A 57,054-nucleotide genomic window follows, 5' to 3' on the forward strand; every position below is an offset into this window, starting at 1 on the left:
GCTCCGCCCCCTGCACCCCTGCTCGGGGCTCCGCCCCGAACCCCGATCGCGCCTGAACGGCGCTCGTCCTCAATCGCCGGACGGGCTGAGGATGCACGTGTTGCCCCGCACCGATGCCGCGAAGGGGCGCGGGGAACTACGCGGGCCCTGGGCACCCCGGTCCTGCCAGGGGCGCGGGGAACTGCGCGAGAAGCGACCACGACTGGCAGATGACCGAGGGGTCGAGGGCCGGGCACCCTTGCAACCCGCCCAGCACCAGTCCTGCCAGGGGCGCGGGGAACTGCGCGAGAAGCGACCACGACCCGCAGCCACCCGAGGGGTGGGGGACCGGGCACCCTTGCAACCCGCCCAGCACCAGTCCTGCCAGGGGCGCGAGGAACTGCGCGAGAAGCGACCACGGTCCGCACATGACCGGGGGCCAGGGGCGCAGGGCACCCACGCAACCCGCCCAGCACCAACCCAGCTGGGGGCGCGGGGAACTGCGCGAGAAGCGACCACGACCCGCAGCCCCGATGGGTTGGGGACCGGGCACCCTTGCAACCCGCCCAGCACCGTTCCTGCCAGGGGCGCGAGGAACTGCGCGACAAGCGACCACGGTCCGCACATGAGCGGGGGCCAGGGACGCAGGGCACCCACGCAACCCGCCCAGCACCAACCCACCCAGGGGCGCGGGGAACTGCGCGACAAGCCACGCACGGCCCGCACATGACCGGGGGGTTAGGGGCGCGGGGAACTGCGCAACAAGCGACCACGGCCCGCACATGGCCGAAGGCCGGGGCCGGGGGGGGCGGGGGCCGGGGGCTCAGGCCCCCGAGAAGGCAAGGTCAGTCTTCGTTGCGTTCGCGGCGCCGAAGCTCCTCCTCCCGCCGCCGCAAATCCGCCTCCCAGTCCCGAAGCCCAGCCGCATCATCCCGGCGCCCAGCCGCATCATCGCGAAGCCGAGCCGCATCGTCCCGAGGCCCACCCTCATCACCCCGGCGCCCAACCGCATCGTCCCGAGGCCGATCCTCATCATCCCGAGGCCCAGCCTCATCACCCGAACCCACACCCGCACCAGCACCAGCACCAGCACCAGCACCAGCACCAGCGCCAGCACCCGCACCAGCCCCCCCACTCCGCTCCCCCAGCGAAGCCAAAAACTCCGGATTGTCGTCCGGCGCCGTCCAACCCCCGCCCCGACGCGGGCCCCGCGGCCCCTGGCGGACCTTCCCCGCCAGCAACCAGGCCACCGGCCCGACCAGCACCTCGCCGAAGAGCAGCACCACGAGGACCCACACCACCTTGGGGAGGCCCTTGACGTCCTCCTCGGGGGTGTTGAGGCAGTCGATGAACGCGTAGATCCACAGCGCCAGGACCAGCAGGAACGGCAGATACCTGAGCATGGTTGGACGGTCCCCCCGGGAACGGTTGCGGGCCGTGCCTCGGCCCCGGTGACCGGCCCAGGGTATCGGGTGCCCGATACTGGACCCCATGGCTTACGACGATCTCCGATCCCTGCTCAGGGCGCTGGAGCGCGAGGGCGACCTCAAGCGCATCAAGGCCGAGGTCGACCCGTACCTGGAAGTCGGCGAGATCGTCGACCGGGTCAACAAGGCCGGCGGCCCCGCCCTCCTCTTCGAGAACGTCAAGGGCGCTTCCATGCCCCTGGCCATGAACGTGTACGGCACCGACCGCCGCCTGCTCAAGGCGCTCGGGCTGAAGTCGTACGACGAGATCAGCGAGAAGATCGGCGGGCTGCTCAAGCCGGAGCTGCCGCAGGGCTTCGTCGGCATCCGCGAGGCCTTCGGCAAGCTCGGTTCGATGGTGCACGTGCCGCCGAAGAAGGTGAAGCAGGAGGCGGCCCCGGTCCAGGAGGTCGTCCTGACCGGCGACGACGTGGACCTCGACCAGCTGCCCGCGCTGTTCACCTGGCCCGAGGACGGCGGCTCGTTCTTCAACCTCGGCCTCACCCACACCAAGCACCCCGAGACGGGCGTCCGCAACCTCGGCCTCTACCGCCTCCAGCGGCACGACAAGCGCACCATCGGGATGCACTGGCAGATCCACAAGGACAGCCGCAACCACTACGCGGTCGCCGCCAAGCGCGGCGAGCGGCTTCCGGTCGCCATCGCCTTCGGGTGCCCCCCGGCCGTCACGTACGCCTCGACCGCGCCACTGCCCGGCGACATCGACGAGTACCTCTTCGCCGGGTTCGTCCAGGGCAGGCGGATCGAGATGGTCGACTGCAAGACCGTGCCGCTCCAGGTGCCGGCCAACGCCGAGGTCGTCATCGAGGGCTGGCTTGAGCCGGGCGAGATGCTGCCCGAGGGCCCGTTCGGCGACCACACCGGGTTCTACACGCCGCAGGAGCCGTTCCCCGCGCTCACGATCGACTGCGTGACGATGCGCAGGCGCCCCCTGCTCCAGTCCATCGTGGTCGGCCGGCCGCCGACCGAGGACGGGCCGCTGGGCCGCGCCACCGAGCGGTTCTTCCTGCCGCTGCTCAAGATCATCGTGCCGGACATCGTGGACTACCACCTGCCGGAGTCGGGCGGCTTCCACAACTGCGCGATCGTCTCGATCGACAAGAAGTACCCCAAGCACGCGCAGAAGGTGATGCACGCCATCTGGGGCGCGCACATGATGTCGCTCACCAAGCTGATCGTGATCGTCGACGCCGACTGCGACGTCCACAACCTGCACGAAGTGTCCTGGCGGGCCTTCGGCAACACCGACTACGCCCGTGACCTGACCGTCGTCGAAGGCCCGGTCGACCATCTCGACCACGCCTCCTACCAGCAGTTCTGGGGCGGCAAGGCGGGTATCGACGCGACCGCGAAGTGGCCCGAGGAGGGCTACACGCGCGACGGCGGCTGGCCGGCCATGGTCGAGTCGGACCGCGACACGGCGGCGAAGGTCGACCGCCGCTGGAAGGAGTACGGACTCTCGTGAGCGCCTCCGCCGCAGCGGTCCCCCAGCCGGGCCGCACCAAAGCGTTCCTGCGCCTGGTCATGATCGAGCACTCGGTCTTCGCGCTGCCCTTCGCCTACACCGCCGCGCTGACCGCGATGTTCCAGTTCGACGGGAACATCCACTGGGGGCGCCTGCTCCTGGTCACCGTCGCCATGGTGGGCCTGCGCACCTTCGCGATGGCCTGCAACCGGATCATCGACCGCGAGATCGACGCCCGCAACCCGCGCACCGCGGGCCGCGAACTGGTCACCGGCGCGGTGTCGGTGCGCTCCGCGTGGACGGGGGCGCTCATCGCGCTCGTGGTCTTCCTCGGCGCCGCCGCCGCGCTCAACCCGCTGTGCCTGGCGCTGGCGCCGGTCGCGGTGGTCCCGATGGTGGTCTATCCGTACGGGAAGCGCTTCACCAACTTCCCGCAGGCCATCCTCGGGCTCGCGCAGGCGATGGGCCCGATCGGGGCCTGGATCGCGATCACCGGCTCCTGGTCGTGGGACGCGGTGATCCTCGGCCTCGCCATCGGCATCTGGATCGGCGGCTTCGACCTGATCTACGCCTGTCAGGACGTGGAGGCCGACCGCGGCCACGGCGTGAAGTCGGTGCCGGCCCGCTTCGGCATCCCGGCCGCGATCTACGGGGCGCGCGGCTGTCACGCCCTCACGATGGCGCTGCTGGTCTGGTACGCGCTCGCCACCGGCGCCGGCCTGTTCTTCTGGCTGGGCCTGGTGATCGTGCTCGGGGCCTTCCTCTACGAGCACACCCTGGTCAAGCCGCATGACCTGTCCAAGCTCGACCGGGCGTTCTTCCAGGTCAACGGCTTCATCGGGATCGCTCTGTTCGTCTGCGCGCTGCTCGACCTGCTGGTGCGCGGCCTGACGGTGTAGTACCTGGCCCGGCCGCGGACGAGGGGCGCCGGATAGGCTCGGACACGTGGAGCACGTGAACGTACACAGTCAGCAGCGCACGCCGTGGATCGTGGGCGTGTCGGGTGCGTCGGGGACGCCGTACGCGGCGGCGGTGCTGCGCGCACTGCTCGCCGCGGGGCAGAGCGTCGACCTGGTGGTGTCGCGGGCCTCGCGCCTGACGTTGCTCGACGAGACGGGCATCGCGTTCCGCGACGCGCACTGGCGCGAGGACCTGCGGGCGTGGCTGGCGCGGGGCGCGGACGGCAAGCCGGAGGCGTTCGGCGCGGTCGACGTCTCGGACGTACGGCACTGGGCGGCGGGGGATCTCGCGGCCGGGCCGTCGTCGGGCTCGTATCCGGTGCGGGGGATGCTGATCGTGCCGGCGTCGACGGCCTGTGTGGCCGGGGTCGCGCTCGGATTGTCGAAGGACCTGTTGCAGCGGGCCGCGAGCGTGACGCTCAAGGAGCGGCGGAAGCTGGTCGTGGCGGTGCGCGAGACGCCGTTGAACGGCCAGACCCTCAAGCACCTGGTGGCGCTGGACGAGGCGGGCGCCGTGGTGCTGCCCGCCTCTCCGGCGTTCTACGCGGGGGCGACGCACATCCAGGATCTGGTGGACTTCGTCGCCGGGCGGGTACTGGACGCGGCCGGTGTGCCGCACGGCCTGTACCGCCGTTGGGAGGGAGAGCTCGGGTCGGGGTCCGCCCCGGTCGAGCGGGGCCGGGACCTCGGGGGAGGCTCTCGCGAGAGTTAGCGCTTCTTGGCGGCGCGCTTGGGGGCGCGGGCCTTCGTCGCGGACGGCTGGTGGGCACGGGACCGGTTGGCCAGGTCCTGAAGCTCGCGCATCCGGGCGTAGGCCATCTCGATCGTGTACACGGTGACAACTCCTGAAAGATCGTCTTTGATCTGCTGGAAATTTATACATCCAGCTGAATGATTCGCAGGGTGTCGTCCCTGCATGCCTTAGATTCTACACGTAAACTCGCGGTATCGCTGAACAATGGAAGGCTTCAGGCATATGGACGCCGTCGATAGGCAGCTCATCCAGGCACTGCGCGAGAACGGCAGGGCCTCGTACGCGGAACTGGGCCGGCTCGTCGGGCTCTCCGGCCCGAGCGTCACCGACCGCATCAACCGTCTGGAGGCGGCCGGTGTCATCACCGGATACCGCGCCACCGTGGACTCGGCCTCGCTCGGCCTCGGCGTCACGGCGCTGATCGGCATCTCGCTCTCCGACGCCGCCGACCACGAGGACGTGGCCCGCCGCCTGCGCGACCTCGCGGAGATCGAGGACTGCTGGTTCATCGCCGGCGACGACTCGTACATGCTCAAGATCCGCGCCGGTGACGTGGACGGCCTGGAGAAGACGATCCGCCGGCTCGGCTCGACCAAGGGCGTCTCGCGCACCCGTACCACGATCGTGCTCTCCACCAAGTGGGAGAACCGGGTCGGGGAACTTCCCGAGTAGGGCGGGGCGTACCTTTGGTGGAGCCTGAAAGACACACGTATGGGAGGCGGCCTTGATGGACGCGGGACTCAAGCGCGAGCTGGAGCAGAAGGTCCGGGCCGGTGAGCGGCTCAGCCGCGAGGACGGCGTCGCGCTCTACGCGTCGGACGATCTGGCCTGGCTCGGCGGGCTCGCCCACGAGGTGCGCACGCGCAAGAACGGCGACGTCGTCCACTTCAACGTGAACCGTCACCTCAACATGACCAACGTGTGCACGGCGTCGTGCGCGTACTGCTCGTTCCAGCGCAAGCCGGGCGAGAAGGACGCGTACACGATGCGCATCGAGGAGGCCGTCCGCCTGGCCAAGGCCATGGAGAACGACAACCTCACCGAGCTGCACATCGTCAACGGGCTGCACCCGACGCTGCCCTGGCGCTACTACCCGCGCTCGCTCAAGGCCCTCAAGGAGGCGCTGCCGAACGTCGGGCTCAAGGCGTTCACGGCGACCGAGATCCACCACTTCGAGACGATCTCCGGGCTCAGCGCGAGCGAGATCCTGGACGAGCTCATCGAGGCCGGCCTCGAATCGCTGACCGGCGGCGGCGCCGAGATCTTCGACTGGGAGGTCCGCCAGCACATCGTGGACCACCGCACCCACTGGGAAGACTGGTCGCGCATCCACCGCCTGGCGCACGAGAAGGGGCTCAAGACCCCGGCCACCATGCTGTACGGGCACATCGAGGAGCCGCGCCACCGCGTCGACCACGTACTGCGCCTGCGCGAACTCCAGGACGAGACCGGCGGCTTCCAGGTCTTCATCCCGCTGCGCTACCAGCACGACTTCGTGGACATGCAGGACGGCAAGGTCCGCAACAAGCTCCAGGCGCGCACCACGATGGCGACCGGCGCCGAGTCCCTGAAGACGTTCGCGGTCTCGCGCCTGCTCTTCGACAACGTGCCGCACGTGAAGTGCTTCTGGGTCATGCACGGGCTCCAGACCACCCAGCTCGCGCTCCAGCACGGCGCGGACGACATGGACGGCTCGGTCGTCGAGTACAAGATCACGCACGACGCCGACAACTACGGCACGCCGAACAAGCTCACCCGGGACGACCTGCTCGACCTCATCCGCGAGGCCGGCTTCCGCCCGGTGGAGCGCAACACGCGCTACGAGATCATCCGCGAGTACCCCGGCCCGGACGCCTCGCTGCGCGAAGCGCCCCAGCCGATGCGCTTCTGAACGTCCCATGGCACTGAGTCCCACGGCACTGACGTTCCGCCTCGACCCGCCCGTCACGCCCGCCCTGCGCGACGGACTCCTCGCCCTGTGGGTGGAGGTGTCCCACGCGGGCGGGGCCGTCGGCTTCGTGCCGCCGGTCTCCGTCGAGGACGTACGCCCCGAGCTGGTCAAGCACTTCGCGGCGATGGCCGAGGGGCGGATGCGGCTGCTCGTCGGGTTCGACGGGCAGGGGCGGGTCGCGGCCTCGGCGTTCATCGCGTACAACACCCATCGCCTGATGACCCATTGGGTGTGGCTGTACACGGTCATGGTGCGCCCGGCCCACCAGGGCAAGGGATACGGCCGCGACCTGATGGCGGCGGTGGCGGACGCGGTACGGGGTCTGGACGGGCCCGGCGGCTCCGGGCGCATCGAGGCGATCCGGCTCACCTGCCGGGGCGGCACCGGCGTCGACCGCTTCTACGCCTCGTGCGGCTATAAGGAGGTCGGGCGGGTGCCCGGCGCGATCCGGGTCGCCGAGGGGGACGACCGCGACGACGTCATCATGCTGCTGCCCCTGGACTGATCCTCCCCCTGAACTGATCCAATTGGGGGCGTGCTTCACTAGTCGGGCAGGGATTGCCATAGAGAGAAGGTCAGTCGTGAACGCCGCCAAGCCGAGCGCCACCATCTGGTACACCATGCTGCGCGTGGGGATCTTCATCGGCAGCCTGGTCTTCGTCGGCCTGCTGGTCCAGTTCGGCATCGTGCCCAAGGGCACCGGCAGCTCGAACCTGATCTGGATCGTCCTGCTCGCACTCGTCATCTCCGCGCCGCTGAGCTTCGTGCTCCTGCGCAAGCAGCGGGACGCGATGTCCGCCCAGATCGTCACCAAGGTGGCGAGCGCCAAGGCGAAGCTGGAGGCGAACCGCACGCAGGAGGACGGCGTCGCCTGACGCGCCGCGCCGCCGCGAGGAGTCCTTCGACGAAGCGCGCCGCCGCGAGGCGGATCTCACACCCCGTACGGCCCGGGTCCGGAGCACACAGCTCCGGGCCCGGGCCGTCGCCGTTCCCGCGTCCGGAAGCGGGGGCCCGGCCATCGCGGGGTAAAAGAACAGCTTTGAGATCCTCAAAGTTCAAGTGTTAACGTGTTCGACGTGACGACAGCAGCAGTGCACCAGCACCCCACCGGCGGATCCGTTCCGCTCGTGGCGCGTCTGCATGTCGACCTCTGCCGCTGCATGTCCGCGGTCTGTTGCCGCGACGTCTGACCCCGGCACCATGCGGCGGTGTCCCCAGCGTTACGTGACCGGTCCACGCCGACCGGTCCCCTGTGAACGGGCGCCGCGCTCATCCGTCCGACCGCCCGGCCGACTGCGTCCAACCGCAGGTCGCCACGGCTGATCGTCCTCGTCCTCGCTCACCCGGGAGTGTTTCCGTGTCCTCCGCGCCCTCCGCGCCTGCCGCGCCTGCCGCGTCCTCCGACGACGCACAGGAGAAGCGGCCCAAGTCCGGCTTCTCCATATCCTCGAAGTTCCCGTTCTGGGCCCAGATCATCGCGGGCCTGGTCCTCGGCGGCCTGCTCGGCTGGCTCGCCCGCAGCCAGGACATCAGCTGGCTGAAGGACACCCTGGAGCAGATCGGCGACACCTTCGTCCAGCTCCTGAAGCTGGCCGTGGCCCCGCTCGTGTTCTTCGCGATCCTGGTGTCGATCACCAACCTGCGCAAGGTCAACAACGCCGCCCGGCTCGCCTCGCGCACCCTGCTCTGGTTCATGATCACGTCGCTGATCGCGGTGGCCATCGGCCTCGCCATCGGCCTGCTCACCAACCCGGGTTCGGGCACCGGCCTCACCCCGAAGGACGGCAAGCTCCCCAAGCACACGGGCAGTTGGCTCGACTTCCTGACCGGCATCATCCCGACGGACGTGGTGACGCCGTTCACCGAACTGAACGTCCTGCAGATCGTGTTCATGGCCGCCGTCGCCGGCATCGCGCTGCTCCAGCTCGGCGAGAAGGCGAAGCCGATCCTGACGCTCAGCGAGGCCGTCCTCGAACTGCTCCAGAAGGCCCTGTGGTGGGTCATCCGCCTCGCCCCGCTCGGCACGCTCGGCCTCATCGGCTTCGCCATCGCCGACTACGGCTGGGACCTCATCGGCAAGTACGCCACCTTCACCGCCGACGTCTACATCGGCTGCGCGCTGGTGATGTTCGGGGTGTACCCGGTGCTGCTGGCCACGGTGGCCAAGGTCAACCCGCTGCAGTTCTTCAAGGGCGCCTGGCCCGCGATCCAGCTGGCCTTCGTCTCGCGTTCCTCGGTGGGCACGATGCCGCTGACCCAGAAGGTCACCGAGCGCCTCGGCGTCCCGAAGGAGTACGCGTCCTTCGCGGTGCCCTTCGGCTCCACCACCAAGATGGACGGCTGCGCCGCGATCTACCCGGCGCTGGCGGCGATCTTCATCGCCCAGATCTTCGACGTGCACCTCGGGGTGGGCGACTACGTCCTGATCGCCTTCGTGTCGGTCATCGGCTCCGCCGCGACGGCGGGCCTGACGGGCGCCACGGTCATGCTGACCCTGACCCTCTCCACCCTGGGCCTGCCCCTGGAGGGCGTCGGCCTCCTGATGGCCATCGACCCGGTCCTGGACATGATGCGCACGGCCACCAACGTGGCGGGCCAGGCCCTGGTGCCGGTCATCGTCTCGGCCCGCGAAAAGATCCTGGACCTGGACGCGTTCAACCGGGCTTCGGGGTCGCCGGAGCCGGAGCCGGAGCCGGAGCCGGCGCCGGCCGAGCGGGAGCGGGTGGCTGCGGCGGCGTAACGCGCGCGACGCGGACGAACCGAGGGGTGGGGGGGGGGGGGGGGGGGGGGGGGGGGGGGGGGGGGGGCCGGCCGCGGCGGCCGCCGGCGGGGGGGGGGGGGGGGCGCGCGGGGCGGGGGGGGGGGGGCCCGCCCCCGCGCCCCCCCCCCCCGCGCGCGGGGGCGCGCCCCCCCCCCCCCCCCCCCCCCCCCCCCCCCCCACCCCTCATGCGTAGCCGGAAACGCGGGGCAGTGGGACTGACTGCGCGGCCGACCTCGGTACGGTCGGCAGAATACCCAGCCTCGTGGGCCGCGCCCCGGCCCTTGGTGAACCTCCTTCGAGGGCCCGACCGGCGGGGCTGCGGGTGCCTGCCTTGAGGGGCCTGCTTTAAGGCCCTGCGATCTGGGGTGGTCGATTCGGAGGCCCGGCCCGAAGACCGGAGGGGGCCGGGCGCGCCCGTTTCGGGCCGAATCCAAGGGCGGGCTCTCGCCAAGTCGCCTGGCATACGGCGGCGTTGATGGGCCCGGCCGTCCTGCATCTCCGCTCCAGGCCCCGAGGGGATCGCCCGTCGGCACGCCCGCGTTGAGGGGTTGGATGGGCTGAGCCCCTGTCGGCTGCGCCAGCACCCGAGAGTTTTGTCCACCCGTAGCTCGTGTCGGGAGTTGTTCGAGTTGAGCCCTGGGGCTCTCCCGGCTCCTGAGGGGCGGCCGCTCGAACCTCGGCTGGGCGCTCCGCCCCCTGCACCCTTGTTCGGGGTCCGTCTCAGGGCTGCGAAGAACCCCGGCAGGGAACTTTGCGCCACAGTCACAGGCGCCTGCACCACTCGCCCCGGAGGGTGCCGGGGAGGGGGCGGGATGGAAGAACCCCTTCAGCGCGAGCCCCGGCACCGCGCACGAGTTGTTTGCACCATCCGCCCCCGCACACTGCCCCCGGTCGGCGTACCCGCCCCCTCTCATACCGCCGTAGCGGCCGAGTTCGGCTGCCTTAAGCGAAAGCGCCTTGTCGCCGCCTTGCGGGGCTCGCCGTTGCCTCCGCCTGAGCTGCCGGAAAGCCGAGCGCGTTGGCGCCGTGTTCGATGGCAAGAAGACGGGCATCGCGCGCCCTTTCGTGTTTTGGGTCACCTCTAGAAAACGGCAGCGCCGGTCGCGACGTGCAGTCAGTTTCGCGCCAACGCGATGCATCCCGTGGGTTGAGCAAGGTGCCAGGCGACACGGGCACCCTTCCCTTTACGCTCCCTCTACAATGTCGGAATGGGTTGGCTCGCCGCCAATCGCTTTGCTGGGGTTCGTCGTTGCCGAAGGAACCACTGAGACTCGCCGCGCTTATGTGGTGTACGTCACATGGTGATTGTCGGTTGACAGTAAACGGGCCGCAGAGGGTATTTTCTCCAGGGTATTTACGTCTTCATTACATGCGCCGGGGGGTCGCGAGGCTGGCTCACCCCTGCCCGAAAGGACATGGGTGGACCACTTTCAGCTGCCTCCGCCGCAGGGTGAAGTCCTCCGCCGGGCAACGTTCATGGCTCCTCCCTCGGCTGCCTCTTCCGCAATCGGTCAGTCTGCAAGCGGAGTTGGCTCACTTCAGTCGACCATGGACGTCTTCGTCCATCTTCATCGGCGAAGTCGCGGTCCGTCCCTTGTGGCGCACGTTGATTTCCCAGCCCGCGGTCGCTGCTGGCGGACCAACCTTCAGCAGGGCGGGGGCCTCTGTGTGCGGCGGGCAATCTGCCAGCGACGAATCTGCCGTTGGCGGCCGACGCACCGTGGCGGTCGATGTGGCCGAGATCGGCTGTTAGCCACTGCGTGAAGGCGCCACCCTTCCGGATCCAATCGTTCTGTCCGGTGGGGGCAAAATCACGGGCCGCCTTACGAAGTCATGCGGGCGGCCCTCCAACACCAGGCTTCAGCTTCGTTCTCGTATGGGGACGACGACGTCGCCTGACTCTGAGATTTGTAAGGACTCACATGTCTGCAAAGAGCGCACGCGCCGCGTGGCTCACCGGCCTGTTCGCTGTCACGACAGCGGCCGGCCTGCTCTCCGCCGCTCCTGCCGGAGCCGTCGTGGGGAGCGACGTCCAAGACGGGGACTACGGCTACACCGTAAAGCTCAACATCGGTGACAAGCAGGCCTGTTCCGGCGCTCTGGTGGGTGCTGAATGGGTGGTCACCGCTACGAGCTGTCTCGCCGACGGAGGCCAGCCGGTCAAGACCGGCGCGCCCACAGTGAGGACGACGGTCACGGTCGGGCGTAACGACCTGAGCCAGTCTGCGGGCAGCATTGTTGACGTGGTCGATATTCGCCCGCGCGACGACCGCGATCTGTCATTGGTTCGGCTGGCCTGGCCTGTGGTCAACGTTCCTGCCATCAGCGTGGCCGCCACGGCGCCTGCCGCCGCCGAGCAATTGACCATGTCGGGCTTCGGGCGGACGAAGACGGAATGGGTGCCGAACAAGATGCACTCCGCCGCGTTCACCGTCACCGGCGTCGACGGGACGTCGGTGAACCTCAATGGTTCCGCGGACGCAGTCATGTGCCAAGGTGACGCCGGTGCCCCTGCCGTCCGGAACAACAACGGCAAGTTCGAACTCGTGGCCATCAACAGCCGGTCCTGGCAAGGGGGCTGCCTGGGCACCGATGTGTCCGAGGTGCGCACGGGGGCCGTCGACACGCGTGTCGACGATCTGAATAGCTGGATCCGTACGTTCGTGTCGGCGACCGTCAATGGGCGGTCCGTCGACACCTACATGCTGCCCAAGACCGCCACGACGGTCATGACGGCCGGTGACTTCAACCGTGACGGCCGCACCGACATCGCCGTGGTTTCGAACAGCGGCACCCTCAGCGCCTACGCCGGCCGCCCCGACGGCACCTTCGAGTCCAGCCACTCGCTCTGGACCGACGCCTCGTGGAAGGAAGCCAAGAAGATCATCGCCGGTGACTTCAACGGCGACGGGCTCACCGACATCGCCTCCGTCTGGAGTGACGGGCGCCTGCGCCTGTACGCCGGGAAGACGGACGGCAAGCTCGCGCCCGGCACGCTGATGTGGCCGGAGGGCACCGACTGGAACGGCATGCTCCAGCTTGCCCGGTTCAAGTCGGACAACTCCGGGCGCGATGGTCTGATCGCGGTGTGGGGCGCGGGTCCCGCCGGCGCCCTCTACGCCTACCCCACCAACAGCGCGGGTGCGCTCGACGGCTCCAAGAAGAGCATGTGGGCGGCCGACGGCAGTTGGAAGTACGCCTCGAAGTTCACCACGGGCGACTTCAACGGGGACGGCCGGGACGACGTCGTCATCACCGACAGCGGCAACCTGATCCGGTACAACGGCAACGCCCAGGGTGGCCTGGACGCCCGTGTCTCCATGTGGCGCGACAACAGCTGGGGAGCCGCTCAGCTGCTGATGGCCGGTGACTTCAACGGCGACGGCAAGACCGACATCGGTTCCCTGTGGGGGAACCAGCAGCACTTCAACCTCTACCGGGGCAATGGCGCCGGAGCCCTCGCCGAGGGCACGGAGGCCTGGCCGCACTCCTGATGCGGTGAAGCGAAGGGGGGTGCCGCGCTGCGGTGTCCCCCTTCGGCATAGGTGCACCCCTGCCGCAAGGGGGCGGGTGTGGGGGCCGTGTAAAGGAAAAGTCAAGGCAGTCGTAGTATGCGGGTGACCAGTTCTGAGTTTTTTGTACAACCGGGGTAATCAGTTGAAGTTCTCGCGTGTGTCCGCCCTCGTAGCGTCCGCTGCCATCGCGCCGGCCGTGCTGCTCTCCTCTCCGGCCTTCGCCGCCGATGCGAAGACGCCGGCCGTCTCGGCGCCCGACGCGGGTACGGAGCTGACCGAGAAGCAGATCGTCGAGGACCGGATGGAGCTCCTCCGCCTGATGGGGGCGAAGGGTGCGGGGCCGATCTTCAAGGGGGCCGGCACCAAGGCGCTCGACCAGGGCCCCGCCGCCGTGCGGAAGTTCCTGGAGTCGGGTCAGTTCACCGCTCGCGACGACGACAACCGCCTGGCCATCACCCGGATCATCAGCGTGGGCGGTCGGGGCGTGCGGGAGGCCGGCACCAAGGCGCTCAACGGCACCCCCGAGGACCGCGTGCGGTTCCTGGAGAAGGGCCAGTTCGAGGCCCGCATCGTCGACAACCGCGTGCTCGTCTCCCAGATCATCAACAAGGGTGGTCCGGGTGTGCGGGAGGCCGGGATCAAGGCGCTGCAAGGTACGCCCGAGGACGTGCAGGCCTTCATCGACAAGGGGCAGTACGAGGCCCGCATCGTCGACAACCGCGTGCTCGTCTCCCAGATCATCAACAAGGGTGGTCCGGGTGTGCGGGAGGCCGGGAAGAAGGCGCTGCTGGGCACGCCCGAGGACGTTCAGGCGTTCCTCGACAAGGGGCAGTACGAGGTCCGCATCGTCGACAACCGGGTGCTCGCCACGGCGATCTACGCCAAGGGCGGCCCCGCGGTGAAGGCCGCCGCGCTCAAGGCGCTCAAGGGGACGCCCGAGGATGTCCAGGCCTTCCTGGACAAGGGGCAGTACGAGGCCCGCAAGAAGGACGAGGCCGACGCCGACGCGGCGAAGGACTCCGGTGCGGGGACGGGCTCCGGCTCCGGTTCCGCTTCCGGCGGGACCACGGCCGGCTCGGCCAAGACGGGGGCCGGCTCGGCCAAGGGCGGCGAGACCGTGACGTCGGTCGCCCACAACAACCCCGCTCCCGCCTCGGCCGGTTCGTCCCTCGCGGCGACCGGTGCGGGATCGGAACTGCCGTGGGCCGCGGCCGGTACGGCCGCGGCTCTCGCCGGTGGGGCGGGGCTGCTGGTGGCGGCTCGGCGTCGTCGGGCCTAGGTCCGACCCGGGGCAGCGGCTGTGGCCGCGGGGCGGCTGCGCCTGACCGCGCAGTTCCCCGCGCCCCCGCCCCCGGCCCCGGCCCGGGCCCGAGGCCGTGGGCGCTGAGCGCTGGGCGCCCCAGGTTCCCGCGTTCCTGTAGGGCACCCCTGCGGCGGCTCCGGCTCGCGCGGGCGCTCGGCCCGGCGCTACGGGGCGTAGGCGCCGGGCGGCTCAACAGGCTTACGGGGTTCAGCAGTTGGGGTGGAACGGGCGGTTCGCGAAGCGGTCTGCCAGCCAGTTCGCGGCCGGGACGCCGCCCGCCGTCACCCCGCCGATGTGGCCGAGCAGCGGGAGCGCGTGCCACTCCACGTTCGTCCCCCGGGCGCACCAGTCGGCGCGGAGCTGACGGCCGACCGCGTACGGGATCAGCTCGTCGATCGTGCCGTGGTAGAGGTACACGGGCGCGTCGGGGCGGTGCGTGCCGAGTTTCGACTCCGCCAACCTCGCCTGCCAGTCCGGCTGTTGGAGCGGATTCTGCACCGTCACGTCCGTGATGTGCTTGAACGAGCCCACCGTCGTGTCGACCGCCACGCAGTTGGTCCTGAAGTAGTCGACCAGTGCCTTGCCCGCCGGGTTGAGGTAGGTGTCCAGTTTCAGCTCGGGGAAGGCCGCGTTCTGGCCGGCTGCCGCCATCAGGACGAGGCCGGACCCGAGCCCCCCGTCGTTCGAGGCCGCGACCTTCATCAGGTCCGCCGGCACGCCGCCGGTCGCGGTGCCCTTCACCTTCAGGTCCGGCGCGTAGGAGTCGTGCAGCTCGGCCGCCCAGCTGCTCGCCTGGCCGCCCTGCGAGTACCCCATGATGCCCACCGGTGAGTCGGCGTCGACACCGGGGATGCCGAGGCGCTCGGCGGCGCGCGCCGCGTCCAGGACGGCGGTGCCCTCGGCCCGGCCGACCGTGTAGGTGTGGTCGCCGGGGGTGCCGAGGCCCTCGTAGTCGGTGACCGCGACGGCCCAGCCCTTCTGCACCACCTGGTTGATCAGGGTGGCCTCGACGGCCGTCCCGCGGGGGAAGTTGGCGCTGGGTGCGCACGAGTCGCCGAGCCCCACCGTGCCGACGGCGTACGTGACGACCGGGCGCGGGCCCGTACGCCCGTCGTTGGGGACGATGACCGTGCCGGAGACGGTGTTCGGTCCGCCCTTGGCGTTGGTCGAGCGGTAAGTGATGCGCCAGGCGCGGGTGTTGGTCCACTGGCCGGGGAGGGGGTGGAACTCGGTGGGGGACTGGGTGACGACGTCGCCCGGCGCGGCGGGCTCCGGCTCGTCGGCGAAGGCGGTGGGGGTGGCTGCCGACAGGAGGAGTGCGGCGGTGAGGGCACCGACGACTCGGGTACGGGTGTGCGCGACGTGCATGCGGCTCTCCCAACGGTCCATGGGGGATGGGCAGTTGGGGAGACCGTAGTGACTGACCGGTAGGTACGGGGCTGACCGTACCGCTCACCTTCACTGACCCGGGCGGGCGCCCGCGACCGTCCCCGGCCCGCCTCCGGCCCGCCGACCGCCGCCGGCCGGGCGTCCCGCCGGCCTGCGGTCAGTGGTCCAGCCGGTACGCCCCCGGGGTCGTGCCCGTCCAGCGGCGGAACGCGCGGTGGAAGCTGGTGTCCTCCGAGAAGCCGAGGCGGGCGGCGATGTCCGCGATCGGCTCGCGGCCCTCGGCCAGGCCGGCGATCGCGGCATCGCGCCGTACCGCGTCCTTGAGCTGCTGGAACGAGGTGCCCTCGCGGGCCAGACGACGGCGCAGGGTCGCCGGGGACATGGCGAGCCGGGCGGCCGTCTCCTCCAGGCTCGGCAACCGGGGCGAGGCGCGCAGGGCCGTCGAGAGCGTGCGGCCCACCTGCTCGCCGACCGTCGTGCCGTAGGTGTGCCGGCTGAGCAGTTCGACGGGGGAGCGGCGCAGCATCCGGCCGAGGGCGGCCTCGTCGCGTACGAGCGGCGCGGTCAGCCAGCGCGCGTCGAACACCGCCTCCGTGCGGGCGTCCCCGAACCGCACCGGGCAGCCGAACAGCGACTCGTACTCCTCCTTGTGCGGAGGCGGCGGGTAGCCGAAGGCGGCGCGGGTCAGCGGGATGCGGCGGCCCACGAGCCAGCTGCACAGGCGGTGCCAGATGATGACCAGGCACTCGGTCAGGAACCGGTCCTCGTCGTGGTCCGCGAGGTCGTTGCGCACCGCGAACACCGCTTCGGCGCCGGTCACTTCGAGGGTCAGGTCGGGGCCGTGCGGGAACAGGCCGTAGAAGGCGGTGCCGCGCCGCACCGCGCCGCCGAGGTCGGGGCAGCCGAGCACGGCGTGGCACATCATCGCGAAGGTGCCCGGGCGGCTCGGGGCGCCACCGAGCCCGAGGAACTCGTCGCCCGTCGTCCGGTACAGGGCGCGGAACAGCTGGGCGAACTGGGCCGGGGTGACCCGCGCACGGTCGTCGCCGAGCAACAGTGGTGGGATGCCGGCGGCCTGGAGCAGCGGCACGGTGTCGGTGCCGTGCCGCTCGGCGCCGCGCAGTACGGCCCGCACGTGGTGCACGGTGATCGTCGGCTTCGCCATGGTCAACGACGGTAGCCCGGTTGAGCGTTGGGGTCAGCCGAGTTGAGCTTCGGGGTCAGCTCGGGGGGTGCGGTTTGCGTCAGCGGGTCGGCGCGCCCCGGGCTGCCATGCGGACCGCCCCGCCCAGAGGGCCACCCCGCCCGGGCTGCCATGCGGGCCACCCCGCCCCGTGGGCCACCCCGCATCCCCGCCCCCGCGCGAAACCCACCACCCCCACCCCCGCACCCCTGAGCGCTGAAGTCAGCCGGCCTGACGCTTCCCGCCATCCCGCCCGGGCGCGCCCGTCCCTACCGTCGGGGCATGACGCCCCAGAGCCCGTCTCCGAGCCCGTCGCAGAACCCTCCTCCGGGCCTGTCGCAGAACCCTCCCCCGAGCCGGCCGCAGGACCGCCCCCCGAACCTCCCGCACCACAGCACACCCCCGCGCCCCCCGACGCTCGCCGTGTTCAGTGAGTGGGCGGCCGACCGCCACCAGGACCGGCCCGCCCTGCGGTTCCGGGGCGTGGGCGGCGAGGGCTGGGACTCGGTCGGTTACGCCGAGCTGCGCGACACCGTGCGCCGCATCGGACGCGGTCTGCTCGCGCTCGGCATCGAGGCCGGGGACCGGGTGGCGGTCCTCGCCGAGACGCGCCCCGAGTGGACGTACACGCACCTCGCCTGTCTGGCGGTGGGCGCCGTGGTGGTGCCGGTCTATCCGACGGCCGGCGACGAGGAGGCGACCTGGGTGCTCGCCGACTCCGCCGCGAAGGCCGTCATCTGCGAGGGCCCGGACGAGGCGGCACGCGTCGAGGGCCTGCGCGCGAAGCTCCCCGCGCTCGCCCACGTCCTGGTCATGGCGGGGCCGGACGGTGACGGATTCCCGGACGGATCCGGCGTTCCCCTCGACACGCTCCTCGCCCGGGCCGCGGCCGTGCGGCCCGAGGACGACGCCGAGCTCGTCTACACCTCGGGCACCACCGGGATGCCCAAGGGCTGCCGGCTCACGCACGGCAACATGGGCGCGGTCCAGGACGCCACCCTGCACCTCATCGAGGGCGGCCCCGGCGACCGCACGTACCTCTACCTCCCCCTCGCCCACCTGCTGGCCCAGCTGATCCAGTTCTCGACGCTCCTGTACGGCGGCGAGCTCTGCTACTTCGGCGGGCGCATCGAGGACGTCGTGGGCGAGCTGGCCGAGGCGCAGCCCACGCATCTGCCGTCCGTACCGAGGCTGTTCGAGAAGGTCTACTCCGTGGTGCGCTCGCTCGCGGAGGCCTCCGACGGCGGCGGCGAACGGTTCGACGCGGCGGTGGCCCTCGGCGTACTCGCGGCGGACGGGCAGCTCCCGCCCGAGCGGCGGGAGGAGTACGAGGCCGCCGACGCCTCGCTGTTCGCTCTGGTGCGCTCGGCCTTCGGCGGGCGCCTGCGCTGGGCGCTCACCGGGGGCGCCCCGATCGACCCGGCGGTCCTGGACTTCCTGCGCGCGTGCGGGATCCAGGTCTTCGAGGGGTACGGGATGACCGAGTCCGCGGGGGTGATCTCGCTCAACCATCCGGGGGCCGTGCGGTACGGGACGGTCGGGCGGCCGGTCGCGGGCTGCGAGGTGCGGATCGCGGACGACGAGGAGGTCCTGGCCCGCGGCCCGATGGTCTTCCCCGGCTACCACGCCAACGAGCGGGGCACCGCCGAGACCCTGGACGCGGACGGCTGGCTGCACACGGGGGACCTGGGCGCGCTCGACGCGGACGGCTACCTCACGATCACCGGGCGCAAGAAGGACCTGATCATCACGTCCGCGGGCAAGAACCTCACGCCCTCGCACGTGGAGCAGGCCATCGAGCGGTCCCGCTTCGTGTCGCACGCGGTGATGGTGGGCGACCGGCGCCCGTACCCGGTGGCACTCATCACGGTGGACGCGGACGAGACGGCGGGGCGGGCCCCCGAGGACGTGCGCGAGCTGGTGCGGGGCGCGGTGGAGGCGGCCAACGCGCAGGTGTCACGGCCGGCCCGGGTCCGCGGTTTCGCAGTGCTGCCGAGGGACTTCTCCGTGGAGGGCGGGGAGCTGACGCCGACGCTCAAGGTGCGGCGCCGGGTCGTTCTCGAGCGGTACGCGGCCGAGATCGAGGAGCTGTACGGCTGAGCCGGAGCCGGTCACGAGGCGGCCGGTCACAAGGCAGGAGCCCCGGTCCGACGGACCGGGGCTCCTTGGGTACTGCTAAGTCAGCGATCGCCAACCCGGGCAGGTTAGGCCGGGGTGACGTTCTCCGCCTGCGGGCCCTTCGGGCCCTGGGTGACGTCGAAGTTCACGACCTGGTTCTCCTCCAGGGAGCGGAAACCAGACGCGTTGATCGCGGAGTAGTGGACGAAGACATCCGGGCCGCCGCCGTCCTGGGCGATGAAGCCGAAGCCCTTTTCAGCGTTGAACCACTTAACGGTTCCGGTAGCCATAAGCCCTCCTTGGGCCAAAGGGTTGCCCTGCTCCAGAACCTGCAAACAAGTCTGAAAACTACAAAAGCCTGCGGGTTACATGCTCCGCAGGCTCTGTACTGCAAGGGAAACCAAACTGCAACTTGCGCTGAGCGTAGCACGCAGCTCAGGTGCCGCGGTAGAGGGAAAGATCACTTGGTCCGGACGTTTGACCGGGGGCTGAGCAGGTGATCAGAGGCCCCCGCGGACGCCCGATCAGAGGTCCCCGCGGACGCCGCGCGCCGGCCCTCCCGGGGCACCCCGCGCGGTCCGCGAAGGGGCACGGGTCTAGCCTCGGCATGTGGACAATTCAACCAGCCCCCAGCACCAAGGCGGCCGGCCGCGCGTCGGTCACATCCAGTTCCTCAACTGTCTGCCCCTGTACTGGGGGCTGGCGCGGACCGGGACGCTGCTCGATCTGGAGCTGACCAAGGACAGTCCGGAAAAGCTCAGCGAGCAGCTGGTGAACGGCGACCTGGACATCGCCCCGATCACCCTCGTGGAGTTCCTGCGCAACGCGGACGACCTGGTCGCCTTCCCGGACATCGCGGTGGGCTGCGACGGGCCCGTCATGTCCTGCGTGATCGTCTCGCAGCGTCCGCTCGAAGACCTGGACGGGGCGCGGGTGGCGCTCGGCTCCACCTCGCGGACGTCCGTACGCCTGGCGCAGCTCCTGCTGGCCGAGCGCTACCAGGTCGCCCCCGACTACTACACCTGCCCGCCCGACCTCGGCCTGATGATGCGCGAGGCGGACGCCGCCGTGCTCATCGGCGACGCCGCGCTGCGGGCCTCGCTGCACGACGCCCCGCGGCTCGGGCTCCAGGTCCACGACCTGGGCGCCATGTGGAAGGAGTTCACGGGCCTGCCGTTCGTCTTCGCGGTGTGGGCGGCCCGCAAGGACTACCTGGCCCGCGAGCCCGGACTCGTCCAGCAGGTGCACGAGGCGTTCCTCGCCTCGCGCGACCTGTCCCTGGAGGAGGTCACCAAGGTGGCCGAGCAGGCGGCCCGCTGGGAGGTCTTCGACGCCGAGCTCCTGGAGCGCTACTTCACCACGCTCGACTTCCGCTTCGGGCCCCAACAGCTCGAAGGCGTAAGGGAGTTCGCCCGCAGGACCGGTCCGACGACCGGGTTCGCCGCGGATGTGAACGTGGAGCTGCTCACCCGGTAGCCGGCTCCCGCCCCCGCGGGCGGTGTGCACACCGCTCCGGAGGAACCCGGGGGAGTCCGGGGACGCTCAGGAGGAGGGGACCGGGGCGAGCATCTGCTTGCTGATCCACTCCATGGTGCCCTCGCCCATGCCCTTCACGTAGGTGTGGGCGTTGTGGGTGCCGCCGGGGATCAGCTGGAGGCGCGTCTTCACCGGGCCCTTGCCGTACGTGTCGATGAACTTCCGCACCTTCGGCACCACGGTGCCCTCCTTGGTGCCCACCTGGAAGGCGAGGGCGACCTCGGGGCCCTTGCCGTCGATGAGTTCCTGGGCGAGCTTCTCGGGGTTGTTCGCCTGCTGCTCGGCCTCGTGGCCGGCCCACAGCGGGGAGTCCGGCACGATGTCCGGGCCCGAGGCGATGACCGCCTTGAACAGGTCGGGCCGCTTGAGCACCGACTTCAGCCCGACGAAGCCGCCCGACGAGGACCCCATGAACGCCCAGCCGTCGCGGGAGGCGAAGGTGCGGAAGTTGGCCCGCACCAGATCGGGCACGTCCTCCGTCATCCAGGTGCCCATCTTCGGTTGCCCCGGGATGTCGCTGCCGTCGTAGTAGTGCTTGGCGTCCGGGTTGAGGACCGGCATCACGACGATGAACGGCAGGCTCTTGCCCGTCTTCGACCACTCGGCGATGCTGCTCTGGAGCTTGAGGTCGGTGCCCATCCAGTAGTTCTTGGGATAACCGTTTCCGCCCGGCAGCGCGATGAGCACCGGGAAGCCGCTGTTCTGGTACTTCTCCTCGAAGTACTGCGCCGGCGCCCACACCCACACCTTGCCGGTGAAGCCGGACTTCGGTCCCTTGAGCGTGGTCACGCCGATCTTGGTGCCGTCGCCGATGCTGCTCTGCGTGGTGAACTCGGCCTTCGGACCGGTGGGCAGCATGGTCCGGGGGGCCGCGCCGTTCTTCGCGGCGGCGCCGTCGTCCTTCGGCGGCGTACCGCCGGTGCCGTTGTGGGGCGGGGCGGCGGAGGACGGGCCGCTCGGCCCCGAGTCGAAGCTGACCGGCGCGCCCTCCTCGGAGCAGCCGGTGACCAGCACGACCGCGCCGATGACGGCGGCAGCTATCAGAGCGGCGGGGCGGCGACGGTTCATTCGGGGGACTCCGTGCGATCGGGGCGGCGGGGGTGGGGATCGGGCTCGCGCCTCGGCCCGGCCCCGGTCGGGCTTGCGGGTGATCGCGCGGGAACCACGTCATCGAAGAGGGCGGAACGCCTCCCAAGGTTCGCTCATCCGGGCATCGGATACGTCCCGGTCGGGGGTGATCCCGGGTACATCCGGCTCTACTCTGCTGAAGGACCGGCTTGACCTGGGTGGGCGTTGGGGGAGCACCGCGATGCAGTCGTTGCAGCCGTTGGAAGCGGGCGAACCACGGTCGATCGGCGCCTACCGGCTGCTCGGCCGCCTCGGTGCGGGCGGCATGGGCCGGGTGTACCTGGGGCGCAGCGCGGGTGGCCGCACCGTCGCGGTGAAGGTGGTGCACCCGCACTTCGCCCTGGACGAGCAGTTCCGGGCGCGCTTTCGGCACGAGGTCGAGGCGGCCCGGCGGGTGGGCGGCAAGTGGACCGCGCCGGTCCTGGACGCGGACCCGCAGGCGCCGGTGCCGTGGGTGGCCACCGGCTATGTGGCGGGCCCCTCGCTGACCCAGGCCGTCGTGGACCGGGGTCCGCTGCCGGCGGCTTCGGTGCACGTCCTCGGCGCGGGCCTCGCGGAGGCGCTGGCCGCGGTGCACGCGCTCGGCCTGGTGCACCGGGACGTGAAACCGTCCAACGTGCTGCTCACGCTCGACGGGCCGCGCCTGATCGACTTCGGCATCGCCCGCGCCACCGACGGCACCGCCTCCCTCACCGCGTCCGGCGTCTCCATCGGCTCGCCCGGCTACATGTCGCCCGAGCAGATCCTGGGCCGCCCGGTGACCGGCGCCGCGGACGTCTTCTCGCTGGGCGCGGTCCTGGCGTACGCGGTGACCGGCGAGCCGCCCTTCCCTGGTGACTCATCGGCGGCCCTCCTCTACAAGGTGGTGCACGAGCCGCCCGAGCTGGGCGCGGCCCTCACCGGTGTGCTGCGCGAGACGGTCGCGGCCTGCCTCGTGAAGGACCCGGCCGACCGCCCGACCCCCTCCGCCCTGGCCGCCCGGCTCGCCCCGGAGGGAGCCGCGGCCCTGGTACGGAACGGCTGGCTGCCGGCCGCGCTGGTGGAGGAGGTGAGCCGGTCCGCGGTCCGCCTCCTCGACCTGGAGCCGGAGGACCCGGCGGCCCCGGCGGGCGACTCGGGCCCGATCCCGTTCAGCAGACCGGCGGTCGGGGGGAGCGGGGGCGCCGCGCGCGATGCGGCCGGGGGGTTCGGCGCCGGCCCCGCGCCCCAGTCGGCCGGGGTGTTCGGCCCGCCGGACGATTCGTACGGGCAGGGGAGCGGGGCGTACCGGCACCAGGCCGGGGCGGCCGTGGCCCCCGGCCCGCGAACGCCCCCGCCGCCCACCGACCCGCCGCGCGGGGCCGAGTGGCCCGGGGGCGGGGCTGGTGCCGCTGCCGCTGCCGCTGCCGCTGCCGGTGCCGGGGGCCGGGGGTCCCGGGTCGCCCTGTCCGTGGCGACCACCGCCGAACCGGGTGAACGCGGCAGGGGCCGCAGGGTGAGCTGCACGGTGGCGCTGGCGGTCGCGGGCGCGCTGGCGGGCGTGACGTTCGGCGCGGCGTTCCTCTTCGACCTGCTGCCGGGCAAGGGCGACGGGGCGACCGGCGCGGCCGAGCCGCCCGCGTCGAGCGCGGCGTCGACCCCCTCCGGCACGCCGAGCACGGGCCGGCCCACCGCAGACCCTCAACTCCCGTCCGTACCGGCCGAGTTGACCGGCACTTGGAAAGGGGTCCTGACCCAGGACAACGGCACCAGCGGGTACGCGTACACCGCGGTGATCACGAAGGGCGCGAAGGGTACGGACGTGGTGCGCACCACGACCACCCTCGGCCCGCTCGCCTGCCACGGCATCGGCACGCTGGACTCGGCGACTGCCCGCGTCCTGCACATCACCGAACGCACCGACCCCGCGAACCCCGGCACGATCGGCTGCACGGCCGGCACGGCGACGATGACGTACACCCTCCAGCCGGACGGCACCCTCCGCTTCGAGTCCCAGGAGGCTGCGGCGGGGCGGCCCACGGGGGTGCTGGGGAAGCAGGGTGGCTGATGACAGGCTGGTGTCCCGCGGGGCGGGATCGGGTGCTTTCCCGATCGGTTCGCCAAGTTTCGGCGCCCCGCACCGCGGCCGTTCATCGTAGGGCGTCGTCGAGTGCCCCTGAGGGAACGACTGCGATACGCGGAACGCTGTCCAGCCCGGGACGGATCTTGTGAAGTACCCGGAATTCGCCGTGCGGAGCGCTTGGACGAGCCTCAACGAGGCTTGTTGGCAGTCGAGTTGGCGAGGGGTGTTCCGGTAGATCTACGGTGGCCACTCGACGTCGAGATCCCGCCTGGCGAAACGGTACGCATCCCGGTTAACGTCAATACCCTTGGCTGCGCCACTGCCTTGGTGGAGGTGCACGAGTGCCTCTTCGGGGTGTGGAGTTTGCTGTCGCGCCTGCGGAACCGCGATTCCGGGGGGCGGGCGGCAGGATCAGGTCGCGTCAAGACCGGTCGACGCGCTTCGGGGGCACGCCGACAGCGGGGCGGCGACGCGGCTCCGCGCAGAGGGACCGCAGACACCGTCAACGGGGGTTCACATGACGTTCAGAGGCATGACCACGGAGAAGGCGCGTCGGCTGGCCGCCGCGCTGGATGTGGCGGACGGTGCACTCTCCATTCAAGGGCCACTGGTTTCCGGGATCCTCGCCAAGTGGGAAGGCGACCAGGGAAACCTGAAGCGCGTTACCCAGGATGCCTCGTGGTCCCGGGATCAGGCCAAGGACGTACGCAACCGGCTCGGCATCCTCGAGGCGGATCCGGCCGTCGAGCTGATGTTCATGGGCATGACCGGCGTGTTGCAGACCTGGCAGGAGTTTCAGGAGCACAAGGGCGAAGTCGGTGAATATGTTGATGAGTTCAAGGAAATAAAGAGGAACGTTACGACCCCGTTGCGGCTTACGAAGATAGCCTCCGGCATAGAGGCATCTCTCCAGCTCTACCAACGATGGTCGCAGGGGCAGAATGTGGCCGGCGCCAAAGCCGTCCTCGAATTGAACAAATACTTCGGCATCACGGGTGACCGGCTGAAGCTGAAGAATATCGACTACATGCGGGAGCTCCTGAAGCTCCAGAAGATCGAGGGGCTCTACCAGGAACCCTGGAAGTGGCAGCAGGGGCTGCGAGCCTTCCTGACTACGAAGCTGAAGATCCCCCTTCCGCCCACGCTCCTGGCCCAGGCGCCCGGCCTCAGCCTCCTCGACCGAGTCGGTCTGCCCTTCGCCATCCTGCACGGCGTCAAGGAGATGGTCATTCCCGACCACAAGGGCGTCCTGGGTGGATTCGACCGTGGGATGGGCGTCGTGGAAGCGGGAGGAGCGGCGGCCGTGCTGGGCGGCAGTGCGGCGGCCGGAGCCCTCGGTGCGAGTGCCGCGGTGGCGGCCGCGGTGCCCGTGGTCGGCTGGGCGGCGCTCGGCGTGGCGGGCGCCTACTTCATCGGGACCTGGGCGTGGGACAACCGTGAGTCGATCAAGAACGGAGCCAAGAAGGCCTGGAACGCCACCTCCAAGTGGGCCGGCAGCGTGGCGGACAAGGGGAGAGAGATCGCAGACGGCGCCAAGAGCGCGGTCACGAACCTGGTGCCCAACGCCGTCAAGAAGTTCAAATTCTGGTAGGCGTGCCCCGAACGCGGCAAGCCCCCTTCACACCGACCGAACAACTCTAGGAATCGGCATGCCAACTCCTGAACTCGACATCGAGCTGGATAAATTTCGCGAGCTCGTCGGTGCTGCTCTCGCAGAGGGCGGCACCCAGTCACTCATTAAATTGACCGACGAAGAACTTGCCGTCCTCGACCCGGACGCGCTCGAAGACGTCGTCGTACCGGCACCCCATCTGGCGACTCTTTCGGACGAGCAGCGCCAGTGGGTCCTGGGGACAGCGTTGCGCTCCCTCGTCTCGCGAGGGGCGGTGGAGGTGACGAACATCGCCGAGCTCGACGCCGTCCTGAAGTCCGAGGGCACCGACTCGGGACTCACCGCGGACGTGGACATGAAGGTCACCCCCGAGGTCAGCATGGCCCTGACCCTGCGACGAACGGCTTCCCGCGCCTTGGCGGTGGAACAGCAGACCTCCAACGGCACTGTGACGGCCTTCGTCTTCGTGCACTCGCCGGAACTTCTGCTGATCGAGCAGGTCACCGGAGGTGGCATGCACATCTTCACCCTGGCAAGCAAGGCACAGGACGCCGCGAAGATGGTCCAGGCGCTGGTCGATCCATTCGGCGTGGCCGACCGGGACGGCAAGACGATCCGGCTGGACGCCTCGGCGCTCACGACGGGCGCTGTGGACAAGTCGCTCGCGCGCGTAATCGACAACGCCCTGGTGGTCAGTCAGTTGATGGTGCTCGACGCCCGGCCCGGTCCGCTCCTCACGACCTACGCCAGCGACCGCGAGGTCTGGGCCGTGCACGTCGAGTCTCCGCAGGACCCTACGGGCATAACCGCGCAGGAGGTCAGCGAGCGGACCCTTGAGGAGCGGATCGTCAAACTCATCAAGCAACCGGCCGCCTGACACAGCACTCACGGGGAGGAAACCCATGACTGACCGCGTCGAAGAATGCAGGAAAGACCTCAACAACCTGAAGCGGTTCGCGGACGAGATCGACAAAACGCTGGACGCGGTTGACGCGACGTCGGGAACGGATGCCTGGCAGGGGCCGGCGGGCGACCGGTTCCGCAAGGAGTGGAATGGCCGGCGCAAGGCCATTCACGACGCCTTGGACGCGGCCAGGGGCCAGTACAACAAAATACTTCAGCGCGTGCAGGATGAGGAGAGCAAGAAGAAGTCCGGTGCCGCGAAGTAGGTGCGTCGCCCGAGCCGTCCCGCCACCCGTGCTGCCCGCGAGGATCTGATGACCGATGTGAACCCGCTCGTGTACGAAGCCCATTTCCGGCGTACGCCCTTCCAACTGCTCGGCGGCATGAAGTGGGAGAAACTGGTCGCCTTCCGGGTCGACGACACAGGCGTCCTGTTGGGGGGAGCACCTGCGCGGTACAGAAGTCAGCTCGCCTTCGTACCGTGGAAGGACATCACCGCCGTGGTGGTGTGGTCCCAGATCACCGCTGCCAACCCGATCCAGTACGTCGGGTTGCAGCGCAGGCCGGGGGCGCCGCGCTTGCCTGGGATGAACGCAGACCTCAGTCGCGCGAAGACCTCGAAACTGGCGCCCCACGTGGATCACGAACTGTTCCTGGCCAGCCGCCCCATCAACTTCTGGCGGCTCGATCCCGAACGTCTCCAGGCCGCGGTCGACGCATTCGCACCGCACGTTCCCGTCCTCGTGTATTCCCAGCCCCACCTCTCGTAGGGGGCGGGAACGGTGTTGCCGAACCCGTGAGCGGGAGGCCGACGCCGGTCACCGCATACCCTCGGTCCTGCCGCGACGGCGGTAGCCATTAGCCTCGGGTGGGCCGAAGCAGGACGAGGGGCCGGGCGGGCCGGCGGGGGAGGAAGATGACCATGCGAGTCCTGGTGACCGTCGTGCAGCAGGGGGCACCCCCGTACGACGTCATGGTCAACGCCGATGACGACGCGACCGCGCGCGATGTCGCGCATGCTCTGGCTGCCGCCGAGGGGGCCGGGCCGGGACGGCCGTCGCCGGTGGTCGTGGCGCTTCCGGGCACCGTTCTCGCCCCGAGCTACGGTGACCGCGGTGCCGAGCCCGCTCTGTGGGCGGATGGTCGCCTGTGCGATCCCGCTACTCCCGTGGGCCAGATCCTTCGGGACGGCATGCGCATATCCATCGACAACTCCCTGGGTCCGCTGCTGCGCAAGGGCGAGCCCATGGGGCGCTACGAGCTGCGGGTCGCCGGAGGGCCCGGTGCGGGGCGGGTCGTTCGACTCGCTGTCGGCACCGCAACCCTCGGAGCGGCCGCGACCTGTACCCTCGCGGCGCCCGACCCGCTGCTGGCACCGGTCGCCGCCCAGATCACCGTCGACATGCGAGGCCGGGCCACTCTCACCACCCAGCCCGGCTCCAAGGTGCTGCTCGACGACGATGAAATAACGGACGCACAGGACTGGCCGCTCGGCGGCGTCGTCAGGGCGGGGGACTCGCTGTTCGTCCTGGAGGAGGCCAGCGAACCCGACGCCCACCTTGCCGCGACCGGAGAGGGCGGGCTCGCCTACAACCGGCCGCCCCGCCTCTCGCCGGTCCGGCCCCGCCCTCGGCTTTCCGTGCCCGTTCTGCCGTCCAAGTCCGAGCGCGCCCGCTTCCACATGATCGCCGCGATCACGCCGATGGTCTTCGGCCTGGCCATGTACTTCATGACCAAACAGGTCTACATGCTCCTGTTCTGCGCGATGACCCCCGTGATGATGCTGGGCCAGTGGTTCAGCGACAACCGTGACGGCAAGCAGCGGCACAAGAAGTCCCTCAAGCAGTACAAGCTGGAACTCGCCGAGTACGAGGCCGAGTTGGTGCGGCTCGGCAAAGAGGATCAGCGAAACCGCCGGGTCGACAATCCCGACCCGGCGGAGGTGCTGCTCTTCGCCACCGGCCCCCGGCGCCGGCTGTGGGAGCGTCGTCGCACCGACGTCGACGTGATGCGGATCCGGGTCGGCGTCGGCAGTTTGCCCGCCGACATCGCTCTCGTCCACGGTCAGGGCGCGGGCTACGGTGAGGAGCCGCCCGCCCCACCGCTCCTGTCCCACCTGCCCGTGACCTTGTCCTTCCCCGAGCTGGGCGTCGTCGGTGTCTCCGGCGACCGGCCGCGAGCACTCGCCACCGCGCACTGGCTCGCGGTCCAGGCCGCCGTGCTGCACAGCCCCCGCGAACTCTCGATCGTCTTTCTGGCGGCCTCGTCCCAGGCGGGGGCGGACTGGCACTGGGCACACTGGCTCCCGCACACCGCCCCGCAGCAGGGCCAGGACTGTGTCGCCCTGGTCGGTTCCGACAGCGAGACGATCGCCCGACGCGTGAACGAGCTCGTCAATGAACTGGCCCGGCGCAAGGCCGTCCGGGAGAGCTCGACCATGATGAGTGGCGCCCCGGGGGACGAGCCGCACGTCCTGCTCGTCCTCGACGGCGCGCGACTGCTGCGTCGTATGCCCGGCGTGCCCCAACTTCTCCAGGAAGGGCCCCAGTACGGCCTTTTCGCGCTCTGCCTCGATGAGGACGACCGGCTCCTCCCCGAGGAGTGCAAAGCCGTGGTGAGTTGGACTCCGCAGTCGCCGACTCATGTACTCCTGCGCGGTTCGGGCCTGGAATCGGTCGGCGAGGTGCTCGCCGATCAGGTCGGCCCCGACTGGTGCGATCTCATCGCCCGCTCCCTCGCCGCGGTCCGTGACGTCAGTCGGGACGACGCGGGCGGCGCGCTGCCCACCGCGGCCCGGTTGCTCAGCCTGCTCGGCCTGCCCGACCCGACCGGCGCCGACATCGAGCGGATCTGGCGAGCCGGCGGTTCGACCACCGCCGCCCCGATCGGCATCGCGGCCGACGGCACCTTCACCCTGGACATCCGCCGGGACGGCCCGCACGCGCTGGTCGCCGGCACCACCGGCGCCGGTAAGTCAGAACTGCTCCAGACGATCATCGCCTCGCTGGCCATAGCCAACCGGCCGGACGCCCTCAACTACGTCCTCATCGACTACAAGGGCGGCAGCGCCTTCATGGACTGCGCCCGCCTGCCGCACACCGTCGGCATGGTCAGCGACCTCGACGCCCACCTCACCGAACGCGCCCTCGCCTCGCTCGCGGCCGAACTGCACCGTCGCGAGACGATCCTCTTCGACACCGGCACCAAGGACATCGAGGACTACAACGACACCCGCAAGCTGCGGCCCGAGCTGGAGCCGATGCCGCGGCTCGTCCTGGTCATCGACGAATTCGCCTCGCTCGTCGCGGAGTTGCCCGACTTCATCGCGGGCCTCGTCGACATCGCCCGTCGTGGCCGCTCCCTCGGCGTCCACCTGGTGCTCGCGACCCAGCGCCCGGCCGGTGTGGTCAGCGCCGACATCCGGGCCAACACCAACCTGCGGATCGCCCTGCGGGTGACGGACGGCAGCGAGTCCATGGACGTCATCGACGCCGCGGACGCCGGGGCCATCGCCAAGTCCACCCCCGGCCGCGCCTATGTGCGCTCCGGGGCGCAGTCCCTGGTCGGCGTCCAGTCCGCGCGCATCGGTGGCCGCAGGCCCGCCACCGGCAAGAGCGGCCCCAAGGCGGTGCTGGCCCCGCTGCCCTGGACCTCGTTCAGCCGTCCGCTGCCCAGGCCCGCGGAGTCGGACGACGACGGCACGATGGTGACCGACCTCGCCGTGCTCGTCGACGCGATCCGTGACGGCGCCGACAAGATGGGCTTCCCGCCGCCCCGCAGTCCCTGGCTGCCCCCGCTGCCCGAGCACGTCACGCTCGATTCGCTGACCGCCCTGGCGGGCCCCGCGCCCGAGCACGGTGACGTCCCGCCCATCGGTTACGCCCTCACCGACCTGCCCGCCCAGCAGGCCCGCAAGCCCTTCGCTCTCGACCTCGTCGACGGCGAACACACGATGCTGGCCGGCGGCGCCCGCTCGGGCCGGTCGACGGCGTTGCGCACCCTGGCCGGCTCGCTCGCCAGGACCGCCTCACCGCGTGATGTTCACGTCTACGCGATCGACTGCGGCTCCAACGCACTGCTGCCCCTGGTACGCCTTCCGCATGTCGGCGCGGTGGTCAACCGCGACGAACCCGACCGTGTTCGCCGACTGCTCGACCGGCTGCTCGCCGAGATCAGCCGGCGCCAGCAACTGCTCGCCATGGAAGGTGCGTCCAGCGCCGCCGAGCAGCGCGCCTCGGCCGCGCCCGAGGATCGGCTGCCCTGGATGGTCCTGCTCCTCGACAACTGGGAGGGTTACTTCTCCACGTTCGAGAATTACAACTACGGCCAGCTCATCGAGCAGGCCCAGCGGATCTTCCGGGAGGGTTCGGCGGTCGGCCTGAAGGTCGTCATGACGGCCGACCGCAGCGGTCTGAGCGGCATGGTGGCATCCGCGTTCCAAGACCGCCTGATCCTGCGGTTCGCCGACCCCAACGACTACTCCATGGCGGGGTTGCAACCGCGCGAGGTGCCCAAGAACATGCCCCCCGGGCGCGCCCTGCGGATCACCGACACCGGTACGGAAGAGACGCAGATCGCCCTCCTCGACGAGGACCCGAACGGCCAGGCGCAGGTGCGGATGCTCCGTGAGATCGCCGAACAGGCGCGCGCGACGCACGGCCGTACACCGGCACGCCTGCGCCCCATGCGTGTGGACGCGCTTCCGGCGCACATCACCGCCGGCGAGGCGATGGCACTGGATCCCGACTTCGTGGTGCCGTCCAAGTTGTGGGCCCTTTTGGCCGTCGGCGGCGACGAACTGGCCCCCGTGGGAATCGACTTGGAGGAGTCCGGGCCCGGCTTCGTCATCGGCGGCCCGCCCAAGTCCGGGCGCTCCACGGCCCTGATGTGCGCGGCGGATTCCCTGCTGGCCCAGGGCACACCGTTGGTCCTGGTCACTCCCCGGCGGTCACCCCTGCGCGATCTGGAAGGGCGCGAAGGCGTCCTGGGCGTGCTCGACGGTGAGGCCAGGGAGGACGACCTGGAGGAGTTGGTGGAGAAGGCGGAGGGCCGCCCCTACGTGATCCTTGCGGACGACGCCGAGCTGCTCTACGACACCCGGCTCGACGAGGCGTTGGAAGCCGTCCTGCGCAAGGGGGTCGACGGGGGGCTCGGCCTGATCGCGGCCGGCACGACGGACAGTCTGGCCTCCCAGTACCGGGGCTTCGTCACGGCTGCCCGCAAGTCCCGCAACGGCCTGCTCCTCAACCCCCAGAACTCCCAGGAGGGCGAGCTGTTCAGCATCCGCCTGCCGTCCAACACCGGCGGCGGACGGCCGGGCGGCGGACTGCTGGTTTCGGGCGGTGCGTTCCGTCCGGTCCAGGGAGTGATGAGGGGGTAAGGACCTCGCGGTCCTCACGCCCCGCCGGGTAAGCCGCTGGGGCGCCCACCCGTGGTGGACGCCCCAGCGATGTTGCTCGATCCGACTGTATCGGTGCGGATCAGGTGGCGCGCTCGATGTTGTCGGCGTTGGTGGACGCGGACTTCTGAGCGTCGTGCAGGGTGTCGACCCACTTGGAGAAGGTCCCGCGGGCGTCCTCCCAGTCCTTGCGGAACTGGTCGGCCTTGGGGCCCTTCCAGTAGCCGGTGCTGCCGGACGTCGCCGAGTTCAGGTTGGTGATGAGCGTCTGTAGGTCGCCCGCGCTGCGACCGAACAGCTTCGCCAGGTCCCTGAGTTCCTTGAGACTTGCACCGCGTTCCATCGGGTTCCTCCCCGTGATTTGTTACTGGGTAATCAGTAAATCTATCTGGTACCACTCGACGCTATCGCACCTCCCGACCCCCCTGTACAGGCCGGGTAGGAGTGTTCACAAGACCCGTCGCCCGAGAGCTCGTTGCGGTCTCAGCGGTTGACCGCCTGGATCTCCTGCACGGTCACCTGCTGGTCATGGCCGAAGGTGCCGTCCGGCAGATCACCGCCGGGCGTGCCGGTCCCGACCCAGTGGATCTTCCAGGTGACGGTGGCCTTCAGGTTGTAGGGGGCACCGCTGGTAGCTCGGCGGTATGTCACGCCGCAGGGCGGGGCCTTGTCGGCGCTGCCCGCCTCGTACGGCGTGCCGATGGAGCCGTCCGCGTTGATGGGGCACTCGCCGGAAGCGGGGTAGAGGGTGGCGTCGGCGGTACCGGGCTCCAGTTTGAGGGAGACCGGGGAGGCGGTCGTGGTCGCCGAGATGCCGAGCGCGGGGACAGACGCGGTGACCGAGACGGGGTGGAAGTCGGTCTTGTCCAGCCACGCCCAGGTCGGCAGGTTCACCTTGCTGGTGCCGTCGGGCTTCAGCGTCACTTGGGTAGCCGGTACGCGAATCTCCGCGTACGCCAGCTTGGCGAGGATCTCGGGAGTGATGGCTTCGGGCACGTCGGCCGGTGGGGGTGCGCCCTTGTCGACCCAGAAGTAGGGCTTGTTGCAGGCGTCCCAGCCCGGTGGATAGCTCGTGTCGACGTACGAGTCCCACCAGTAGCCCTTGCCCGCCTTGTCCAGGTTGAAGTTGGTGTAGGGCTTTCCATTGACGTAGCGATCGCGCTGCGAGGCGTCCCAGGCGGCGCCGGTGGAGTCGACGCTCCAGATCGGCTCGACGTACGCCTTGAACTCCGCAGGGCTGTACTTGGGGGCGTACCAACAGGGTGGAGGCGTCCAGTTGCCGACGGGGGCGAGTGGGCCCACGGCGCTGCCGGAGCCGTTCCTCGACCGGTCGTAGACCACGCCGCCGGCCGTGGCGCTGAGGGTGCCGTCCGGCTTCGCGTCGCCCTTGGGCGTATCGGTCTCCCGGGTGCCGTCCCCGGGGGTGACCCCGGCCCACGCGGTGGGCGCACCCGCGACGGCGAGGAGCGCGGCAGTCGCCATGGTCGCGCCCAGTCGTCCCCTGCTTATTTCACGCATTTCTCAGCCCCCGCGGTCGAAACGATTCGAGTGGTCTGCCACACCCCGGCGGAGTTCTTTTCGAGCCTGGTGCTGTAGAGGATGAAGTCGTTCTTCGATGGGGTGGTGACCTTGGCCTTGCCGGTCTTGATGTCCTTGCTGTAGCCCTTGCTCTCGTCGGCACAGAAGTTCAGCGAAGCCGACTTGTCCTGGTTCAGGGTGACTTGGCGGTCGTAGTAGCGCAGCGACCCGGTCATCGACAGGCCGGCCTTCTTGAACTTCTCCACCCAGGCCGAGGCGGCTTCCAGCGCCTTGCCGGAGTTGTAGTAGTTCAGTGCGGCGTACTTCGGGTCCCCGCCGGTGATGGCTACGTTCACCGCACGCATGCGCTCCGCGCCGTCCGAGAGGACCGCTTCCTTCACCGGGTCGCCGGTGTTCGCGGGCTCGAACGTCATCGTGAGGTCGGCGGGCAGCTCGATCTTCGGGCGCTCGGCTCCCGCAGGGGCCGACGCGCTCGGTGAAGCCGACGCCGAGGGCTTGGCACTCTGGTCGACCCCGGCGATCTTGTCCGAGTCCTTGGGCTTGTCGTTGCTGCCGCAGGCAGTCAGCAGCAGAGCAACCGTTGCGGTGAGTGCGGCGACGGCCGGCAGGGCGCGACGGTTCACTGGAGCTCCCGATGAGGCTGGTGTGGTTGAGAGACCGACGCTAACGAGACGGCGCCCGCTTCGCCAGAGCGAACTCGGGTGTGAAGCAGGGCATTTGGGATGCGTCGGTATGGAATTGTGAGGTGATCCATCCCTCGGGACGCCGATCCGGCCGGTTGATCGCCCGGCCGGTGCCACCGGGACTCAGCCTCCGCCGTGCATCTTCTGGTTCATCTTCGACTGGTCCTGGCGCGCCTTCTCCACCAGCCGGTTCTCCTCGGCCGGGAACGAGTCGAACAGGGTCTTCAGCCGCTTCATGCGCCCGTCATGATCGGTGCGCCAGTTGTCGGCCTTCTTCCCGATCCAGGTCTTCGGCATCATGGACTCGACATTCCTGATGGCCGTGCGGATCTCGTTCGCGGCGGACTCGATCGCGTTCATGTCCTGGCGGCACGCGTAATCCAGACGGTCTTCCTGGGGTATGCCCATCGTCATCTCCTTTGCTGGGTGTCGGCATGGTGGGGGAGGGCTGTAACGGGAGCGCGCTTCGGCTCTGATCTTCCGGTGCCGGGCAGTTGTTTCCTCACCCGCGGGGAGCGTGGATCGCGAGGGCAGGTGACGGCTTGCGCTCCGGGTCATAGATGTCGCCCAGGGCGAGTACCTGGTCGCCGCTCCGTGCGAGGAACCACGGCATGACACAGGGATTGTTCAGCGCGGCGTACTGCTCTCCGGCCGCGCACGACTTTCCTTGTTCGGACGCCCTCGCCATGGCGGTGAGGGTGCCCGAGGGAGCGATGTGCACGATGTAGACGAAGCCACCGCCGCCCTTCTGGGGATCTGACTGCACCTTCGCGTACACACCCCCGTCGGCGGCCGGAGTCATCTGCATGATCGCCATCTCGGAGAGCGGTTTGCCGGCTCCTGGCAGGTCGCCCTGGATCGTCAGGGTCCTGGGTGGGCTGCCGGGAGCCAGCACGCGGAGATTGTCGAGGCGGCTGTTGGAGAGGTAGGTGGTTCCGTCCGGTGCGACGGCTCCGCGTACCCGGCCCTGGTTCGCCGGGAACGTCAGGAGCTCGGCCGCCCGGCCGTCCTTCAGGGACCACACGCTCTCGCCGTCGATGACGACGACCGTGCCGTCCGGCCGGATGCCGATCGGGTTCGGGAGCTTGAATCGGCGCTGTGACTCCAGAGAAGTGACGGCGCCCTTCGAGCTCACCCGCCACAGACCGTCTCCTCCGCCGGTCACCAAAGAACCGTCCGGAGCGGCGGTGAATCCGGAGTCGGAGTGGCTCTCCTTGATTTTCGTGAACTGGCTGACCTTGCCCTCAGGAGTCATGCGCAGGATGGGCATGAGAGGGCTGTTGGAATCGCTGGCCAGATAAATGTTCCCGGCCTTGTCCGAGGCGATGTGGCCACTCTCGTTCACAGCGGTGTGGTCGAGATCGTATGTCGTGCTCAACTCGCCCAGCGTGAAGGCGGCTACCTTTCCCGGCTTCGCTACGGGAATCCGCGCGCTGTCTTCGTTCTGGTCATCAGAACATGCCCCGAGAGACAGTACGAGTACAGCGGCGGTCGCGGCCAGGACGGTGCTTCGGGCCCGGTTCCTATTTACCATCGGGCGACACCTCTGCATTGTCGAAGCCGTCCTTGAAGGCCTTCTGATAGTTGTCGCCGTGAGCCATGTTCCACCAGCTCTGGAACGTGGGGTCGTGGCTGGCGTCGGAGGAGATGGTTCCCGTCTGGGGGTCGTACCAGGAGCTGCCCGTAGGCGGCGGGACTGCACCCGATCTGACCATCCCCTGTGCTATCGACGGGATGAAGGACCTGTACTGCTCTTTCGCCGCGGTCACGCTCAGAGCCTCCTGCTTCGAGGCGTTGTCCGTGGAGAAGGGGTCCGTTTGGGGAGCGACGATCGTCCGGCCGATGACCGCGAGGTTCTGGGGATATTTGAGGCTCTTCTCGGCAATCTTCTCGGCGAGTTTCGATGCGCCTTCGCCCAATTTGGGAGCGGGTATGAAACCGAACAGGGTACCGGCGCTGTCGAGAATGATCTTGTTGGTCTTGTGCTCCTCGTCGATCTGCTGTGCCGCGCTGTAATTTTCCGCAACTTTGGCCTTCGTAAGCATTCCCGCCGTATTGCCCATGTCAGTCAGGCTCTTCGTCGGATCCTTGCTCCCCGCTGCCGTCGAGACCTTCTCGTGCAGTACGACGTCGAACATCGCCGTAGCGCCTGGATTGTCCTTGGCGAACAGCCGCATGACCTTGACCGTGTCCGCATTGTTGCCGACCAGGACGTGGTTCGAGGGGTCGTAGCCAGCCACTCCGTCAGGCGCTGACATCCCGGTACCACCCAGGTCATCGGCCCAGGTTGCCGTGATGCCGGCCAGCGCGACCGCGGTGCCGTTGGGGAACGTCGGGTACTCGTCCTTCTCGTGGCCGTTGCGCCCGTCGAAGTGGTCCTTCTCCTTAACCGCGGCGGCAAGGATGTTGGCGGCGGCCGTGCCGGACTCGTCGATATGAGCCGGGGTACGGTCGGTGGCCGCCAGGGTGAGCACCTGGCGCGGCCCGTCCGAATCATCAACCGCTATCGCCCCGGGCGTCTGCCAGTGGAAGTCGACCAGATCCGTGGCGAAGCGCTTGCCGGAGTCGTTGTTCCCCAGCAGATGTCGCGATGCGTCAGCGTTCTCGCCCAGACGGTTGATCACGGCCAGCGACGGATCGTTGGCATCGATGGCCATCGCCCGCTTCTGGGCGTCGTCGATGCCCTCGTGGTTATAGCTGTGCGTGAGTCCGAGCGACGCGTACCAAGCGTTGTCGGGATCCACGTACGCGGGTGCCGTGTAGGCCATGCCCACGACCCCACCCTTGGTGTACGAGGGCCGCATCTGCTGGTTCCTGCGCCAGTCCAGCATCGCGCCGCTGACCTGGGTCAGGGCCTGCGTGTCCCACTCGTTGCCCTTCGGCCCGTACTTGAACAACATGCCGACGGACCACATGTCACCGCCCGGCGGGTTGGTGAGGGCCTTCACGTACTCCGGGTTCGGTGGGATCTTGCCCGCCGACTGGAGCGTGAAGACGCGGTTGATACCCGTGGCGTACTGGGCGACCACGTTCTGCGAGTCCTTGCTCAGCACCTCGGCGCCGTGGGTCCCGTCCTCCACGTGCAGGGCGCGGCTCACGCGGGCCGCGTCGACAACGCCGCCCGCGGCGGCGAAGGCGGCCAGGTAGGTGGGGTCGTCCTGGTGGTCGGCGAGGGATCGGCCGATGGCCTCGATGTCCGCACGGGAACTCGCGCCCTTGGGGTCGTCGAGTGCCTTCTTGAGCCTGGCCGCCTCCTGGGTGGCCTCCTTGGCACTCTGTGCGTTGACGTCCGCCATGTCCCAGGGGATGTTGACGATGTCCCCGTCCGGGGTGCACATGCCGGACGTGTCGCCTTCCAGCAGGAGGTTGCGGGCCAGATCGGCGCGCTTCGACATGCTGCGGGCGTCGTCGCCCACCGCCTGCGTCTGCTGTCCCAGCAAGGACAGATCGAGGCCGCTTTCCCAAGACGTGAAATTCTTACGGATCAGAGCCCCGTGTTTGGCCAGGGCGCCCTCCAAGTCCTGGAGACGGTCCGCGAGTTTGCGCACCCGTATCGGGTCGACGCCGACGTAATCCCCCATGGACGCAATGCCTTTCACTTCGCTGTTGTGCACGTCGGCACCATGTTCCGGAGAACGACCTCTGAACGAGTCCAGCGGTTTCGGTCCCCCGGAAGGTCCGTACGCGATCCGCTGTTGCCTCTCGGGCCTCCGACCTGCATCACACCATGCGCTGTGACCCGGCGTCCGGGCCGGACGGGCAACAGCGTGCCATCGTACGGTGTGAGTGGAATTGCTCCGCTTCCTTGGGGAAACACGGGCTCATCCTTGACCGTGCTCCGTCGGGCATGCCCGTGAAATCCATACATTCACTGCCGCGACTGGTTCACGACTCCTGTACCCCTTTGCCCAAAGACGGGTCTCACGTATGGCGGCGCAAGAGGAGGCAATCCCAGGGTGGCCCCTTACATGGCGCTCTGGTCGGCGCCGGCGCTAGGGCAAAGACCCCTCGTTCCTCTGTGGCGTCCCGGCCTCGCTGGTGGTCTGCGTGCCCGCAGAGTCAGTGTCCTGTGCGGCGGTGCGTACCGAATGAGTACGGGTACTCACGACGCGCCCCTGGACGCTGGTAAGGATGGAGACGTTCGATTGGGCCGTGGCGGAGGGGAGTTGCCCGATGAGTCGGATGCATCAGGGGAGTCCGGGGTCGGCGGCCATGTCCCAAGGGCCGTACCCCACACAGGGACCGGCTGCCCAGGGACCGCTTGCCCAGGGACCGCCTCCCGGCTCCCTGCCCACGTGGGTCCCGCCCCGCCCCTCTCCTCGGCTCCGGCCGCATGGAGCCTGGTACGTGCTGCCGGCCATGCTGCTTGTCGGGGCGGCGGTCGTGTCGGGGTGCGGTGTCGCCGCCGGGCTCCTGCGTAAAGGCGGGAAGCACGTCGTCTGCGACGTGACCACCACCTGTGCCAAGACGCCTTACCAGGACGGTTACCACAGCCCCGACTGGCCGTGGGGATTCTTCGTTGCCGGCGGTGTGCTCGCGGGCCTCGCAGTGATCGGGTTCGTCCTGTTGCCCGTGTTGCGCGGGCGCAGCCGAAGCCGGTTCGCACGGGTTGCACAGTGGTAACGAGCGCGCGCGGCGACAAGGAGAAACGAGCCATTTCGGAGCATCTGTGGGGCTGCGCTGGGATGGATAACGTTCGCGATCTTTAACGCGCCTTGAGGGTGCTGAGGGGCGGCTGCTACGGTGCGATCACATGATCTGACAGCGTGCTGGTGGCCTCGCGGAGGTCTTCGGCGGGCCCGAAGTGACCGGTCGAGTCCCAGTTCTCGCGGCGTGAGATGGCTTGATTCAGGTCCAGGCATGCGTCTTGGTGCGTCCTGGTTCGCCCGCGACGCCGCCGCAAAAGAATTACCACGGGGAGAAGCGACGTGAAGGTCCAGGAGCGCGGCGGGGCTGGGACCCACCGGGGCTCGGTGCCCGGGCAGCCGGGCGGTGAGCGGCTGCCGGCGCCGCCTCGGGAGCGCAAGCCCGCCCTCGCCGCCCTCGCCGTCCTGCTCATCCTCATCGGCGCCCTCGGGGCGACCGTTCTGGTGCTGCGGGCCGGCGACCGGGTCGAGGTCTACAAGCTGAGCAAGGACGTGCCGGCCGGGCACGCCGTGTCCAAGGACGCCCTCACCACCGTGATGGTGGCGTCCGGCAACGGCGTCCACTACATCACCCCGGACCAGTACGACGCGCTGACCAAGCTGCGGGCCAAGTCCAACCTCTACGCGGGGTCCGTCCTGGTCGGCGAGATGCTGGCGCCGGACGGCGGGGTTCAGGCCGGCAAGGCCGCCGTCGGTGTCTCCCTCAAGGAAGGGCAGTACCCGACCAACCTCAAGGACGGCGAGACGGTCGCCGTCTACCGCGTCGGCGCCAACACCGGCTCGGGCGGCAACGGCAAGGGGAGCGGCTCCTCCGGCGCCAACTCCGGCTCCGCGAGCGGTGGTCCGGTGCTCGTGCAGCGTGCCGTCGTGAGCGACACCGGCACCCAGGACAAGTCCTTCGGCAGCGGCAACCTCGCCGTCACCCTCACGGTCAACACCTCCGAGGCCGCCGCCCTCGCCCAGGCCGCGTCCGCCGGCGAAGTCGCCGTGGTGCGGGTCGCTCCGGACAACGGCTGAGTCGCGCGGCGACGCGGCGATCCGGCACCGACAGAAGACGCGGAAGACATGGCGCTCATCGCACTCGCATCCGACAAGGGCTCTCCCGGTGTCACCACCGCGGCCCTCGCCCTGGCCGCCGTCTGGCCCCGGCGCGTGCTGCTGGCCGAGACGGACCCGGCCGGCGGCGACCTGGTGTACCGCTGCACGGCCACCCACGGCGGCCCCCTCAACCCCAATACCGGTCTGCTCTCGCTGGCCGCGGCCGCTCGGCGCGGGATAGCCGCCGACCAGCTGTGGGACCACGCGCAGCCGATGGCCGGCGGGCTCGAACTGCTCGTCGGGCTCGGCGCCGCCGAACAGGCCGCGGGCCTCGCCGGCAGCTGGCCCACTCTCGGCCGCGCCTTCGCCTCGCTCGGTGAGTCCCCGCACGCCGCGGCTGACGTCATCGCCGACATCGGCCGGATCAGCGGCGGTTCACCCGCCCTCGACCTGCTGCCGCACGCGGCCCTCGCCCTGCTGATCTCGCGCACCGAACCCGAGCACCTGGCCCGCGTGCGCGACCGGGCCGCGACGCTCTCCGCGCAGCTGCACGGCGGACCGCGCGGCAACGCGCTGGCCACCCCGTTCATCGGTGTGGTCCTGGTCTCCGAGGCCGGGGCGTCCGTCAAGCTCTCCCACCAGGTCAACGACATGCTGGTGGCCGGCCAGACCGGCGCCCGCGTCGTCGGCACCCTCGCCCACGACCCCTCGGGCGCGGCCCTGCTCTCCGGGCGCGGCCGTGGCCGCCTCGACAAGTCGCTGCTCATCCGCAGTGCCCGCAAGGTCGCGGCCGACCTCTACCAGCAGTTCGGCGCGGCCTGGGCCGGAGCCGGGGTCGGCCGATGAGCGCGGTGGACCACGCCCTGGTCAAACGCTTCCGCCAGGAGGCCGGCGACCGGATCGCCGAACAGCGACGGCTCGACCAGGTCCGCGGGGTCGCGGCCATGTCGGGCGAGGACGAGCGCCAGTACGCGCGGGCCGTCATCGCCCAGATACTGGAGGAGTACGCCCGTACGGAGATCAACTCCGGGCGTACTCCCCTCGACGCGGAGACCGAGGAGCAGTACGCGGCCGCCGTGCACGCGGCGCTCTTCGGCGTCGGGCGGCTCCAGCCGCTGCTCGACGACCCCGAGGTCGAGAACATCGACATCAACGGGTGCGACCAGGTCTTCGTCGGCTATGCCGACGGCCGCGAGGTACGGGCCGACCCGGTCGCCGAGACCGACGACGAGCTCATCGAGCTCATCCAGGTGCTCGGCGCCTACTCCGGCCTCTCCTCGCGCCCCTTCGACTCGGCCAACCCCCAGCTCGACCTGCGCCTGCCGGACGGCTCGCGTCTGTCGGCCGTGATGGAGGTGGCCCGCCGGCCCGCGCTGTCCATCCGCCGGGCCCGCATGGGCAAGGTCTTCATGGCCGACCTGGTCGGGAACGGCACGCTGACACCGGAGTTGGCGCACTTCCTGGCCTGCGCGGTACGGGCCCGCAAGAACATCATGATCGCGGGCGCGACCAACGCCGGAAAGACGACGCTGCTGCGGGCGCTCGCCAACGAGATCCCGCAGCAGGAACGCCTGATCACGGTCGAGCGGGCCCTGGAGCTCGGCCTCGACCAGTTCCCCGAACTCCACCCCAACGTCGTGGCGTTCGAGGAGCGACTGCCCAACTCCGAGGGCCTCGGCATGATCCCGATGGCGGACCTGGTGCGGCGCTCGCTGCGTATGAACCCCTCGCGGGTCATCGTCGGCGAGGTCCTGGGCGACGAGATCGTCACCATGCTCAACGCGATGTCGCAGGGCAACGACGGCTCACTCTCCACGATCCACGCCAACAGCTCCGCCGAGGTCTTCAACCGCATCTCGACGTACGCCCTCCAGGCCACCGAGCGGCTGCCCATCGAGGCCAGCCAGATGCTGATCGCGGGCGCCGTCAACTTCGTCGTCTTCGTGGAGCGGCGCAACAACTACGAGAGCGGCGGCCGGCTGCAGCGCGTGGTCACCTCGGTCCGCGAGGTGAACGGCTGCGACGGTCGCGTTCTGTCCAGCGAGGTCTTCGCCGAGACGCCGGACGGGCGGATCGTCCCGCACGCCCCCGTCAGCTGCATCGAGGAACTCGCCGTGCACGGCTACCGGCCCTCCGGGGCCTGGGGGTGAGTGGAGCCGTATGAACAGCATTCCCTCCATGGGAGGCCTCTTCGAGGCCCAGACCCTGTACGCGCTGGCGGCCGGCCTCGCGGTCGGCGGCGGGCTCGCCCTGCTGATCGTGGCGGTCCGCGGCTTCGAGGTGAAGCCGGGCGGCCGGACCACCCGGGCCCAACGGACCGGGGAACTCCTGCAGTTCGTCGGCAAGCGCGGCTCGATCGCGGTCGGTGTGGGCCTGCTGGTCCTGCTGCTGACGCGCTGGACCGTGGCGGGCGTGGCCACCGGCCTCCTCGTCTTCTTCTGGGACAAGCTCTTCGGCGGCGCGGCCCAGGAGAAGGTCGCGATGAAGCGGGTCGAGGCGCTGGCCGCCTGGACCGAGTCGCTGCGCGACACGATCGCCGGCGCGGTCGGCCTCGAACAGGCCATCCCCGCATCGGCGCGCGCCGCGGCTCCGGCCCTGCGGCCCCATCTCGACGCCCTGGTCGACCGGTTGCGGGCCCGTACCCCGCTGCCGGACGCGCTCCAACTGCTCGCGGACGAGATCGACGACGCGTCCGCGGACATCATCGTGGCGGCCCTCATCCTCAACGCCCGGCTGCGCGGCCCGGGTCTGCGCCAGGTGCTCGGCGCGCTCGCCAAGTCGGCCCGCGAGGAGATCGACATGCGCCACCGGGTGATGGCCCAGCGCTCCTCGACCCGGCGCAGCGTGCAGATCGTGGTGGCCGTCTCCATCGCGTTCGTCCTCGGCCTCGCCGTCTTCAACCGCGACTTCGTGCAGCCCTACAACTCGACCGTCGGTCAGCTCGTACTCGCCGGTGTGTGCGGCCTGTTCGCGCTCGGCTTCTGGTGGCTGCGCAAGCTGTCCGTGATCGAGACGCCGGACCGCTTCCTGGTCCGGGCCGAGCCCGACACCCGCTTCGTACGACCGGACGCCGCCGGCGCCGCGGCCGGGAACCGGGACGCGGGCGGCCGGCGTCCTGTTACCGCTGAGGAGGGAGTGCGGTGACCGACACCATTACGGGACCGGTGCTGATCGGCGCCGTCCTCGGCCTCGGCGTCTACGTCCTGATCAGGGCGCTGACCCGGACGAAGCGTTCGGCGGTCTCGCAGGTCGCGCGGATCGACGCGATGCGCCAGGCCGGCAGCGTCTACACCCCGCGGCCCGACGCTCAGGACTCGGGCCGGCTCGCGGGCGTGCGGTCCGGGGTAGGCGCGCGGGTCGCCGAGCTGTATCTGCGCCAGGGCTGGGAGCAGCGCTCGGTCCGGGCCGACCTCGCCGTGCTCGACCGGTCCTGGGAGCGGTTCCTGGCGACCAAGGTGCTGCTCGGCGTCGCGGGTCTGGTCTTCGGCCCGCTGATGTTCGTGGTCGTCGCGACACTGGGCTTCACCGACAGTCCGATCGTGCCCGTCTGGCTGGCGCTGCTGTGCGGGGCGGTCTTCTTCTTCCTGCCGGACCTGGAGGTCCGCCGGGACGCCGCGGACAAGCGGCGCGATCTGCGCCGGGTCATCGGCGCGTACCTCGACCTGGTGGCCATGAACCTGGCCGGCGGGCGCGGTCTGCCCGAGGCGCTGATGGCGGCGGCCGAGGTCAGCGACGGCTGGGCGCTGCGCAGACTGCGCAACACGCTCGCGGACGCCCGGATCACCGGCACCAGCCAGTGGCTCGCGCTCGGCCGGCTCGGCGAGGAACTCGGCGTCGAGGAGCTGAAGGACCTGTCCTCGTCGCTCGCCCTGGTGGCGGACGACGGCGCGAAGGTGCGGGAGTCCCTCGCCTCCCGCGCCGAAACGATGCGGCACCGCGAGATGGCCGAGATCGAGGGAGCGGCGGGTGAGAAGTCCCAATCGATGCTCGTCGCCCAGCTGCTGCTCTGCGCGGGGTTCCTGGTCTTCCTGATCTACCCCGCCGCCATGCGCGTCTTCCAGGTCTGAGCGCGCACTCCCCCCACTTCCGTCGAGAGGAAACGAACCATCATGAACCGCCCGCAGTTCCCGAGGATCAGCCACCCGGCCGTCGACTTCCTGGTCACCTTCCTGAAGGGCCGCGTCCAGCGCGCCCGCTCCGGCGAGCTCGACCGGGGCGCGTCCGCGGTGGAGTGGGTCATCATCTCGGCGGTCGTGGTGGCGATCGTCGGCGTGGTGGCCGCGGTGATCAACCAGGCCCTCAAGGGCGGCGCCGAGAAGGTCGGCAAGTGCATCGAGGGCGCGAGCGCCGACAAGACCTGCTGAGCGCCGTCACCTTGCGCGACAGACTCCGGGCCTTCGTACGCCGCCGGGTGGAGGCAGCCTCCGCCCGCGGCGACTCCGGCATGACCGCGATCGAGTTCGTGCTGCTGACCCCGGTGCTGTTCTTCATGATCTTCGCGACCGTGCAGTTCGGCCTGTACTTCTTCGCCGACCACGTGGCGCAGGCCGCGGCCCAGGCGGGTGCCCGCAAGGCGCGGGCCATGGCCGACGAGCAGCCCGGTGCCTGGCGGGGGGAGGCCCGCGACCAGGCGTCCAGCTACATCGCCCAGCTGGGCCCCAAGCTCGTCCTCGCTCCCGACGTCCAGGCGATCGAGCCGAAGGCGAACACGGTGGGCGTGGAGATCAAGGCCAAGGTGCCGACGGTGTTCCCGGGGCTGCACCTGACGGTGCACGCGCGCTCGCAGGGGCCGGTGGAACGATTCGTACGCGAGGGGGGGAACTGATGGGGGCGCAGGCGGTACGCGCCGGGGGCCGGGCGGGCGTCCGGCCGGCCGGGCGGTGCGCCGGGGTGCTGCACGCCCGGGCAGGCGTCCTGCGGGCCGTCAGCTGCGCCGAGGTGCTGCGGCGGCGGGTCGCCGGGGCGCGCTCGGACCGCGGGCTCTCCACCATCGAGGTGGTCATCCTCGCCCCCGTGATGATCCTGTTCATCCTGGTCCTGGTGGCGTTCGGTCAACTCGTGGACGGGCGGGGCGCGTTGGACGGCGCCGCGCGGGACGCGGCACGGGCGGGCTCCATCCAGAAGGACCTCGGCACCGCGCTGAGCGAGGCGAGGGCGGCGGCCGAGGCGGACCTCGCGGACGTCTGCTCGGGGCCGGTGACGGTGCGCCAGACCAGTGCGGGGTGGACCGACGCGGAGTTCTTCACGGTGGAGGTCAGCTGCCGCATCCGGGGCCTGGCGATGCTGGGCCTGGACGTCCCGACGACCCTGACCGGGACGTCGACCTCGCCGCTCGACCCGTTCAAGAGGAAGACGGCATGAGCGCGCCCAGCACCACCCCCAACCACCCGCGCCATCCCGGCGCCCGGGGTGTCCAGACTGCCGGGTTCGGAGCTTGGGGCGCCCGGTGCCGCCCGGCGGGGACCCGGCTCGGTGCCCCGGCTGCCCGGTGCCGCCCGGCGGGGGCCCGACGGGGTGCCTCGCCCGCCCGGTTCCGCCCCGCGTTCGCCGTCGCCCGTCCCTGGGCGGCGACCCGGCGCGAGCGGCTCGACGACCGGGGCTCCGGTGCGGCCGCGGTGATCGTCTTCGCCCTCCTCTTCCTCGGCCTCGCGGCGTTCGTCATCGACGGCGGCCTGTCCATCTCCAAGCGGGAGCGCGCCGCGGACATCGCCGAACAGGCGGCGCGCTACGCGGCGCAGGACATCGACAAGGAAGCCCTGTACGACGGCTCCGGCGCGGGCGCGCCGATCCGCTACGAGAACTGCGGCGCCCGCGTCAAGGCCTTCGCCCAAGCGTCGGGCCTCTCGGGCGCGGACATCGCGGCGTCCCACTGCGTGGGGGGCAGCGCCCAACAGGTCGAGGTGGAGATCCAGTTGACGTACAAGCCCGTGTTCACCGGGTTCTTCTACGGCGGCGAGGTCGTGGTGCACGGCCGGTCCGTGGCGAAGAACGAGGTGGGCTGAGGTGCATCCCCTTTTCCCCACGGAGGTAGGACCCCGCATGCGTAACCACAAGGCCACGACGGCCGCGGCTGCTCTGGCGGCCGCGGGCGCGCTTCTGCTCACCGGGTGCGGGGGGTCGAAGGGGGGCGCCAAGGAGATCGCGGGCGCGGACTCGACGTCCTCGGCCTCCGCGACGCCGTCGGCTTCGGCGTCCGCCGCTGCTGATGCGGGGAATCGGCCGAAGGTCGTCATGCCTCCCGATGTGAAGCACGTGTACGAGGGAGACAAAACCGGCGACCCGGCCAAGGATGCGGTCCTGGCGGACAACGCGCAGAACCTCGAAGCCATCGACATGGCGATCACCGGGGACCAGGCCGCTTCCGAGGCGGCCCTGAAGTTCTACAACAAGGACAAGGAGCTGCTCGCCGTGGCCGACTACATCAAGTCCTACTCCGCGGACAACCGCAGCTTCGCGGGGACCACGCGTTACTACCAGCGGCAGGTGACGGTCAACGGTGCCAAGGCGTCGCTGAGTTACTGCGCCGATGCGACCCAGACCTTTCCGAAGGACCGCAAGACCGGCAAGGTGGACCGGTCCGTGGCCGGATCGGCCTCCGACTACACCTTCTTCACCGAGCAACTGCAGAAGAACGACAAGGGTGTCTGGCAGTCCGTCAGCATCACCTCGGGACCTGGAGCGAAGAAGTGCATGTGACGAGGCGGACCAAGGCACGCAGGGTGGCCGTAGCCGCGCTGTCCCTTACGGTCGTCGCCATCCCGTCGACGGCGTACGCGGGTGGCGGCAAGAACGGCAGCGGCAACCAGGTGGGGAACGTCAACGCCGGATCGGGCAACGGAAAGATCTCCGTCGAGACCAAGGTCGTCCCCAAGCCCACGGGCAAGAGGAGCGGTGGCGGCGAAGGCGACGACGGCACGCTGACCTCGTCCGACAGCAGCTGGACGCCGCCTGCCTGCTGGTACGAGCCCGCCTTTTCGCCGAAGGAGCTCGAAGCCACGGTCAAGGGCCTGCGCACACCTTCGGGGATACCTCTGTTCGGGGGGTTGATCGACGGAGTCAGGGGCTTCGTCGCCGATGCCTACGACGCTCGTTACAAGGACGGGAAGTACAAGGACTACAACCTTGACCAAGAGGGCAAGGGGATGTTCTGGGCGGCGGTCGTGAACCCGAACCGCAAGGACGATCCTGCGGCCAACTCGTGCGACGAGCCTCCGTTCTGGGTGCCGAGCGGCACGACTCCCTCGGACCCGAAGGCACTGAACCCGAGGCTGCTGGCCGAGTACGCCTACGACGAGCTCGAACTGCCCTCCTCGAACGTCACGTTGGCGCCTGCGGGAACCTCTACGGTGAACCTTCCGACCTGGGTCTGGTCCACCAACGCGAGCTTCACCCAGAAGTCGGTGACAGCGAGCCTGCCCGGCTCGGGCCTCTCGGCCACCACCACCGCCGAGCCCGTCTCGGTGCACATCGACCCCGGCACGACGGATGCCCAACTCTTCCCGGCCTCGGGCAACTGCACGATCGACCAGGGGCGAGTGGGAGAGCCGTTCGCGGCCGGCAAGGCCAATCAGGACCCCCCGTGCGGGGTGAAGTACCTGCGCCCGGGTTCGTACACCCTCAAGGCCACGGTCACGTGGAGGGTCACCTGGAAGAGCACCGACGGCCAGGGCGACAAGCTGCCCGACGGCATCTATACGGGTAAGCCCCAGAACGTAACCGTCCAAGAGATCCAGTCCGTCAACCGCTAGCCGCACCAAGGGGGGTTGGGGGCCAAGCAGGCCCCCGACCCCCGGTCAGCCCGCCCCCCGGCCCGGCCCGCAGGGCCCAACCGAAGCTCAGGAACCCACCCCATGGCACGCACCCCCTCCCGCGCGACGGGTCCGGCGAATCGGACGCCGCAGCCGTTGCCGCGCCGCCGTACGCCGGGCGACTTCGCCAAGGCGTTCCTCGCGTTGCTCGCGCTGCTCGGGCTCGTGGTGGGGGTGCCCGCCGCCCTCGCGTCGTTCGCCGACTGGCCGCTGCCGCACCGGATGCCGTCGCTCGACATGGTGCAGCAGCAGATCTCCGCGAACGTGTTCGTGCGGATCCTCACCCTGGTCGTGTGGCTGGCGTGGGCGCAGTTCACCGCGTGCGTGCTGGTGGAGGTCAAGGCCGCCGTGTCGGGCGTGGGGCTGCCCTCGCGGGTGCCCGGCGCCGGGCCGAGCCAGTTGCTCGCGCGTCAGCTCATCGCGGCGGTGCTGCTCATCACGGCCACCGCGGCGAGCTTCGCCCCGGGGCTCGGCCAGCAGGGGCAGCACATCGAGAACACCAGCAGGCCGACGGTCGCCGCGGCCCAGCAACTGCCCGGGCAGCAGCAGGCCGCCACCGTCGCCGAGGCGATGCAGAAGCAGGCGGCGGCGCAGGCGCACCACGCCGCCGAGGCGCAGGGCGGGGCGGTGGCCGAGGGGGCCACGAAGTTCTACCGGATCCAGCCGCCCGAGGGCCGCCACCACGACTCGCTGTGGGAGGTCGCCGAGCGCCACCTCGGGGACGGGCGGCGCTACCACGAGATCTACCAGCTCAACAAGGACCGGGTGCAGCCGGACGGTTCGAAGCTGTCCGAGGCGAGCCTCATCCGCCCGGGCTGGATCATGGAGATGCCGGCCGACGCCCACGGCGGCGACCTGGTCGAGATGGCCCAGCAGGCGCCCGAGGTCTCGCCGAAGCTCCAGCAGCAGATCGCCGAGTACGCCCAGTCCGGCGACCACGCCGGGCCCGCCCAGCAGGGCGCCGGCGCGCGGCCGGGGGCGGACTCCGCCACCGGCGCCGGAGCGCAGCAGCAGGGCCCGTCCGCACAACAGCCCGCACAGCGGCCGGCGCAGCCGCAGGCTCCGCAGGCCGCCGCGCCCGAGGCCACGGCGTCCTCGTCCCACAGCGGGTTCGGGCTGTCCGAGGCGCTCATCGGGGCGCCGCTGCTCGCCGCCGGTGTGCTCGGCGCGCTCGGCCGGCGCCGCCGGATGGCGCTGTGGCAGTCCGCGATGACGGCCGTCGCCGGGCGCCGCGGCATGGAGCCGCCGGTGCCCACCGGCACCGACGCCGACGTCCACGACGCCCTGTTGATCGGCGCCGACCCGCAGGCCGTGCGCTTCCTCGACCAGGCACTGCGCGGCCTGTCCGCCGCGCTCGACGCCGCGAACCGGCCGCTGCCCGTCGTGTACGCGGCCTGGTTCACCACCACCGACCTGCACCTCCAGCTGGCCCAGCCCTCCGGCGAGCCGCCCGCCCCCTGGCAGCGGGGTTCGGACCCGGCGCTGTGGCGCCTGGAGCGCGCCGCCGTCCCCGAGGACGCGCGCGGCGCCCTCGCCGACGTGGCCGCGCCCTACCCCGGTCTGGTGAGCCTCGGCACCCTGGACGGCGCCCGGCTGCTGCTCAACCTGGAAGCCGCCCCCGGCCTGGTGTCGCTCAGCGGTCCCGGTGGGGCGCGGGCGGCCGTGCTGTCCTCGGTCGCCGCCGAACTCGCGACCAACGGCTGGTCGGACCGGATGACCGTCACCGTCGTGGGCTTCGGCAAGGAGCTGGGCGCGCTCGCCCCGACCCGGCTGCGCCACCTCGACTCCGTCGCCGACCTCCTGGACGACCTCGGCGCCGAGATCGACCGGCGGCGCTCCGCCCTGGGCGCGGCCGGCCACGACTCGGTGCTCACCGGCCGCACCGGCCCCGCCCAGCACACCCGCTGGGCCCCGCACCTGGTGATGATCGCCGAGACGCCCGACCAGGCCGAGGCCGCCGCCCTGGTCGAACTGACCGCAGGAGCGGGCAAGTTGGGCATCGGCTGCCTGGTGGGATTCGAGGGGAGTACCCAGCACCTGGGCGCCGCCTGGGACTTGGAGATCAGCGAGGAGGGCCGTCTGACCGCCCCGCTGCTCGGCCTCGAACTCACCGCCCAGCTGCTGCCCGCCCAGGTGCACGACGCGGTGGTACGCCTCTTCGCCTCGGCCGACACCATGACCGGCCCCGACGGCGACGACCCGACCCCCGCCCCGCACGCGTTCCTGGTGGACATCACCGAACAGGGCCGCCCCGCGGTCTACGCCCGCCTGGTCGGCACGTACGAGATCATCGGCCTCGAAGCGCCGGACGGCGAGCGCAGCGCCCTGCTCCACGAGGCGCTCGCCCTGCTGCTCCTGCACCGCGAGGGCGTCCACCCGCTGGTCCTCGCGTCCGCGATGTGGCCGCGCGGGGTGACCGACGAGGTGCGCGACGCGCTGCTCGGCCGGCTCCGGGACTGGCTCGGCAGCGACGAGGACGGTTCGCCCCGGCTGCGTACGGACGCCGGCGGACGGCTCACCCTGGCCCGCTCCGTCGTCTCCGACCTCGACGTGCTGCGTTCGCTGCACTACGAGGCGACCGAGGGCAGCGGCGCCCGCCGCGCCTCGGTGCGCGAGCGACTGCTCACCGACGCCCTCGGCCTGGTGCGCGGCCCGCTGCTCGCCGACCGGCCCGAGGGCCGCTACGGCTGGCTCGGCCACGAGATCATCGACACCCAACTCCCGCTCCTGGTCGCGGACGTGGCCCTCGCGCTCTGCGCCCACCACCGCGAACGCGAGCACCCGCAGAAGGCCATCGCGACGCTGCGCACCGCGCTGGCGAGCTCTCCCGCGGACGAGCGGCTGTGGAACGAACTGCTGCGGGCCACCCACGACACCGGTGACCGCGACGCGCTGCTCGCGCTCGTCTCCGAGCTCGCCGCCCTGAGCGGACCGCGCGGCCTGCCGCCGCGCACCGTCGCCCTCCTCGACGAACTGCTGCCGTCGTGGCGCGGTGACGGGGGCCCCGCGGCGGCGTCGGCGGGCTGACGGGCACCCTGGTCCGGTGAACGCAACGCTGACAGCCGCCGCGGCGGCCTGGGGCGCGGGCGCGGGTCTCCTGCTGCCGCGCCCCCGCTACCGGCTCTCCGTCGAACCCGGGCAGCCCCGGCGCACCACCTGCCCGGCCGGGCACCCGCTCGCCCCCGGGCCGGGTCCCGCCCGGTGCCGGGACTGCGGGCCGGGGACGCGCTACGACCGGACGCTGCCGACCGTCCTGGTCACCGCGCTCGGCTGCGCGGCGCTGGCCGCCACGACCGGGCCCCGCCCGGAACTCGCGGCCTGGCTGCTGCTCGCGCCGTTCGCGGTGCTGCTCGCCCAGATCGACCTCGCCGTCCGCAGACTGCCCGACCTGCTCACCCTGCCGCTGGCCGGCGCGGCCGCACTGCTGCTCGGGCTCGCGGCCCTGCTCCCCGGCCACGCCGGGTCCTGGCCGACCGCGCTGCTCGGCGCCCTGGTGCTCGGCGCCGGGTACTTCGTGCTCTTCCTCGTCAACCCGGCGGGCATGGGCTTCGGCGACGTGAAGCTCGCGCTGGGGCTCGGCCTGGTGCTCGGCTGGTACGGCTGGGCGGTCCTGATGGCAGGGACGCTGCTCGGCCTCGTGCTCGGCGCGCTGTACGGGATGGGGCTCGTGGTCTTCCGGCGGGCGAGCCGCAAGACCGCCTTCCCGCTCGGCCCGTTCCTGATCGCGGGCGCCTTCGGGGGGCTGCTGCTCGGCGGGCTCGCCGGGTAGCTCTCCGCCGGCCCCGGCGGCCCCCGATCAGCGCGGCAGGGCTGCTGGCGTACGCTGGATCGGTCCGCCCGCACCCCCTAGAAAGGGACACCTCCGGTGACTGAGAAGGCCGATCTTCAGTCCGTTCTCGACCGTGCCGCCGAGGGTGGGCGGATCACCCCCGAGGAGGCGCTCGACCTGTACCGCTCGGCGCCGCTGCACGCGCTGGGCGCCGCCGCCGACGCGGCGCGCCGCCGCCGCTACGCCGGTACCGAGCACATCGCGACGTACATCATCGAGCGGAACATCAACTACACGAACGTCTGCGTGACGGCGTGCAAGTTCTGCGCGTTCTACGCCGCCCCCAAGGACACCGCCAAGGGCTGGACCCGCGACCTCGACGACATCCTGCGCCGCTGCGCGGAGACGATCGAGCTCGGCGGCACCCAGATCATGTTCCAGGGCGGCCACCACCCGGACTTCGGCGTCGAGTACTACGAGGAACACTTCTCGGCGATCAAGAAGGCCTACCCGCAGCTGGTCATCCACTCCCTCGGCGCCTCCGAGGTCGAGCACATGGCCCGCATCTCCAAGGTGAGCGTCGAAGAGGCCGTGTCGCGCATCCACGCGGCCGGGCTCGACTCGTTCGCCGGGGCCGGCGCCGAGCTGCTGCCCGAGCGCCCGCGCAAGGCGATCGCGCCGCTCAAGGAGTCCGGCGAGCGCTGGCTGGAGATCATGGAGACCGCGCACGGCCTGGGCGTCGAGTCGACGTCCACCATGCTCATGGGTACCGGCGAGACCAACGCCGAGCGCATCGAGCACCTGCGCATGATCCGCGACGTGCAGGACCGCACGGGTGGCTTCCGCGCCTTCATCCCGTACACCTACCAGCCCGAGAACAACCACCTCAAGGGCCGCACCCAGGCGACGCTCTTCGAGTACCTGCGCATGATCGCCATCGCGCGCCTCTTCTTCGACAACGTCGCCCACATCCAGGGTTCCTGGCTCACCACCGGCAAGGAGGTCGGCCAGCTGTCCCTGCACTACGGGGCCGACGACCTCGGCTCGGTGATGCTGGAGGAGAACGTCGTCTCGTCGGCCGGTGCCAAGCACCGCTCCAACCTCATCGAGATGATCGACATGATCCGCAAGGCGGACCGGGTGCCCGCCCAGCGCGCCACCACCTACGAGCACCTCGTGGTGCACGAGGACCCGGCGAACGACCCGGTCGACACGCGCGTCCAGTCGCACATCTCCTCCACCGCGATCGAGGGCGGCACCGCCCACCCGGAGCTCAAGCTCCTCGCCTCCAACTGAGGCTGTGTTCCTGAGGTGTTGACGATCCACGCCGCCGAGCTGCTGCTGCCCGGGGACCGCGCGCCGGTTCCGGGCGGTGCGGTGCTGGTCCACGGTGACCGGATCGCGGCGATCGGGCCGTACGAGGAGGTGGCGGCGGCCCACCCGGCCGCCCGGGTGCGGCGCTGGGGCGGGACGCTGACGCCGGGGCTGGTCAACCGGCACGGTACGGCCCTCCTGGAGCACACCTACTTTCCCGACGACCCCTTCGAGCTCGACGCGCTCGGGGCCGAGCCACTGACCGGCCCGGCGCTCGCGGGCCTCGCGCCGAACGAGGCCCGGCGCGGCAACAGTGCGCGCCGCTGCACCCAGAAGCTGCTCGCCCGCGGGGTGGTCGCGGTGGGCGCCCGTCTCACCACCCCCTCGGTGCGGACCGCCGTGCGGCGGGCGGGACTTGAGGTGCTGCCCGACGCGGCCCCGGTGGCCCTCGACTCCTTCGACCCGGCCCTGCTCGACCCGCTGGCGGGGGTCGCACTCGCCGATGCCTTCCGGGCGCCGCTGGTGGTGGGTGGGGGTGCGCGGTTCGCGGTTTTCGGGGTGGGGGATGAAGAGGGGCTGCTTGTGCGGGGGGCTGAGGTCTGTGTGGCCACCGTCATCGGGGGCCGCCTGGTCCACCGACGCCGCTGAGCCCCCGGTCTAAGCCCCCTTGCTTGCGCAGTTCCCCGCGCCCCTAGGTCCCTGTTCGCCTGCGGACCGTGCCCGCTTGCTCGCGCAGTTCCTCGCGCCCCTGACCCCCTGTTCGCCTGCGGACCGTGCCCGCTTGCTCGCGCAGTTCCCCGCGCCCCTAGGGGGTTGTGCTTCGGGTGGGTTGGGTGGTTGGGCCGCGCCTGGCTTCCCTCGTTTGTCTGCGGACCGTGCTCGCTTGCTCGCGTAGTTCCTCGCGCCCCTAACGGGACCGGTGCTGGGCCGCATGCGCATCCTCAGCCTGTCCGGCGATTGAGGACGAGCGCCGTTCAGGCGCGTTCGGGGTCTGGGGCGGAGCCCCAGGATCCTGAACCTCAGCCCCCCAACCCCCAGGCTCACCCCCGCGACAGCGCCTCCCCGAAGGCACCCGCGCCCTGGCGCACCCCGCTGCAACCGGCCTGAGCCACGGCCGAGTTGACGCCCGATGCGCACTGCTGGTCGCGATACGTCACCCACATCGACAGGCGCCCCACCCCCTTGGCCCCCACGAACCCCCGCACCTTCGACGCGTCGTCGAGCGTGAACGTCTCGCCCTTGACGTCGTTGACGCCGATCATCACCGTGACGCCGAGCCCCTGCCACGCCGCCCGGTCCGAGAGGCCGAGGACGCGCTGGATCTGACCGTGTGCCGCGGTCGCGGCGCGCAGCGCGTAGTCGCCCATGTTCCCGCCGAACGACGTGCCGTAGTTCATCGCCATGACGTTGACGGCCGACACCGTCACCCCGTGCTCCTTGGCGGACTTGAGCAGCGCGACCCCGTCCGGCGTGAGCCCCGTCGGCATCGCCGCGAGGGTGAACGTCACCTTCAGCGGGCGCTGCTTCTGGAGCAGGGCCACCGCCTCGGCGCGCCGGGTCAGGGCCGCGGGGTCGGTGAGCGCGGCGCCCTCGATGTCGAAGTCCGCCTCGGCGGAGCCCACCGCGTCGAGCGCGGAGCCGTAGGCGGCGGCCAGCTGGGCCGGGGTGCGGCAGGTGAGCGCGAGTTCCTTGCCGGCCTGCCCGCCGAAGGAGACCCGCACCGAGGCGCCCCCCTTCTTGAGCGCGGCCACCCGGTCCTTGACGTCCGCGTCCACGATGGCGGTGTCGTCGTCCCACACCGCGCGGCAGGTGGAGCCGTGGGCGACGGCGAAGGCCAGGTTGTAGAAGGCCGGGGAGCCCACGGCGTCGGTCGGCGCGGCCGTGGTGGCGCTGACGTAGGGGGAGTACGTCGTCGACAGCGGGCCCGGGGCGGCCGGCGGTGCGGACGCCGAGGGAGCCTTCGGCGCCGCCGGCGCGGAGCATCCCGCGCAGACCAGCGCGGCCAGGACGCCGGCCCCGGCGACCGGCACCCTCAGGAAACGCAGCATGTCGTGTGCACCCGCTCTCGTGTTCCGGGCCCCCGTGGCACGGAAAGGCGAATGTACGCGGCCCGCCCGGGGAGGTGCGGGCCGGGCGCCCGGCCCCGGTCCGCCTCCTGCTTGAATGGGCGGCGTGACCCGCGCATCCCTGGACAAGCAGCCGCACGAAGTCGCCTCGATGTTCGACGACGTCGCGGCCCACTACGACCTCACCAACGACGTGCTCTCCCTCGGCCAGACCCGGCTGTGGCGCAAGGAGGTCGCGAAGGCGGTCGACGCGCGGCCCGCGCAGAAGGTGCTGGACCTGGCGGCCGGCACCGCCACCTCCTCGCAGCCCTTCGCCGCGGCCGGTGCGTACACGGTGCCCTGCGACTTCTCGCTCGGCATGCTCAAGGTGGGCAAGGAGCGCCAGCCGCACCTGCCGTTCACCGCGGGCGACGCGACGAAGCTGCCGTTCCGCGACGACACCTTCGACGCGGTGACCATCTCCTTCGGGCTGCGCAACGTCCAGGACACGGACGCCGCGCTGCGCGAGATGCACCGGGTGACCAAGCCGGGCGGCCGGGTCGTGATCTGCGAGTTCTCGCAGCCGACGTGGAAGCCGTTCCGGACGGTCTACACCGAGTACCTGATGCGCGCCCTGCCGCCCGTCGCGACGGCCGTGTCCTCCAACCCGGACGCGTACGTCTACCTCGCCGAGTCCATCCGGGCCTGGCCCGCCCAGGACGCGCTCGCCGCCCGGCTCCAGGGGGCGGGCTGGTCCAAGGTCGCCTGGCGCAACCTCACCGGCGGGATCGTCGCGCTGCACCGCGGCTTCAAGGCGTAGCGCACCCGGCGACCGGACCCCCGGCCCCCCGGCGGGGTCAACTCCCCAGTTCGAGGCCGAAGCACAGCGCGTCCACGCCCAGCCTCTTCGACGGGTAGGTGGCGACCCGCGTCATCCCGAGGCGCTCGGCCACCGCCACCGAACGGATGTTGCGGGGATGGACCATCGCCACCACCCGCGGCACCCCGGCGGCCCGCGCCCGCGCCACGGTCGCCCGGGCCGCCGCGGTCGCGAAGCCGCGGCCCCAGTGGGCGCGGCCCAGGCGCCAGCCGATCTCGATCTCGCCGACCGGGCCCCAGTCGTCCAGCGGCCAGGGCTGGGCGCCGGTGAAGCCGATGACCTCGTCGTCCTCGTCCAGCATCGTCCAGAGGCAGAAGCCCTGTTCGGCGTCGTGCTTGCGCTGGCGGGCGGTCAGCTCCTCGTAGACGGACACCTCGGCGGCCCTGCCCCCGTGGAACTCCATCACCTCCGGGTCGTCGAACACCCGGTGCCAGGCATAGGCGTCCTCCTCGGTGGGCACGCGCAGCCGTACAACGGGCAGGGACTTCTCCGGTACCGAGGACCCGGCGGACACAGAGCTCATGGCGTGGGCAACCCTTCGCGACGACGATCAACAGCCACCCATAGACTGCACATGTCCTGTGCTTCTCGGCACGCAAATTCGAGTCTTCGGGAGATCCCGCTGTGACCGAGCCGCTCTCCGAACACACCGCGGACGTGATCGTCGTCGGAGCCGGGCCCGCCGGTTCGACGACCGCGTACTACCTGGCCAAGGCCGGACTCGACGTGCTGCTCCTGGAGAAGACCGCCTTCCCGCGCGAGAAGGTGTGCGGCGACGGTCTGACCCCGCGCGCCACCAAGCAGCTCGTCTCGATGGGGATCGACATCTCCGAGGAGGCGGGCTGGCTGCGCAACAAGGGCCTGCGGATCATCGGCGGCGGTGTCCGCCTCCAGCTGGACTGGCCCGACCTCGCCTCGTACCCGGACTACGGACTGGTGCGCAAGCGCGACGACTTCGACGAGCAGCTCGCCCGGCAGGCCCAGAAGGCCGGGGCCCGCCTGTACGAGCGCTGCAACGTGGGCGCCCCGATCGTGGACGAGCGCACCGGACGCATCACCGGCGTCACCGCCAAGCTCGGCGAGGAGAAGACCCCGGTCACCTTCCACGCCCCGCTCGTGGTGGCCGCCGACGGCAACTCCACGCGCCTGTCCCTCGCGATGGGCCTGCACCGGCGCGAGGACCGCCCGATGGGCGTGGCCGTGCGGACGTACTTCACCTCGCCGCGGCACGACGACGACTACCTGGAGTCCTGGCTCGAACTCTGGGACCGGCGCGGCCCGCAGGAGCGGCTGCTGCCCGGCTACGGCTGGATCTTCGGGATGGGCGACGGCACGTCCAACGTCGGCCTCGGCATCCTCAACTCGTCGTCCGCCTTCAAGGAGCTCGACTGGCGCGAGATCCTCAAGGCGTGGTGCGCCTCCATGCCCGAGGACTGGGGCTACACCCCCGAGAACATGACCGGCCCGATCCGCGGCGCGGCCCTGCCGATGGCCTTCAACCGCCAGCCGCACTACACCAAGGGCCTGCTGCTCGTCGGTGACGCGGGCGGCCTGGTCAACCCGTTCAACGGCGAAGGCATCGCGTACGCCATGGAATCGGGGCAGATCGCCGCGGACGTCATCGTCCAGGCGCACGCCCGCGCGACCCCCGCCCAGCGCGAACTGGCCCTGCACGCCTATCCGAAGATCCTCAAGGAGACCTACGGCGGCTACTACACGCTGGGCCGCGCCTTCGTGAAGCTCATCGGCAACCCGAAGGTCATGAAGATCGCCACCCAGCGCGGTCTGACGCACCCGCTCCTGATGAAGTTCACCCTGAAGATGCTGGCCAACCTGACCGACCCGACGGG

At 70.6% G+C, this 57,054-nt stretch carries 49 protein-coding genes and 2 pseudogenes (1 of these 51 only partly in view); 36 read left to right on the top strand and 15 right to left on the bottom strand.

The window, feature by feature from the left end; translation table 11 throughout:
* Positions 1-802: 802 nt before the first annotated feature.
* A complete protein-coding gene (locus tag ACGF3I_RS29355; protein WP_393137344.1) occupies positions 803-1,102 on the bottom strand; it encodes a hypothetical protein in 300 nt (99 codons plus the stop codon).
* Positions 1,103-1,118: 16 nt separating this feature from the next.
* A pseudogene (locus ACGF3I_RS29360) lies at positions 1,119-1,382 on the bottom strand (PLDc N-terminal domain-containing protein); the annotation flags it as partial.
* Positions 1,383-1,470: 88 nt separating this feature from the next.
* Here ACGF3I_RS29360 and ACGF3I_RS29365 point away from each other — a divergent pair.
* From ACGF3I_RS29365 to ACGF3I_RS29375, 3 genes are read left to right on the top strand one after another with little or no spacing between them, the layout of a single operon-like run.
* Positions 1,471-2,931, top strand: coding sequence for a menaquinone biosynthesis decarboxylase (locus tag ACGF3I_RS29365; RefSeq protein WP_393137225.1), 1,461 nt, complete (start codon positions 1,471-1,473; stop codon positions 2,929-2,931).
* Positions 2,928-3,830, top strand: a complete 903-nt coding sequence (gene mqnP, locus ACGF3I_RS29370; protein WP_393137227.1) for a menaquinone biosynthesis prenyltransferase MqnP — start codon at positions 2,928-2,930, stop codon at positions 3,828-3,830. Before ACGF3I_RS29365 ends, mqnP begins: the two co-directional genes overlap by 4 nt.
* 46 nt (positions 3,831-3,876) lie before the next feature.
* The gene (locus ACGF3I_RS29375) at positions 3,877-4,602 is read left to right on the top strand and encodes a UbiX family flavin prenyltransferase (protein ID WP_393137229.1); all 726 of its coding nucleotides are present in this window, start codon (positions 3,877-3,879) and stop codon (positions 4,600-4,602) included.
* Here ACGF3I_RS29375 and ACGF3I_RS29380 read toward each other — a convergent pair.
* Entirely contained in the window at positions 4,599-4,724 is a 126-nt protein-coding gene (locus ACGF3I_RS29380; protein WP_393137231.1) for a hypothetical protein, read from the bottom strand. The two genes, ACGF3I_RS29375 and ACGF3I_RS29380, sit on opposite strands and share 4 nt — an antisense overlap.
* 142 nt (positions 4,725-4,866) lie before the next feature.
* On the opposite strand from ACGF3I_RS29380, the gene ACGF3I_RS29385 reads away from it, so the two are divergent.
* The 7 genes from ACGF3I_RS29385 to ACGF3I_RS29415 all read left to right on the top strand — a co-directional run bounded on the left by ACGF3I_RS29385 (position 4,867) and on the right by ACGF3I_RS29415 (position 14,150).
* Complete coding sequence (locus ACGF3I_RS29385) at positions 4,867-5,316, top strand: Lrp/AsnC family transcriptional regulator (RefSeq protein WP_100578735.1); 450 nt, start codon at positions 4,867-4,869, stop codon at positions 5,314-5,316.
* Positions 5,317-5,371: 55 nt separating this feature from the next.
* Complete coding sequence (gene mqnE / locus ACGF3I_RS29390; RefSeq protein ID WP_393137233.1) at positions 5,372-6,535, top strand: aminofutalosine synthase MqnE; 1,164 nt, start codon at positions 5,372-5,374, stop codon at positions 6,533-6,535.
* Positions 6,536-6,542: 7 nt separating this feature from the next.
* Positions 6,543-7,100 (top strand): GNAT family N-acetyltransferase, encoded by a 558-nt coding sequence (locus ACGF3I_RS29395; RefSeq protein WP_393137235.1) that lies wholly within the window; start codon positions 6,543-6,545, stop codon positions 7,098-7,100.
* A 76-nt stretch (positions 7,101-7,176) separates the two neighbouring features.
* Positions 7,177-7,470, top strand: coding sequence for a DUF4229 domain-containing protein (locus ACGF3I_RS29400; RefSeq protein WP_393137237.1), 294 nt, complete (start codon positions 7,177-7,179; stop codon positions 7,468-7,470).
* A 566-nt stretch (positions 7,471-8,036) separates the two neighbouring features.
* Positions 8,037-9,335: a dicarboxylate/amino acid:cation symporter gene (locus ACGF3I_RS29405; RefSeq protein WP_393137333.1), complete on the top strand. Its 1,299-nt coding sequence runs from the start codon at positions 8,037-8,039 to the stop codon at positions 9,333-9,335.
* A gap of 1,943 nt (positions 9,336-11,278) precedes the next feature.
* A complete protein-coding gene (locus ACGF3I_RS29410) occupies positions 11,279-12,850 on the top strand; it encodes an FG-GAP-like repeat-containing protein (RefSeq protein WP_393137239.1) in 1,572 nt (523 codons plus the stop codon).
* 178 nt (positions 12,851-13,028) lie between these two features.
* Entirely contained in the window at positions 13,029-14,150 is a 1,122-nt protein-coding gene (locus ACGF3I_RS29415) for an ALF repeat-containing protein (RefSeq protein ID WP_393137241.1), read from the top strand.
* Between the two features lie 231 nt (positions 14,151-14,381).
* Here the strand turns inward: ACGF3I_RS29415 and ACGF3I_RS29420 are convergent, their stop codons facing one another.
* Together ACGF3I_RS29420 and ACGF3I_RS29425 are read right to left on the bottom strand one after the other, a co-directional pair.
* Complete coding sequence (locus ACGF3I_RS29420) at positions 14,382-15,542, bottom strand: alpha/beta fold hydrolase (protein ID WP_393137243.1); 1,161 nt, start codon at positions 15,540-15,542, stop codon at positions 14,382-14,384.
* Between the two features lie 178 nt (positions 15,543-15,720).
* Positions 15,721-16,728, bottom strand: a complete 1,008-nt coding sequence (locus ACGF3I_RS29425) for an AraC family transcriptional regulator (protein ID WP_393137246.1) — start codon at positions 16,726-16,728, stop codon at positions 15,721-15,723.
* A 441-nt stretch (positions 16,729-17,169) separates the two neighbouring features.
* On the opposite strand from ACGF3I_RS29425, the gene ACGF3I_RS29430 reads away from it, so the two are divergent.
* The gene (locus ACGF3I_RS29430; protein WP_393137248.1) at positions 17,170-18,846 is read left to right on the top strand and encodes an AMP-dependent synthetase/ligase; all 1,677 of its coding nucleotides are present in this window, start codon (positions 17,170-17,172) and stop codon (positions 18,844-18,846) included.
* A gap of 104 nt (positions 18,847-18,950) precedes the next feature.
* On the opposite strand, the gene ACGF3I_RS29435 is transcribed toward ACGF3I_RS29430, so the two are convergent.
* On the bottom strand, positions 18,951-19,154 hold the full coding sequence (locus tag ACGF3I_RS29435) for a cold-shock protein (protein WP_003967102.1): 204 nt from the start codon (positions 19,152-19,154) through the stop codon (positions 18,951-18,953).
* Between the two features lie 319 nt (positions 19,155-19,473).
* Between ACGF3I_RS29435 and ACGF3I_RS29440 the strand changes: the two genes are divergently transcribed.
* Positions 19,474-20,340, top strand: coding sequence for a menaquinone biosynthetic enzyme MqnA/MqnD family protein (locus tag ACGF3I_RS29440; RefSeq protein ID WP_393137249.1), 867 nt, complete (start codon positions 19,474-19,476; stop codon positions 20,338-20,340).
* A gap of 66 nt (positions 20,341-20,406) precedes the next feature.
* Here the strand turns inward: ACGF3I_RS29440 and ACGF3I_RS29445 are convergent, their stop codons facing one another.
* The gene (locus ACGF3I_RS29445; RefSeq protein WP_393137251.1) at positions 20,407-21,468 is read right to left on the bottom strand and encodes an alpha/beta hydrolase; all 1,062 of its coding nucleotides are present in this window, start codon (positions 21,466-21,468) and stop codon (positions 20,407-20,409) included.
* A 250-nt stretch (positions 21,469-21,718) separates the two neighbouring features.
* On the opposite strand from ACGF3I_RS29445, the gene ACGF3I_RS29450 reads away from it, so the two are divergent.
* The 6 genes from ACGF3I_RS29450 (at position 21,719) to ACGF3I_RS29475 (ending at position 31,464) form a co-directional block, all read left to right on the top strand.
* Positions 21,719-23,554 (top strand): serine/threonine-protein kinase, encoded by a 1,836-nt coding sequence (locus ACGF3I_RS29450; RefSeq protein WP_393137335.1) that lies wholly within the window; start codon positions 21,719-21,721, stop codon positions 23,552-23,554.
* Positions 23,555-24,101: 547 nt separating this feature from the next.
* Positions 24,102-25,160, top strand: a complete 1,059-nt coding sequence (locus ACGF3I_RS29455) for a hypothetical protein (RefSeq protein WP_393137253.1) — start codon at positions 24,102-24,104, stop codon at positions 25,158-25,160.
* A gap of 58 nt (positions 25,161-25,218) precedes the next feature.
* On the top strand, positions 25,219-26,058 hold the full coding sequence (locus ACGF3I_RS29460) for a hypothetical protein (protein ID WP_393137255.1): 840 nt from the start codon (positions 25,219-25,221) through the stop codon (positions 26,056-26,058).
* A gap of 25 nt (positions 26,059-26,083) precedes the next feature.
* Positions 26,084-26,350, top strand: a complete 267-nt coding sequence (locus tag ACGF3I_RS29465) for a hypothetical protein (protein WP_120721999.1) — start codon at positions 26,084-26,086, stop codon at positions 26,348-26,350.
* 48 nt (positions 26,351-26,398) lie between these two features.
* Positions 26,399-26,854, top strand: coding sequence for a hypothetical protein (locus ACGF3I_RS29470; protein ID WP_393137259.1), 456 nt, complete (start codon positions 26,399-26,401; stop codon positions 26,852-26,854).
* A gap of 152 nt (positions 26,855-27,006) precedes the next feature.
* The gene (locus ACGF3I_RS29475) at positions 27,007-31,464 is read left to right on the top strand and encodes an FtsK/SpoIIIE domain-containing protein (protein ID WP_393137337.1); all 4,458 of its coding nucleotides are present in this window, start codon (positions 27,007-27,009) and stop codon (positions 31,462-31,464) included.
* Positions 31,465-31,564: 100 nt separating this feature from the next.
* On the opposite strand, the gene ACGF3I_RS29480 is transcribed toward ACGF3I_RS29475, so the two are convergent.
* From ACGF3I_RS29480 to ACGF3I_RS29505, 6 genes are all read right to left on the bottom strand, one after another.
* Positions 31,565-31,825, bottom strand: coding sequence for a WXG100 family type VII secretion target (locus ACGF3I_RS29480; RefSeq protein WP_120721996.1), 261 nt, complete (start codon positions 31,823-31,825; stop codon positions 31,565-31,567).
* A 140-nt stretch (positions 31,826-31,965) separates the two neighbouring features.
* Positions 31,966-33,000: a hypothetical protein gene (locus ACGF3I_RS29485; protein WP_393137262.1), complete on the bottom strand. Its 1,035-nt coding sequence runs from the start codon at positions 32,998-33,000 to the stop codon at positions 31,966-31,968.
* Complete coding sequence (locus ACGF3I_RS29490) at positions 32,988-33,644, bottom strand: hypothetical protein (RefSeq protein ID WP_393137264.1); 657 nt, start codon at positions 33,642-33,644, stop codon at positions 32,988-32,990. Before ACGF3I_RS29490 ends, ACGF3I_RS29485 begins: the two co-directional genes overlap by 13 nt.
* 183 nt (positions 33,645-33,827) lie before the next feature.
* Positions 33,828-34,112 (bottom strand): hypothetical protein, encoded by a 285-nt coding sequence (locus ACGF3I_RS29495; RefSeq protein ID WP_393137266.1) that lies wholly within the window; start codon positions 34,110-34,112, stop codon positions 33,828-33,830.
* A 94-nt stretch (positions 34,113-34,206) separates the two neighbouring features.
* Positions 34,207-35,082: a WD40 repeat domain-containing protein gene (locus tag ACGF3I_RS29500; protein WP_393137268.1), complete on the bottom strand. Its 876-nt coding sequence runs from the start codon at positions 35,080-35,082 to the stop codon at positions 34,207-34,209.
* A 145-nt stretch (positions 35,083-35,227) separates the two neighbouring features.
* Positions 35,228-37,318: a hypothetical protein gene (locus ACGF3I_RS29505; protein ID WP_393137270.1), complete on the bottom strand. Its 2,091-nt coding sequence runs from the start codon at positions 37,316-37,318 to the stop codon at positions 35,228-35,230.
* A gap of 733 nt (positions 37,319-38,051) precedes the next feature.
* Here ACGF3I_RS29505 and ACGF3I_RS29510 point away from each other — a divergent pair.
* The 16 genes and pseudogenes from ACGF3I_RS29510 (at position 38,052) to ACGF3I_RS29585 (ending at position 52,927) form a co-directional block, all read left to right on the top strand.
* Positions 38,052-38,327 (top strand): hypothetical protein, encoded by a 276-nt coding sequence (locus ACGF3I_RS29510; protein ID WP_393137272.1) that lies wholly within the window; start codon positions 38,052-38,054, stop codon positions 38,325-38,327.
* A 305-nt stretch (positions 38,328-38,632) separates the two neighbouring features.
* Entirely contained in the window at positions 38,633-39,367 is a 735-nt protein-coding gene (locus tag ACGF3I_RS29515) for a hypothetical protein (RefSeq protein ID WP_393137274.1), read from the top strand.
* 48 nt (positions 39,368-39,415) lie between these two features.
* Positions 39,416-40,234: a hypothetical protein gene (locus ACGF3I_RS29520; RefSeq protein ID WP_393137276.1), complete on the top strand. Its 819-nt coding sequence runs from the start codon at positions 39,416-39,418 to the stop codon at positions 40,232-40,234.
* On the top strand, positions 40,231-41,538 hold the full coding sequence (locus tag ACGF3I_RS29525; protein ID WP_393137278.1) for a CpaF family protein: 1,308 nt from the start codon (positions 40,231-40,233) through the stop codon (positions 41,536-41,538). The genes ACGF3I_RS29520 and ACGF3I_RS29525 overlap by 4 nt, the downstream gene beginning before the upstream one ends.
* A 10-nt stretch (positions 41,539-41,548) precedes the next feature.
* Positions 41,549-42,532 (top strand): type II secretion system F family protein, encoded by a 984-nt coding sequence (locus ACGF3I_RS29530; RefSeq protein ID WP_393137280.1) that lies wholly within the window; start codon positions 41,549-41,551, stop codon positions 42,530-42,532.
* Positions 42,529-43,455, top strand: a complete 927-nt coding sequence (locus tag ACGF3I_RS29535) for a type II secretion system F family protein (RefSeq protein ID WP_393137282.1) — start codon at positions 42,529-42,531, stop codon at positions 43,453-43,455. Before ACGF3I_RS29530 ends, ACGF3I_RS29535 begins: the two co-directional genes overlap by 4 nt.
* Positions 43,456-43,497: 42 nt before the next feature.
* The gene (locus tag ACGF3I_RS29540; protein WP_393137284.1) at positions 43,498-43,752 is read left to right on the top strand and encodes a hypothetical protein; all 255 of its coding nucleotides are present in this window, start codon (positions 43,498-43,500) and stop codon (positions 43,750-43,752) included.
* Positions 43,753-43,832: 80 nt separating this feature from the next.
* Positions 43,833-44,213 (top strand): TadE family protein, encoded by a 381-nt coding sequence (locus ACGF3I_RS29545; protein WP_393137339.1) that lies wholly within the window; start codon positions 43,833-43,835, stop codon positions 44,211-44,213.
* Entirely contained in the window at positions 44,213-44,749 is a 537-nt protein-coding gene (locus ACGF3I_RS29550; RefSeq protein WP_393137286.1) for a TadE/TadG family type IV pilus assembly protein, read from the top strand. The genes ACGF3I_RS29545 and ACGF3I_RS29550 overlap by 1 nt, the downstream gene beginning before the upstream one ends.
* A 194-nt stretch (positions 44,750-44,943) precedes the next feature.
* Positions 44,944-45,390: pseudogene (locus tag ACGF3I_RS29555) on the top strand (TadE/TadG family type IV pilus assembly protein); the annotation flags it as partial.
* A gap of 37 nt (positions 45,391-45,427) precedes the next feature.
* Positions 45,428-46,084 carry a hypothetical protein gene (locus ACGF3I_RS29560; RefSeq protein WP_393137288.1) on the top strand — a complete coding sequence of 219 codons (657 nt, stop codon included), beginning with the start codon at positions 45,428-45,430 and terminating at the stop codon, positions 46,082-46,084.
* Complete coding sequence (locus tag ACGF3I_RS29565; RefSeq protein ID WP_393137290.1) at positions 46,081-47,136, top strand: hypothetical protein; 1,056 nt, start codon at positions 46,081-46,083, stop codon at positions 47,134-47,136. The genes ACGF3I_RS29560 and ACGF3I_RS29565 overlap by 4 nt, the downstream gene beginning before the upstream one ends.
* Before the next feature lie 102 nt (positions 47,137-47,238).
* Positions 47,239-50,223 carry a BTAD domain-containing putative transcriptional regulator gene (locus ACGF3I_RS29570; RefSeq protein WP_393137292.1) on the top strand — a complete coding sequence of 995 codons (2,985 nt, stop codon included), beginning with the start codon at positions 47,239-47,241 and terminating at the stop codon, positions 50,221-50,223.
* Between the two features lie 16 nt (positions 50,224-50,239).
* Complete coding sequence (locus ACGF3I_RS29575) at positions 50,240-50,965, top strand: prepilin peptidase (protein ID WP_393137294.1); 726 nt, start codon at positions 50,240-50,242, stop codon at positions 50,963-50,965.
* A 96-nt stretch (positions 50,966-51,061) separates the two neighbouring features.
* Entirely contained in the window at positions 51,062-52,261 is a 1,200-nt protein-coding gene (gene mqnC, locus ACGF3I_RS29580) for a cyclic dehypoxanthinyl futalosine synthase (protein WP_161249763.1), read from the top strand.
* Between the two features lie 15 nt (positions 52,262-52,276).
* Positions 52,277-52,927: a hypothetical protein gene (locus ACGF3I_RS29585; protein ID WP_393137296.1), complete on the top strand. Its 651-nt coding sequence runs from the start codon at positions 52,277-52,279 to the stop codon at positions 52,925-52,927.
* A 392-nt stretch (positions 52,928-53,319) separates the two neighbouring features.
* Here the strand turns inward: ACGF3I_RS29585 and ACGF3I_RS29590 are convergent, their stop codons facing one another.
* Positions 53,320-54,327, bottom strand: a complete 1,008-nt coding sequence (locus tag ACGF3I_RS29590; RefSeq protein ID WP_393137298.1) for a chitinase — start codon at positions 54,325-54,327, stop codon at positions 53,320-53,322.
* A gap of 124 nt (positions 54,328-54,451) precedes the next feature.
* Between ACGF3I_RS29590 and ACGF3I_RS29595 the strand changes: the two genes are divergently transcribed.
* A complete protein-coding gene (locus tag ACGF3I_RS29595) occupies positions 54,452-55,144 on the top strand; it encodes a demethylmenaquinone methyltransferase (RefSeq protein WP_393137300.1) in 693 nt (230 codons plus the stop codon).
* 37 nt (positions 55,145-55,181) lie between these two features.
* Here the strand turns inward: ACGF3I_RS29595 and ACGF3I_RS29600 are convergent, their stop codons facing one another.
* Entirely contained in the window at positions 55,182-55,727 is a 546-nt protein-coding gene (locus tag ACGF3I_RS29600; RefSeq protein WP_393137302.1) for a GNAT family N-acetyltransferase, read from the bottom strand.
* Positions 55,728-55,828: 101 nt separating this feature from the next.
* On the opposite strand from ACGF3I_RS29600, the gene ACGF3I_RS29605 reads away from it, so the two are divergent.
* A protein-coding gene (locus ACGF3I_RS29605) for a geranylgeranyl reductase family protein (protein WP_393137304.1) crosses the window boundary here: on the top strand, positions 55,829-57,054 show its 5' portion. 58 nt of this gene lie beyond the right edge of the window; 1,226 of the gene's 1,284 nt are visible here — the first part of the coding sequence; its start codon is at positions 55,829-55,831; the stop codon falls past the right edge of the window.

The organism is Streptomyces sp. NPDC048111 (assembly GCF_043202815.1).
GTDB lineage: Bacteria > Actinomycetota > Actinomycetes > Streptomycetales > Streptomycetaceae > Streptomyces.

What these genes read in the sequence shown, in the direction of transcription:
- ACGF3I_RS29365 (WP_393137225.1), top strand. Translation starts at nt 1,471, where the DNA reads ATGGCTTACGACGATCTCCGATCCCTGCTCAGGGCGCTGGAGCGCGAG.
- ACGF3I_RS29385 (WP_100578735.1), top strand. Translation starts at nt 4,867, where the DNA reads ATGGACGCCGTCGATAGGCAGCTCATCCAGGCACTGCGCGAGAACGGC.
- mqnE (WP_393137233.1), top strand. Translation starts at nt 5,372, where the DNA reads ATGGACGCGGGACTCAAGCGCGAGCTGGAGCAGAAGGTCCGGGCCGGT.
- ACGF3I_RS29395 (WP_393137235.1), top strand. Translation starts at nt 6,543, where the DNA reads ATGGCACTGAGTCCCACGGCACTGACGTTCCGCCTCGACCCGCCCGTC.
- ACGF3I_RS29410 (WP_393137239.1), top strand. Translation starts at nt 11,279, where the DNA reads ATGTCTGCAAAGAGCGCACGCGCCGCGTGGCTCACCGGCCTGTTCGCT.
- ACGF3I_RS29420 (WP_393137243.1), bottom strand. Translation starts at nt 15,542, where the DNA reads ATGCACGTCGCGCACACCCGTACCCGAGTCGTCGGTGCCCTCACCGCC.
- ACGF3I_RS29425 (WP_393137246.1), bottom strand. Translation starts at nt 16,728, where the DNA reads ATGGCGAAGCCGACGATCACCGTGCACCACGTGCGGGCCGTACTGCGC.
- ACGF3I_RS29435 (WP_003967102.1), bottom strand. Translation starts at nt 19,154, where the DNA reads ATGGCTACCGGAACCGTTAAGTGGTTCAACGCTGAAAAGGGCTTCGGC.
- ACGF3I_RS29445 (WP_393137251.1), bottom strand. Translation starts at nt 21,468, where the DNA reads ATGAACCGTCGCCGCCCCGCCGCTCTGATAGCTGCCGCCGTCATCGGC.
- ACGF3I_RS29455 (WP_393137253.1), top strand. Translation starts at nt 24,102, where the DNA reads ATGACCACGGAGAAGGCGCGTCGGCTGGCCGCCGCGCTGGATGTGGCG.
- ACGF3I_RS29460 (WP_393137255.1), top strand. Translation starts at nt 25,219, where the DNA reads ATGCCAACTCCTGAACTCGACATCGAGCTGGATAAATTTCGCGAGCTC.
- ACGF3I_RS29465 (WP_120721999.1), top strand. Translation starts at nt 26,084, where the DNA reads ATGACTGACCGCGTCGAAGAATGCAGGAAAGACCTCAACAACCTGAAG.
- ACGF3I_RS29470 (WP_393137259.1), top strand. Translation starts at nt 26,399, where the DNA reads ATGACCGATGTGAACCCGCTCGTGTACGAAGCCCATTTCCGGCGTACG.
- ACGF3I_RS29475 (WP_393137337.1), top strand. Translation starts at nt 27,007, where the DNA reads ATGCGAGTCCTGGTGACCGTCGTGCAGCAGGGGGCACCCCCGTACGAC.
- ACGF3I_RS29480 (WP_120721996.1), bottom strand. Translation starts at nt 31,825, where the DNA reads ATGGAACGCGGTGCAAGTCTCAAGGAACTCAGGGACCTGGCGAAGCTG.
- ACGF3I_RS29485 (WP_393137262.1), bottom strand. Translation starts at nt 33,000, where the DNA reads ATGCGTGAAATAAGCAGGGGACGACTGGGCGCGACCATGGCGACTGCC.
- ACGF3I_RS29495 (WP_393137266.1), bottom strand. Translation starts at nt 34,112, where the DNA reads ATGGGCATACCCCAGGAAGACCGTCTGGATTACGCGTGCCGCCAGGAC.
- ACGF3I_RS29520 (WP_393137276.1), top strand. Translation starts at nt 39,416, where the DNA reads ATGGCGCTCATCGCACTCGCATCCGACAAGGGCTCTCCCGGTGTCACC.
- ACGF3I_RS29525 (WP_393137278.1), top strand. Translation starts at nt 40,231, where the DNA reads ATGAGCGCGGTGGACCACGCCCTGGTCAAACGCTTCCGCCAGGAGGCC.
- ACGF3I_RS29530 (WP_393137280.1), top strand. Translation starts at nt 41,549, where the DNA reads ATGAACAGCATTCCCTCCATGGGAGGCCTCTTCGAGGCCCAGACCCTG.
- ACGF3I_RS29540 (WP_393137284.1), top strand. Translation starts at nt 43,498, where the DNA reads ATGAACCGCCCGCAGTTCCCGAGGATCAGCCACCCGGCCGTCGACTTC.
- ACGF3I_RS29545 (WP_393137339.1), top strand. Translation starts at nt 43,833, where the DNA reads ATGACCGCGATCGAGTTCGTGCTGCTGACCCCGGTGCTGTTCTTCATG.
- ACGF3I_RS29550 (WP_393137286.1), top strand. Translation starts at nt 44,213, where the DNA reads ATGGGGGCGCAGGCGGTACGCGCCGGGGGCCGGGCGGGCGTCCGGCCG.
- ACGF3I_RS29560 (WP_393137288.1), top strand. Translation starts at nt 45,428, where the DNA reads ATGCGTAACCACAAGGCCACGACGGCCGCGGCTGCTCTGGCGGCCGCG.
- ACGF3I_RS29570 (WP_393137292.1), top strand. Translation starts at nt 47,239, where the DNA reads ATGGCACGCACCCCCTCCCGCGCGACGGGTCCGGCGAATCGGACGCCG.
- ACGF3I_RS29590 (WP_393137298.1), bottom strand. Translation starts at nt 54,327, where the DNA reads ATGCTGCGTTTCCTGAGGGTGCCGGTCGCCGGGGCCGGCGTCCTGGCC.
- ACGF3I_RS29600 (WP_393137302.1), bottom strand. Translation starts at nt 55,727, where the DNA reads ATGAGCTCTGTGTCCGCCGGGTCCTCGGTACCGGAGAAGTCCCTGCCC.